Source organism: Modestobacter sp. VKM Ac-2978, assembly GCF_026968025.1.
In the GTDB taxonomy this organism is placed as follows: Bacteria; Actinomycetota; Actinomycetes; order Mycobacteriales; family Geodermatophilaceae; genus Modestobacter.
In genome coordinates this window covers 169,062-224,955 of sequence record NZ_JAPVBP010000008.1, presented here as the reverse complement: position 1 = coordinate 224,955, position 55,894 = coordinate 169,062, and the positions used below count along the sequence as shown (strand labels likewise).

At 73.2% G+C, this 55,894-nt stretch carries 59 protein-coding genes and 1 tRNA gene (2 of these 60 only partly in view); 23 read left to right on the top strand and 37 right to left on the bottom strand.

Going from position 1 to position 55,894, the window contains the following annotated elements; translation table 11 throughout:
* Positions 1 to 118, top strand: partial view of a Gfo/Idh/MocA family protein gene (locus O2W53_RS19385; protein WP_269164699.1) — the 3' end only. It extends 911 nt beyond the left edge of the window; only the last 118 of its 1,029 coding nucleotides appear in the window; its start codon lies beyond the left edge, outside the window; the stop codon is at positions 116 to 118.
* 24 nt (positions 119 to 142) lie between these two features.
* Here O2W53_RS19385 and O2W53_RS19380 read toward each other — a convergent pair whose 3' ends face one another.
* The 3 genes from O2W53_RS19380 to O2W53_RS19370 form a co-directional block, all read right to left on the bottom strand.
* Positions 143 to 388 carry a helix-turn-helix domain-containing protein gene (locus O2W53_RS19380; RefSeq protein WP_269164698.1) on the bottom strand — a complete coding sequence of 82 codons (246 nt, stop codon included), beginning with the start codon at positions 386 to 388 and terminating at the stop codon, positions 143 to 145.
* Positions 388 to 882 carry a DUF2975 domain-containing protein gene (locus O2W53_RS19375; protein ID WP_164702315.1) on the bottom strand — a complete coding sequence of 165 codons (495 nt, stop codon included), beginning with the start codon at positions 880 to 882 and terminating at the stop codon, positions 388 to 390. Before O2W53_RS19375 ends, O2W53_RS19380 begins: the two co-directional genes overlap by 1 nt.
* A 65-nt stretch (positions 883 to 947) precedes the next feature.
* Positions 948 to 2,957 carry a methylmalonyl-CoA mutase family protein gene (locus O2W53_RS19370; protein ID WP_269164697.1) on the bottom strand — a complete coding sequence of 670 codons (2,010 nt, stop codon included), beginning with the start codon at positions 2,955 to 2,957 and terminating at the stop codon, positions 948 to 950.
* A gap of 113 nt (positions 2,958 to 3,070) precedes the next feature.
* On the opposite strand from O2W53_RS19370, the gene O2W53_RS19365 reads away from it, so the two are divergent.
* Positions 3,071 to 3,391: a hypothetical protein gene (locus O2W53_RS19365; protein WP_269164696.1), complete on the top strand. Its 321-nt coding sequence runs from the start codon at positions 3,071 to 3,073 to the stop codon at positions 3,389 to 3,391.
* A gap of 9 nt (positions 3,392 to 3,400) precedes the next feature.
* On the opposite strand, the gene murA is transcribed toward O2W53_RS19365, so the two are convergent.
* On the bottom strand, positions 3,401 to 4,696 hold the full coding sequence (gene murA, locus O2W53_RS19360; protein WP_269164695.1) for a UDP-N-acetylglucosamine 1-carboxyvinyltransferase: 1,296 nt from the start codon (positions 4,694 to 4,696) through the stop codon (positions 3,401 to 3,403).
* Between the two features lie 88 nt (positions 4,697 to 4,784).
* Between murA and O2W53_RS19355 the strand changes: the two genes are divergently transcribed.
* Entirely contained in the window at positions 4,785 to 5,390 is a 606-nt protein-coding gene (locus O2W53_RS19355; protein WP_269164694.1) for a cob(I)yrinic acid a,c-diamide adenosyltransferase, read from the top strand.
* Positions 5,391 to 5,467: 77 nt separating this feature from the next.
* Here O2W53_RS19355 and O2W53_RS19350 read toward each other — a convergent pair whose 3' ends face one another.
* From O2W53_RS19350 to argS, 23 genes are all read right to left on the bottom strand, one after another.
* Positions 5,468 to 5,872, bottom strand: a complete 405-nt coding sequence (locus tag O2W53_RS19350) for a DUF2550 domain-containing protein (RefSeq protein ID WP_269164693.1) — start codon at positions 5,870 to 5,872, stop codon at positions 5,468 to 5,470.
* A gap of 50 nt (positions 5,873 to 5,922) precedes the next feature.
* Positions 5,923 to 6,312, bottom strand: a complete 390-nt coding sequence (locus tag O2W53_RS19345) for a F0F1 ATP synthase subunit epsilon (protein WP_269164692.1) — start codon at positions 6,310 to 6,312, stop codon at positions 5,923 to 5,925.
* Between the two features lie 207 nt (positions 6,313 to 6,519).
* Entirely contained in the window at positions 6,520 to 6,762 is a 243-nt protein-coding gene (locus tag O2W53_RS19340; RefSeq protein WP_269164691.1) for a hypothetical protein, read from the bottom strand.
* A gap of 246 nt (positions 6,763 to 7,008) precedes the next feature.
* Entirely contained in the window at positions 7,009 to 8,454 is a 1,446-nt protein-coding gene (atpD, locus tag O2W53_RS19335; RefSeq protein WP_036340163.1) for a F0F1 ATP synthase subunit beta, read from the bottom strand.
* 90 nt (positions 8,455 to 8,544) lie between these two features.
* Complete coding sequence (locus O2W53_RS19330; protein WP_269164689.1) at positions 8,545 to 9,513, bottom strand: F0F1 ATP synthase subunit gamma; 969 nt, start codon at positions 9,511 to 9,513, stop codon at positions 8,545 to 8,547.
* Between the two features lie 2 nt (positions 9,514 to 9,515).
* Positions 9,516 to 11,153, bottom strand: a complete 1,638-nt coding sequence (gene atpA, locus O2W53_RS19325) for a F0F1 ATP synthase subunit alpha (RefSeq protein ID WP_269164688.1) — start codon at positions 11,151 to 11,153, stop codon at positions 9,516 to 9,518.
* A 65-nt stretch (positions 11,154 to 11,218) separates the two neighbouring features.
* The gene (locus O2W53_RS19320) at positions 11,219 to 12,049 is read right to left on the bottom strand and encodes a F0F1 ATP synthase subunit delta (RefSeq protein ID WP_269164687.1); all 831 of its coding nucleotides are present in this window, start codon (positions 12,047 to 12,049) and stop codon (positions 11,219 to 11,221) included.
* A complete protein-coding gene (locus O2W53_RS19315; protein ID WP_269164686.1) occupies positions 12,049 to 12,657 on the bottom strand; it encodes a F0F1 ATP synthase subunit B in 609 nt (202 codons plus the stop codon). Before O2W53_RS19315 ends, O2W53_RS19320 begins: the two co-directional genes overlap by 1 nt.
* Before the next feature lie 55 nt (positions 12,658 to 12,712).
* Entirely contained in the window at positions 12,713 to 12,943 is a 231-nt protein-coding gene (atpE, locus tag O2W53_RS19310) for an ATP synthase F0 subunit C (RefSeq protein ID WP_014377627.1), read from the bottom strand.
* A gap of 112 nt (positions 12,944 to 13,055) precedes the next feature.
* Positions 13,056 to 13,883 carry a F0F1 ATP synthase subunit A gene (atpB, locus tag O2W53_RS19305; protein ID WP_036340177.1) on the bottom strand — a complete coding sequence of 276 codons (828 nt, stop codon included), beginning with the start codon at positions 13,881 to 13,883 and terminating at the stop codon, positions 13,056 to 13,058.
* Positions 13,884 to 14,217: 334 nt separating this feature from the next.
* On the bottom strand, positions 14,218 to 14,688 hold the full coding sequence (locus O2W53_RS19300) for a hypothetical protein (RefSeq protein ID WP_269164685.1): 471 nt from the start codon (positions 14,686 to 14,688) through the stop codon (positions 14,218 to 14,220).
* Complete coding sequence (locus O2W53_RS19295) at positions 14,685 to 15,935, bottom strand: glycosyltransferase family 4 protein (protein ID WP_269164684.1); 1,251 nt, start codon at positions 15,933 to 15,935, stop codon at positions 14,685 to 14,687. The genes O2W53_RS19300 and O2W53_RS19295 overlap by 4 nt, the downstream gene beginning before the upstream one ends.
* A 3-nt stretch (positions 15,936 to 15,938) precedes the next feature.
* A complete protein-coding gene (glyA, locus tag O2W53_RS19290; RefSeq protein WP_269164683.1) occupies positions 15,939 to 17,234 on the bottom strand; it encodes a serine hydroxymethyltransferase in 1,296 nt (431 codons plus the stop codon).
* A gap of 241 nt (positions 17,235 to 17,475) precedes the next feature.
* Positions 17,476 to 18,117: an L-threonylcarbamoyladenylate synthase gene (locus O2W53_RS19285; protein WP_269164681.1), complete on the bottom strand. Its 642-nt coding sequence runs from the start codon at positions 18,115 to 18,117 to the stop codon at positions 17,476 to 17,478.
* 14 nt (positions 18,118 to 18,131) lie between these two features.
* Positions 18,132 to 18,983 carry a peptide chain release factor N(5)-glutamine methyltransferase gene (prmC, locus tag O2W53_RS19280; RefSeq protein WP_269164738.1) on the bottom strand — a complete coding sequence of 284 codons (852 nt, stop codon included), beginning with the start codon at positions 18,981 to 18,983 and terminating at the stop codon, positions 18,132 to 18,134.
* A 26-nt stretch (positions 18,984 to 19,009) separates the two neighbouring features.
* Positions 19,010 to 20,089 (bottom strand): peptide chain release factor 1, encoded by a 1,080-nt coding sequence (gene prfA / locus O2W53_RS19275; RefSeq protein WP_269164680.1) that lies wholly within the window; start codon positions 20,087 to 20,089, stop codon positions 19,010 to 19,012.
* Between the two features lie 109 nt (positions 20,090 to 20,198).
* Positions 20,199 to 20,429, bottom strand: a complete 231-nt coding sequence (gene rpmE, locus O2W53_RS19270; protein WP_269164679.1) for a 50S ribosomal protein L31 — start codon at positions 20,427 to 20,429, stop codon at positions 20,199 to 20,201.
* Positions 20,430 to 20,610: 181 nt separating this feature from the next.
* Entirely contained in the window at positions 20,611 to 22,923 is a 2,313-nt protein-coding gene (gene rho / locus O2W53_RS19265; protein ID WP_269164678.1) for a transcription termination factor Rho, read from the bottom strand.
* A 234-nt stretch (positions 22,924 to 23,157) separates the two neighbouring features.
* Positions 23,158 to 24,138, bottom strand: a complete 981-nt coding sequence (gene thrB, locus O2W53_RS19260; protein ID WP_269164677.1) for a homoserine kinase — start codon at positions 24,136 to 24,138, stop codon at positions 23,158 to 23,160.
* Positions 24,139 to 25,230 (bottom strand): threonine synthase, encoded by a 1,092-nt coding sequence (gene thrC / locus O2W53_RS19255; protein ID WP_269164676.1) that lies wholly within the window; start codon positions 25,228 to 25,230, stop codon positions 24,139 to 24,141.
* A 37-nt stretch (positions 25,231 to 25,267) separates the two neighbouring features.
* On the bottom strand, positions 25,268 to 26,563 hold the full coding sequence (locus O2W53_RS19250) for a homoserine dehydrogenase (RefSeq protein WP_269164675.1): 1,296 nt from the start codon (positions 26,561 to 26,563) through the stop codon (positions 25,268 to 25,270).
* Positions 26,560 to 28,053 carry a diaminopimelate decarboxylase gene (gene lysA, locus O2W53_RS19245; protein WP_269164674.1) on the bottom strand — a complete coding sequence of 498 codons (1,494 nt, stop codon included), beginning with the start codon at positions 28,051 to 28,053 and terminating at the stop codon, positions 26,560 to 26,562. Before lysA ends, O2W53_RS19250 begins: the two co-directional genes overlap by 4 nt.
* On the bottom strand, positions 28,050 to 29,711 hold the full coding sequence (gene argS, locus O2W53_RS19240; protein WP_269164673.1) for an arginine--tRNA ligase: 1,662 nt from the start codon (positions 29,709 to 29,711) through the stop codon (positions 28,050 to 28,052). The genes lysA and argS overlap by 4 nt, the downstream gene beginning before the upstream one ends.
* A 212-nt stretch (positions 29,712 to 29,923) precedes the next feature.
* On the opposite strand from argS, the gene O2W53_RS19235 reads away from it, so the two are divergent.
* The 3 genes from O2W53_RS19235 to O2W53_RS19225 all read left to right on the top strand — a co-directional run bounded on the left by O2W53_RS19235 (position 29,924) and on the right by O2W53_RS19225 (position 31,661).
* A complete protein-coding gene (locus O2W53_RS19235) occupies positions 29,924 to 30,721 on the top strand; it encodes a DUF3105 domain-containing protein (RefSeq protein ID WP_269164672.1) in 798 nt (265 codons plus the stop codon).
* Positions 30,722 to 30,770: 49 nt separating this feature from the next.
* Positions 30,771 to 31,469, top strand: coding sequence for a DUF305 domain-containing protein (locus O2W53_RS19230; protein WP_269164671.1), 699 nt, complete (start codon positions 30,771 to 30,773; stop codon positions 31,467 to 31,469).
* A 120-nt stretch (positions 31,470 to 31,589) separates the two neighbouring features.
* Positions 31,590 to 31,661, top strand: a tRNA-Arg gene (locus tag O2W53_RS19225).
* A gap of 80 nt (positions 31,662 to 31,741) precedes the next feature.
* Here the strand turns inward: O2W53_RS19225 and O2W53_RS19220 are convergent.
* Together O2W53_RS19220 and O2W53_RS19215 are read right to left on the bottom strand one after the other, a co-directional pair.
* On the bottom strand, positions 31,742 to 33,379 hold the full coding sequence (locus tag O2W53_RS19220; RefSeq protein ID WP_269164670.1) for an ABC-F family ATP-binding cassette domain-containing protein: 1,638 nt from the start codon (positions 33,377 to 33,379) through the stop codon (positions 31,742 to 31,744).
* A gap of 60 nt (positions 33,380 to 33,439) precedes the next feature.
* A complete protein-coding gene (locus O2W53_RS19215) occupies positions 33,440 to 34,495 on the bottom strand; it encodes an adenylate/guanylate cyclase domain-containing protein (RefSeq protein WP_442928853.1) in 1,056 nt (351 codons plus the stop codon).
* 370 nt (positions 34,496 to 34,865) lie between these two features.
* On the opposite strand from O2W53_RS19215, the gene O2W53_RS19210 reads away from it, so the two are divergent.
* The 6 genes from O2W53_RS19210 (at position 34,866) to O2W53_RS19185 (ending at position 42,539) form a co-directional block, all read left to right on the top strand.
* On the top strand, positions 34,866 to 35,783 hold the full coding sequence (locus O2W53_RS19210; protein ID WP_269164668.1) for an ABC transporter ATP-binding protein: 918 nt from the start codon (positions 34,866 to 34,868) through the stop codon (positions 35,781 to 35,783).
* Positions 35,783 to 36,550 carry an ABC transporter permease gene (locus tag O2W53_RS19205; protein ID WP_269164667.1) on the top strand — a complete coding sequence of 256 codons (768 nt, stop codon included), beginning with the start codon at positions 35,783 to 35,785 and terminating at the stop codon, positions 36,548 to 36,550. The genes O2W53_RS19210 and O2W53_RS19205 overlap by 1 nt, the downstream gene beginning before the upstream one ends.
* 35 nt (positions 36,551 to 36,585) lie before the next feature.
* A complete protein-coding gene (locus O2W53_RS19200; RefSeq protein WP_269164666.1) occupies positions 36,586 to 37,443 on the top strand; it encodes an ankyrin repeat domain-containing protein in 858 nt (285 codons plus the stop codon).
* A gap of 183 nt (positions 37,444 to 37,626) precedes the next feature.
* Entirely contained in the window at positions 37,627 to 41,568 is a 3,942-nt protein-coding gene (locus O2W53_RS19195) for a multifunctional oxoglutarate decarboxylase/oxoglutarate dehydrogenase thiamine pyrophosphate-binding subunit/dihydrolipoyllysine-residue succinyltransferase subunit (protein ID WP_269164665.1), read from the top strand.
* Between the two features lie 23 nt (positions 41,569 to 41,591).
* Positions 41,592 to 41,777 (top strand): DUF6104 family protein, encoded by a 186-nt coding sequence (locus O2W53_RS19190; protein ID WP_036340230.1) that lies wholly within the window; start codon positions 41,592 to 41,594, stop codon positions 41,775 to 41,777.
* 57 nt (positions 41,778 to 41,834) lie between these two features.
* Positions 41,835 to 42,539, top strand: coding sequence for a metal-dependent hydrolase (locus tag O2W53_RS19185; RefSeq protein ID WP_269164664.1), 705 nt, complete (start codon positions 41,835 to 41,837; stop codon positions 42,537 to 42,539).
* Between the two features lie 9 nt (positions 42,540 to 42,548).
* Here the strand turns inward: O2W53_RS19185 and O2W53_RS19180 are convergent, their stop codons facing one another.
* Complete coding sequence (locus tag O2W53_RS19180; RefSeq protein ID WP_269164663.1) at positions 42,549 to 42,926, bottom strand: S26 family signal peptidase; 378 nt, start codon at positions 42,924 to 42,926, stop codon at positions 42,549 to 42,551.
* 50 nt (positions 42,927 to 42,976) lie between these two features.
* Between O2W53_RS19180 and sodN the strand changes: the two genes are divergently transcribed.
* The 6 genes from sodN (at position 42,977) to O2W53_RS19150 (ending at position 47,614) form a co-directional block, all read left to right on the top strand.
* The gene (sodN, locus tag O2W53_RS19175) at positions 42,977 to 43,381 is read left to right on the top strand and encodes a superoxide dismutase, Ni (protein WP_269164662.1); all 405 of its coding nucleotides are present in this window, start codon (positions 42,977 to 42,979) and stop codon (positions 43,379 to 43,381) included.
* Between the two features lie 153 nt (positions 43,382 to 43,534).
* Positions 43,535 to 44,767: a PP2C family protein-serine/threonine phosphatase gene (locus O2W53_RS19170; RefSeq protein WP_269164661.1), complete on the top strand. Its 1,233-nt coding sequence runs from the start codon at positions 43,535 to 43,537 to the stop codon at positions 44,765 to 44,767.
* Between the two features lie 76 nt (positions 44,768 to 44,843).
* Complete coding sequence (locus O2W53_RS19165; RefSeq protein ID WP_269164660.1) at positions 44,844 to 45,509, top strand: phosphatidylserine decarboxylase; 666 nt, start codon at positions 44,844 to 44,846, stop codon at positions 45,507 to 45,509.
* Positions 45,510 to 45,520: 11 nt separating this feature from the next.
* On the top strand, positions 45,521 to 46,318 hold the full coding sequence (gene pssA / locus O2W53_RS19160) for a CDP-diacylglycerol--serine O-phosphatidyltransferase (protein WP_269164659.1): 798 nt from the start codon (positions 45,521 to 45,523) through the stop codon (positions 46,316 to 46,318).
* Positions 46,319 to 46,320: 2 nt separating this feature from the next.
* Positions 46,321 to 46,806, top strand: a complete 486-nt coding sequence (locus O2W53_RS19155) for a GNAT family N-acetyltransferase (RefSeq protein WP_241175767.1) — start codon at positions 46,321 to 46,323, stop codon at positions 46,804 to 46,806.
* A gap of 25 nt (positions 46,807 to 46,831) precedes the next feature.
* Positions 46,832 to 47,614, top strand: coding sequence for an HAD-IIA family hydrolase (locus O2W53_RS19150; RefSeq protein ID WP_269164658.1), 783 nt, complete (start codon positions 46,832 to 46,834; stop codon positions 47,612 to 47,614).
* Positions 47,615 to 47,648: 34 nt separating this feature from the next.
* Here O2W53_RS19150 and O2W53_RS19145 read toward each other — a convergent pair whose 3' ends face one another.
* Positions 47,649 to 48,131, bottom strand: a complete 483-nt coding sequence (locus O2W53_RS19145) for a hypothetical protein (protein WP_269164657.1) — start codon at positions 48,129 to 48,131, stop codon at positions 47,649 to 47,651.
* An 89-nt stretch (positions 48,132 to 48,220) separates the two neighbouring features.
* Between O2W53_RS19145 and O2W53_RS19140 the strand changes: the two genes are divergently transcribed.
* Complete coding sequence (locus O2W53_RS19140) at positions 48,221 to 49,186, top strand: diacylglycerol/lipid kinase family protein (protein WP_269164656.1); 966 nt, start codon at positions 48,221 to 48,223, stop codon at positions 49,184 to 49,186.
* A 288-nt stretch (positions 49,187 to 49,474) separates the two neighbouring features.
* A complete protein-coding gene (locus tag O2W53_RS19135; protein WP_036340246.1) occupies positions 49,475 to 49,726 on the top strand; it encodes a WhiB family transcriptional regulator in 252 nt (83 codons plus the stop codon).
* Between the two features lie 103 nt (positions 49,727 to 49,829).
* Here O2W53_RS19135 and O2W53_RS19130 read toward each other — a convergent pair whose 3' ends face one another.
* Entirely contained in the window at positions 49,830 to 51,311 is a 1,482-nt protein-coding gene (locus tag O2W53_RS19130; protein ID WP_269164655.1) for a sensor histidine kinase, read from the bottom strand.
* Between the two features lie 88 nt (positions 51,312 to 51,399).
* Between O2W53_RS19130 and O2W53_RS19125 the strand changes: the two genes are divergently transcribed.
* Entirely contained in the window at positions 51,400 to 51,897 is a 498-nt protein-coding gene (locus O2W53_RS19125) for a GNAT family N-acetyltransferase (protein WP_269164654.1), read from the top strand.
* 29 nt (positions 51,898 to 51,926) lie between these two features.
* Here O2W53_RS19125 and O2W53_RS19120 read toward each other — a convergent pair whose 3' ends face one another.
* Entirely contained in the window at positions 51,927 to 52,151 is a 225-nt protein-coding gene (locus O2W53_RS19120) for a biotin/lipoyl-binding carrier protein (protein ID WP_081975602.1), read from the bottom strand.
* Positions 52,152 to 52,251: 100 nt separating this feature from the next.
* Positions 52,252 to 53,304, bottom strand: coding sequence for a biotin carboxylase N-terminal domain-containing protein (locus tag O2W53_RS19115; protein ID WP_269164653.1), 1,053 nt, complete (start codon positions 53,302 to 53,304; stop codon positions 52,252 to 52,254).
* Positions 53,305 to 53,539: 235 nt separating this feature from the next.
* On the opposite strand from O2W53_RS19115, the gene O2W53_RS23975 reads away from it, so the two are divergent.
* Entirely contained in the window at positions 53,540 to 53,614 is a 75-nt protein-coding gene (locus tag O2W53_RS23975) for a 50S ribosomal protein bL37 (RefSeq protein ID WP_014742531.1), read from the top strand.
* A gap of 24 nt (positions 53,615 to 53,638) precedes the next feature.
* Here the strand turns inward: O2W53_RS23975 and rsrA are convergent, their stop codons facing one another.
* Positions 53,639 to 54,031, bottom strand: coding sequence for a mycothiol system anti-sigma-R factor (gene rsrA / locus O2W53_RS19110; protein ID WP_269164652.1), 393 nt, complete (start codon positions 54,029 to 54,031; stop codon positions 53,639 to 53,641).
* Positions 54,028 to 54,720 carry a sigma-70 family RNA polymerase sigma factor gene (locus O2W53_RS19105; protein WP_269164651.1) on the bottom strand — a complete coding sequence of 231 codons (693 nt, stop codon included), beginning with the start codon at positions 54,718 to 54,720 and terminating at the stop codon, positions 54,028 to 54,030. Before O2W53_RS19105 ends, rsrA begins: the two co-directional genes overlap by 4 nt.
* A 245-nt stretch (positions 54,721 to 54,965) precedes the next feature.
* Between O2W53_RS19105 and ybaK the strand changes: the two genes are divergently transcribed.
* On the top strand, positions 54,966 to 55,448 hold the full coding sequence (gene ybaK, locus O2W53_RS19100) for a Cys-tRNA(Pro) deacylase (RefSeq protein WP_269164650.1): 483 nt from the start codon (positions 54,966 to 54,968) through the stop codon (positions 55,446 to 55,448).
* Positions 55,449 to 55,511: 63 nt separating this feature from the next.
* On the opposite strand, the gene O2W53_RS19095 is transcribed toward ybaK, so the two are convergent.
* On the bottom strand, positions 55,512 to 55,894 hold the 3' end of the coding sequence (locus O2W53_RS19095) for a fused MFS/spermidine synthase (RefSeq protein ID WP_269164649.1). The gene runs 1,183 nt beyond the window's last position; the window shows 383 of its 1,566 coding nt (coding positions 1,184–1,566); the start codon falls outside the window, past its right edge — the gene reads right to left on this strand; it ends in the stop codon at positions 55,512 to 55,514.

Sequence of the window (55,894 nt, the reverse complement as noted above, 5' to 3'; positions counted from 1 at the left end):
CGCGGTCCGCGGCCTGGGCCTGGTGCCGGTCGAGCCGCGGGACGCCGTCGCCTCGCTCACCGTGCTCGACGCCGCCCGCCGCAGCGCGACCGAGGGCGTCGTCGTCCGGCTCGACTGACGACCGGGGCGACCCGCCGGTCGATCACCGGCGGGCCGCCTGCGCGGCCAACGGCTCGGCGTGGTCGTCCTCGACCCACTCGAGGAGGTCGCCGGGCTGGCAGTCCAGCACCCGGCACATCGCCTCCAGGGTGCTGAAGCGGACGGCCTTGGCCCGGCCGTTCTTCAGCACCGCGACGTTGGCGGGGGTGAGGCCGACCCGCTCGGCGAACTCCCCGACGCTCATCTTCCGCTTGGCCAGCTCGACGTCGATGCGCACGACGATCGCCATCAGATGACCGCTTCCATGTCGGTCCGCAGCGTGGTGGCCTGCTGCAGCAGCGCGCGCATGACCACCATCAGCAGCCCCACCACGGCACCGACCAGCAGCAGCACCAGCAGGAGCACCGGCGGGCCCGGGTCGTCGCTGACCTCGTCGATGATGAAGTAGTACGAGCTCACGAAGGCGCCCAGGAGCATGAGCCAGCCGACGGCCATCGCCGCCACGATCGCGTTGACCCACGGCAGCGACCTCGCGCTGAAGATGCAGTCCGTCCGGACCATGGTCAGCAGCTGCCAGGTGCAGACGACGACGACCTGGACGCACGCCAGCCCCAGGACCGAGACCGCGAGCATCGTCCACCGCACGAGGGACTGCTCCAGCGACGGGTCGGCCAGGTCCGGCAGCATCCCGGGCACGGCCCAGATCTGGGCAGCGACGAGCGCGGCGAACACCAGGGCGAGCAGGAACCGGATCGGGAACAGCAGCGGATGCGCGGGCGACATGGATCGAGATTCGCCAGCTGTCGATCGATTGTCAATAGACGCGCCGCGTCGGCGCCGTTCGTCCCTCAGACGGGCAGGAGCGCCGGGAGGCCGTTCGCCTCGCGGACGACGGCGACCACCTCGGCCATGATGTCGGTGATCCCGAAGTCCTTCGGCGTGAACACCCGGGCCACCCCGAGGTCTCGCAGCCGCCGGGCGTCGCCGTCCGGGACGATCCCGCCGACCACGACCGGGACGTCGTCCAGGCCGGCCGCCCGCAGACCGTCCAGCACCGCAGGGACCACCTGCAGGTGCGATCCCGACAGCACCGACAGGCCGACCACGTGCACGTCCTCCTCGACGGCCGCGGAGACGATCTGCGCCGGGGTGAGCCGGATGCCCTGGTAGACCACCTCGAAGCCGGCGTCCCGGGCCCGCACGGCGATCTGCTCGGCACCGTTGGAGTGCCCGTCCAGCCCCGGCTTGCCGACCAGGAAGCGCAACCGGCCGCCCAGCTCCGCGCCGGTGCGGCGGACCAGCTCGCGCACCTCGGTCAGGGTGGCGTCGGCCGCGCCGGCGCCCGCAGCGCCGACGCCGGTGGGCGCCCGGTACTCGCCGAACACCGCACGCAGCGCGCCGGCCCACTCCCCCGTCGTCACGCCCGCCCGGGCGCAGCGCAGCGTGGCGGCCATCAGGTTCACGTCGGTGCCCGCGGCCGCGCGCAGCTCGGCGAGCGCCTCGGCCACCGGCCCGGGCGCCCGTTCGGCGCGCCACCGCTGCACCGCGGCCTGCGCCGCTGCCTCGACCGCCGGGTCGACGGTCTGGATCGCGGTCTCGAGGTCGGCCAGCAGCGGGTTGGGCTCGCTGGTCGTGTACCGGTTGACGCCGACGACGACGTCCTCGCCGCTCTCCATCCGGCGTCGGCGCTGGGCCAGCGAGGCCACCAGCTCGCCCTTCATGTAGCCGGACTCGACCGCGGCCACCGCGCCGCCCAGCTCCTGCACCCGGGCGATCTCCCCCCGGGCACCCTCGACCAGCTCGGCGACCTTGCGCTCGACCACCACCGAGCCGGTGAACAGGTCCTCGTACTCCAGCAGGTCGGTCTCGAACGCGAGCACCTGCTGCAGCCGCAGCGACCACTGCTGGTCCCAGGGCCGGGGCAGACCGAGCGCCTCGTTCCAGGCCGGCAGCTGCACCGCCCGGGCCCGGGCGTCCCGGGACAGCGTGACCGCGAGCATCTCCAGCACGATCCGCTGGACGTTGTTCTCCGGCTGCGCCTCGGTCAACCCGAGGGAGTTGACCTGCACCCCGTACCGGAAGCGCCGTTGCTTCGGGTCGGTCACGCCGTAGCGCTCGGCCGTCAGCTCGTCCCAGAGCTGGCCGAAGGCGCGCATCTTGCACATCTCCTCGACGAACCGCACCCCGGCGTTGACGAAGAAGGAGATCCGGGCGACGACGTCGCCGAAGCGCTCGGCCGGCACCTGGCCGGAGTCCCGCACCGAGTCCAGGACGGCGATCGCGGTGCTCATCGCATAGGCGATCTCCTGCACCGGCGTGGCCCCGGCCTCCTGCAGGTGGTAGCTGCAGATGTTGATCGGGTTCCACCGCGGCATCGCCATCACCGTGTAGGCGACCATGTCGGTGATCAGCCGCATGCTCTGCGCCGGCGGGAAGACGTAGGTCCCGCGGGAGAGGTACTCCTTGATGATGTCGTTCTGCGTCGTCCCGGCCAGCTGCGCGACGTCGTGGCCGTGCTCCTCCGCGACCGCCTGGTAGAGCGCCAGCTGCCACATCGCCGTCGCGTTGATCGTCATCGACGTGTTCATCTCGTCCAGCGGGATGCCGTCGAACAGCGCCCGCATGTCGCCGATGTGCGTGACCGGTACGCCCACCTTGCCGACCTCCCCGACGGCCAGCTCGTCGTCGGGGTCGTAGCCGGTCTGGGTGGGGAGGTCGAAGGCGACGGACAACCCGGTCTGTCCCTTGGCGAGGTTCCGCCGGTAGAGGGCGTTGGACTCCGCGGGCGAGGAGTGGCCGGCGTAGGTGCGCATGACCCAGGGACGGTCGCGGTCCTTCGGCGCTGAAGGGAACGGCATGCCAGCGGAGTGTAGGGCGGTTACTGGCCAGTAGCCACGGGTGTCCTCCGGCGGTGGCACACTCGGCTCCGGGCTCGCGGCCGGCCGGCCGCCCCCGCCGCAGGGAGGTCAGCGTGCCGATCGACGCCGGGAGCCTGCACTACGCCGTGGGCCCGGCCCTCGCCCTGGTCATGATCGTGCTGATCGCGCTCTTCCTGCGCTGGGCCTTCGCCTCGGGCTCCTCGTCGGGCAAGCCGGTGCGGCCTGAGGAGCTGCTCACCCCGGTGGCCACGCTCACCCGCCGGGAGTCGGCGCTGGCCCTGCGGGCCGTGCTGAGCGACGCCGGCATCCGGTCCACGATCCGCGAGCCGGCCGCACACCGGGCCGACGTCCTCGTCTTCCCCGAGGACCTCGAGCGCGCCCGCGCACTCGCGCTCTCCTTCGGCGGGCGCTGAGCGAGGACGTCAGTCGGGGCGCTGGGTCCGCTCGATCTGCACGCCCACGCCACGCAGCTGCTCGGTGAAGTCCGGGTAGCCGCGGTCGACGTGGTGCACGTCCTGCACCTCGGTGACGCCGTCGGTGAGGAGCCCGGCGAACACCAGCCCGGCACCCGCACGGATGTCGGTGGCCAGCACCGGGGCACTGGAGAGCCGCTCCCGCCCCCGCACCACCGCGTGGTGGCCGTCGATGCGCACGTCGGCCCCGAGCCGGACCAGCTCGTTGACGAACATGAACCGGCCCTCGAAGACGTTCTCGGTGATCAGCGCAGTGCCGCTGGAGACCGCGGCGAGCGCCACGGCCATCGGCTGCAGGTCGGTCGGGAAGCCCGGGAAGGGCAGCGTGACGATGTCCATGCCCCGCGGCCGGTCCGCCATCGCCACCCGGATGCCGTCGTCCAGGGACTCCACGGTCGCCCCGGCGTTGACGAGCTTCTCCAGCGGCACGCTCAGGTGCTCGGCCACCGCCCGCTCGATCACCAGGTCACCCCGGGTCATGACCGCACCGATCGCCCAGGTGCCCGCCACGATGCGGTCCGGGACAGTCGAGTAGGCCACCGGCCGCAGCTCGCGCACTCCCTCCACGGTGATCGTGGAGGTGCCGGCGCCCTCGATCCGGGCGCCCATCGCGCTCAGCATCCGGCACAGGTCGACGATCTCCGGCTCGCGGGCGGCGTTGTCCACGATCGTCGTCCCCTGGGCGAGGGCGGCGGCCATCACCAGGTTCTCGGTGGCGCCCACGGAGGGGAAGTCGAGCCAGATCGAGGTGCCGACGAGCTTCGGGGCGGTCGCGATCAGGAAGCCGTGCTCGTTGACCACGGTGGCGCCGAGCCGCTCCAGGCCGGCGATGTGCATGTCCAGCCCGCGGGAGCCGATGGCGTCGCCACCGGGCAGCGCGACCTTGGCGGTGCCCAGCCGGGCCACCAGCGGGCCGAGCACGCTGATCGACGCACGCATCCGGCGCACCAGGTCGTAGTCGGTCTCGGTGGAGGGCCGCTCGGGGACGTCGATCAGCACCTGCCCGCCGCCGCTCGGGCTGCCGCCGGGCTCCAGCGGGTAGCGCTCGAAGGTCACGCCGCAGCCCAGGCGCCGCAGCACCTCGCTCATGATCGTGACGTCGAGGATGTCGGGCACCTCGTCCAGCGTCGTCCGGCCCGGGGCGAGCAGCGCCGCCGCCATCAGCTTGAGCGCGCTGTTCTTGGCACCGGTCACCCGAACGCGGCCACGCAGGGACGCCCCGCCGGTCACCTCGAAGCACTCCACGCTGCCCAGCCTAGATGCGGCGGCAGATGTCGCCCGACGGGGCGCGGGGCTGGCACCTCGCCCCCCGGTCCGGCCTAGGCTCGGCACCATGACCGTCCGGCTGACCCGCATCTACACGCGCACCGGTGACGCCGGGCAGACCCACCTCGGGGACATGTCCCGAGTGGCCAAGACCGATCCGCGGCTGGTGGCCTATGCCGACGTCGACGAGACGAACAGCGCGCTCGGAGTCGCCGTCGCGCTGGGCGGGCCGTCGGCCGAGGTCACCGAGCTGCTCCGCAGCGTGCAGAACGACCTCTTCGACGTCGGCGCCGACCTCTCCACCCCGATCCAGGAGGCGCCGGAACACCCGCCGCTGCGGATCACCGCCGCCTACACCGAGCGGCTGGAGGCGGCCTGCGACGCCGCCAACGCCGAGCTGCCCGCGCTCACCTCGTTCGTCCTCCCGGGGGGCACCCCGCTCGCCGCACTGCTGCACACGGCGCGGACGGTGTCCCGGCGAGCCGAGCGCAGCGTGTGGGCGTTGCTGACGGTCGACGCGGAGCGGACCAACGCCGAGACCGCCCGGTACCTCAACCGGCTCTCGGACCTGCTGTTCATCCTCGCCCGCGCCGCGAACCCGGACGGCGACGTGCTCTGGGAGCCCGGCGCCCACAGCGGCGTCCACGCCCAGCGCGCGGCTCGCGAGAGCTAGGACCGGGGAAGGCCCGTCAGGCCCCGTCCCGAGGCTCGCCCCGAGCTCGCGAGGGGTGAGGAGGACGGGGTCCTTCTTCAGCGGTCGACCGGCGGGGCGGACTCGATCCAGGACAGGAACCCGGTCACCGTCGAGGAGTCCATCGCCAGCTCCTGCGGCCCCGCTCCGGTGCGGACGGTGAGGATCACGCTGTCGGCGGGCAGGGACAGGTCCTCGGCGGTCGGGCGACGGCGGGCGTCGACCTGGAACTGGGCGCGGCACAGGCGCCGGTTCGGCCGGACCGACAGCGACAACGCGCGGTACCAGAGCAGCATGTCGCCGGAGTACCAGGCCACGCCCACGGACCACCGGGAGGTGCCAGGGGCGCGCAGCCACATGGTGACCGCGCCCAGCCCGGAGAGCAGGAACCGCCGGCGCAGCAGGAAGGCGGCGACCAGGGCGACCAGCAACAGCCCGACGAGGACCAGGACGACGGTGGTCACCGGGCGGGTCTCGTCGGCCGAGGGCGGGTCGGGACGGACTCAGGCGGCGGTCAGGCGTCCTGGCCGGCGGCGCGGAGCCGGGACTGGGCTCGCCTCGCGGCGGCTACGGCCTCTGGGTCGTCGCGGTCCTGCTCCGCGCGGCGGAGCGCCTCGCGGGCCCGCTCCACGTCGATGTCGGTGGAGATCTCGGCGGTCTCGGCCAGGATCGAGACGCCTCGCTCGGTCACCGAGAGGAAGCCACCGTGCGCGGCGACGACGAGGTCCTCCCCGGACTCCGTGCGGATGGTCACGACGCCACCGGGAGCCAGCTCGCCCAGCAGGGGCGAGTGACCGGGCATGACACCGAGCTCACCCTCGGTCGTGCGGGCGATGACCATGCTGGCCTCACCGGACCAGAGCATCTTCTCCACGGCCACGAGCTCGACCTGCAGGGTCGCCACGTCAGTCCTCCAGGGTCATCGACCGCCCGTGCCAGGCCGGTGATGCGGGCCGCCGGTCCGGACGGACGCGGCAGCGGGTCCCTGACACTGTACCGGCGGCCGGGCCCCGGTCCCGCCACAGGCTGCCGGTCCTCCCCGTCCACCGCCCCGATCGAGGGAGCTCGGTCCTCTGCCGACCACGTCATGGGCCGGCGGGTGGTGGTTCCGTCAGCAGACGGTGCGGCGGTAGACCACCGTCCAGCGCCCCAGCCGCAGCTGCGGGTGCCACACCACCGATGGCGGTGCCCACTCGGCCGTGTCGAACGGCTCGCTGTCCACGGGCAGCGGCGCGTACGGCGGCCAGCTCCACTCGAGGACGTCGCCCGGGGCCACCTGGCCGTCGGTCTCCCCGCAGGATCCCGCCGCGGGCCCGCCGGAGGCGGGGGGCAGGGTGGTGCTTCTGCTGTGCACGAGTCGTTCTCCTGTGCGTGACGCCCGCCGCTCGGACGTACCGGAACTCATGTTCGTCACCTGGCCACCCGAACTTGAGGCCCTGCGCTCCCGGCCACTCGAACGGATGGCGTGCCGCCAGCACAGCGGCGCCGTGCGTACGCAGACCGTCACGGCCGGGAAGCACGACGGCCGGGCACCCCCGAAGGGATGCCCGGCCGTGGCGAGGTGCTGGAACGGCCCCCTCGCAGGGCGAGGGGGTCTTCCTCAGCTCTTCTTGAGCTTGTCGTAGTTCCGCTCGAGGTCCTCGAGGCCACCGCACATGAAGAAGGCCTGCTCCGGCACGTGGTCGTAGTCGCCCACCGTCAGGGCCTTGAAGGCCTCCAGCGTCTCGGTGAGCGGGACGTAGGACCCGGGCTGCCCGGTGAACGCCTCGGCGACGAACATGTTCTGCGAGAGGAACCGCTCGATGCGACGGGCGCGGTTGACGGTGAGCTTGTCCTCTTCGCCGAGCTCGTCGATGCCGAGGATCGCGATGATGTCCTGCAGCTCCTGGTAACGCTGCAGGATCCGCTGGACCTCACGGGCGGTGTCGTAGTGCTCCTGCCCGATGTACTGCGCGTCGAGGATCCGGCTGGTGGAGTCCAGCGGGTCGACGGCCGGGTAGATGCCCTTCTCCGAGATCGGCCGGGAGAGCACGGTCGTCGCGTCGAGGTGGGCGAACGTGGTGTGCGGCGCCGGGTCGGTGATGTCGTCGGCGGGCACGTAGATCGCCTGCAGCGAGGTGATGGACCGACCCCGCGTGGAGGTGATCCGCTCCTGGAGAGTGCCCATCTCGTCGGCCAGGGTCGGCTGGTAGCCCACGGCGGAGGGCATGCGCCCCAGCAGCGTGGAGACCTCGGAGCCGGCCTGGGTGAACCGGAAGATGTTGTCGATGAAGAGCAGCACGTCCTGGTCCTGCTCGTCGCGGAAGTACTCCGCCATCGTCAGGGCCGACAGGGCCACGCGGAGCCGGGTGCCCGGCGGCTCGTCCATCTGGCCGAAGACCAGTGCGGTCGAGTTGATGACACCGGACTCGGTCATCTCGGTGATGAGGTCGTTGCCCTCACGGGTGCGCTCCCCGACGCCGGCGAACACCGACACACCACCGAACTCCTGGGCGACGCGACGGATCATCTCCTGGATGAGCACCGTCTTGCCGACACCGGCACCGCCGAAGAGGCCGATCTTCCCACCGCGGACGTAGGGGGTCAGCAGGTCGATGACCTTGATCCCCGTCTCCAGCAGCTCGGTACGGCCTTCCAGCTGGTCGAACTTGGGCGCGTTGCGGTGGATCGACCAGTGCAGGGCGTCCTCGGCGTAGCCCGGGGTGTCCAGGCACTCCCCCAGGGCGTTGAACACGTGGCCGGTCACCACGTCGCCGACGGGCACCATGATCGGGGACCCGGTGTCGCTCACCGGGGCGCCGCGGACCAGACCGTCGGTCGGGGCCATCGAGATGGTGCGGACCACGTTGTCGCCCAGGTGCTGGGCGACCTCGAGGGTCAGCGTCTTGCCCAGGTCGGCGAGGGTGACCTCGACCTTGAGGGCGTTGAAGAGCTCGGGCATCGCGTCGCGGGGGAACTCGACGTCGACGACCGGGCCCGTGACCCGGACGACGCGGCCTGCGCCGACGGTCTCCTGGCTGGACGGACGTTCCTCGGTGACGGTCATCTGTGCTGCTCTCCTGCCCTCGGGCTCGGTGGTCTCGCGTCTTGATGGTCCCCGTCCGCGGCGGTCGGTGCCGCGGACGGGGCGGGTGGCTCAGTCGTCGGCGTTGGCCGACACGAGTGCGTCAGCACCGCCGACGATCTCGCTGATCTCCTGGGTGATCTCCGCCTGACGGGCCGCGTTGGCCTGCCGGGAGAGGTTCTTGGCCAGCTCCTCGGCGTTGTCCGACGCCGACTTCATCGCCCGGCGGCGCGACGCCGACTCCGAGGCGGCTGCCTCGAGCAGCGCCGCGTAGATCCGGGTGGTCACGTACTTCGGCAGCAACGCGTCCAGCAACTGCTCGGGCGACGGCTCGAACTCGTACGACGGCGTGATGTCGGAGCTGCGCGACTCCTCGACCTGTGCGTCGCGGTCGTCCCGCAGCTCGTCGACCTCCTCCACGACCAGTGGCGCCATGCGGTTGGCCACCGGCACCTGGGAGAGCAGGGACCGGAACTCGGTGTAGACGATGTGCAGTTCGTCCACGCCGAGCACGTCGTCGGCACCGCCGCCGGTCTCGTCGTCGTCCTCACCTGCGGTGAAGGCGGCGATGAGGGTGCGGCCGATGTCCTGCGCATTCTCGTACCCGGGCTGCTCGGAGAACCCGCTCCAGGTCTCCTCCACGTCCCGGTCGCGGAACCGGTAGTACGTCTCGCCCTTGCGTCCGACGACGTAGAGCAGCGGCTCCTTGCCCTCGTCGCGGAGCAGGGCGAGGAGCTCCTCGGTCCGGCGCAGCACGTTGACGTTGTACGAGCCGGCGAACCCACGGTCGGAGGTGACCACCAGGACGGCGACCCGCCGGGGGTTCTCCCGGTCGGTCAGCAGCGGGTGGTCCAGGCTCGCCGAGCCCGCCAGCGCCGACAGCACGCGGGTGATCTCCCGGGCGTAGGGCTTGGAGGCCTCCACCCGGGCCTGGGCACGGACGATGCGCGCGGCAGCGATCAGCTCCTGAGCCGAGAAGATCTTCTTCGTCGACTGGGTGGAGCGGATCCGGCGGCGCAGCGCGCGGAGGGAACCAGCCATCGTCAGCCGGCCCGCTTGACCTGGACGGTCTCCTGGCCCCGCTCACGAGCGTCCATGGCCTCGGCCTCGGGCTCGTTGACCTGCAGCGACTCACCGTCGGAGGTCGTGAACCGACCGTAGAAGGTCTCGACCGCGGACTCGAGGCTGGCGATGGTGTCGTCCTCGAGCTTCTTCGAGGTCCGGATCGAGTCGAAGACGACGTTGTCGCCCCGGTCGACGAACTCCAGGAACTCCGACTCGAAGCGGCGGACGTCGGCCACCGGCACCTTGTCCAGCTTCCCGGTGGTGCCCAGCCACAGCGAGACGACCTCGCGCTCGACCGGGTACGGGGAGTACTGGCCCTGCTTGAGCAGCTCGACCAGACGCTGCCCCCGCTCTAGGGTCGCCCGGCTGGAGGCATCCAGGTCGGAGGAGAAGGAGGCGAAGGCCTCCAGCTCGCGGAACTGGGCCAGGTCCAGGCGCAGTCGACCGGCGACCGACTTCATCGCCTTGATCTGCGCCGAACCGCCGACCCGGGACACCGACACGCCCACGTTGATCGCCGGGCGGACACCGGAGTTGAAGAGGCCGGTCTCCAGGAAGATCTGGCCGTCGGTGATCGAGATGACGTTGGTCGGGATGTACGCCGAGACGTCGTTGCCCTTGGTCTCGATGAGCGGCAGACCGGTCATCGAGCCCGCACCCAGCTCGTCGTTCAGCTTGGCGCAACGCTCCAGCAGGCGGGAGTGCAAGTAGAAGACGTCGCCGGGGTAGGCCTCACGGCCCGGCGGGCGGCGCAGCAGCAGCGACACGGCGCGGTAGGCCTCGGCCTGCTTGGACAGGTCGTCGAACACGATGAGGACGTGCTTGCCCTCGTACATCCAGTGCTGGCCGATGGCCGAGCCGGTGTAGGGGGCGATGTACTTGAAGCCGGCGGCCTCGGAGGCGGGGGCGGCGACGATGGTCGTGTACTCCAACGCGCCGGCGTCCTCGAGCGCGGCCTTGGTCGCCGCGATCGTCGACCCCTTCTGGCCGACCGCCACGTAGATGCAGCGCACCTGCTGGGCCGGGTCACCGGTCGCCCAGGCCTGCTTCTGGTTGATGATCGTGTCCAGCGCGATCGCCGACTTGCCGGTCTGCCGGTCGCCGATGATCAGCTGCCGCTGACCGCGGCCGATCGGCGTCATGGCGTCGATGGCCTTGATGCCGGTCTGCATCGGCTCGTGCACCGACTGCCGCTGCACCACGGTCGGCGCCTGCAGCTCCAGGGCGCGCCGGGTGGTGGTCTCGATCGGGCTGCCGCCATCGATGGCGTTGCCCAGCGGGTCGACGACCCGGCCGAGGAAGCCGTCGCCGACGGGGACCGAGAGGACCTCGCCGGTCCGGCGGACCGTCTGGCCCTCCTCGATGCCGGAGAAGTCACCCAGGATGACGACGCCGACCTCGCGCACGTCGAGGTTCAGGGCCAGGCCACGCACGCCGCCCTCGAACTCGAGCAGCTCGTTGGTCATGACCGAGGGCAGGCCCTCGACCCGGGCGATCCCGTCGCCGGACTCGGTGACGACCCCGACCTCTTCCCGGGAGACGTCCGGGGTGTAGTCGGTGACGTAGTTCTGGATGGCACTGCGGATCTCGTCCGCGGAGATCGTCAGCTCGGCCATGGCTCTGCGTCCTCTTCCTGCTGGTGTCTGTGGTGGTGCGGTGCGGCGGTGCCGGTCGAGCTGGTTCAGCCGGCGAGCCGCCGGCCGCTGGCCTCGAGTCGCGCAGCGATGCTGCCGTTGATGACCTCGTCGTCCACCCGGACGACCAGGCCACCGAGCACGTCGGGGTCGACCTGGACCTGCAGGCCCATCGTCCGCCCATAGAGCCGGCCGAGCACGTCGATGAGCCGCTGCTCCTGCGCGGCCGTCAACGGGACGGCGGAGGTCACGTGGGCGACCGAACGTCCCCGGCGGCGCGCGGCCATCGTGGACAGCCGCTCGACCTCGTTCTCCGGGTTGTGCACGTGCGAGCTGGTCAGTGCGTTCCGCACCAGCCGCTCGGTCACCGGGCTGACCCGGCCGGAGAGCAGCCGGTCGAGGAGGGCGGTCTTGCCCTCCCGCGGCGCGGACCGGTCACCCAGGATGCGGGCGAGGTCGGCGTCACCGGCCACGATGCGGCCGAACCGGAACAGCTCGTCCTCCACCCCCTCCAGCTCGCCACGCGCGTCGGCGGCGTCCAGCGCCGCCTCGGTGCCGAGGGTCTCGGTCGCCTCCACGAGGTCCCGCGGACGGGACCAGCGCTGCCGGGCGACCGTCTCGACGACCGACAGGGTGTCGGCACCGAGCTGGCCGGAGAGCAGCCGCTGAGCCAGGCCGGCGCGGTCGTCGGGCCGCACGGAGGCGTCCGACAGCGCGCGCCGCAGCGACGGCTGGCTGTCCAGCAGGTTCGCCACCGCGAAGAGCTCGTCGGCCAGGGTGAGCAGGACGTCACCGTGGTTGCGGCTGCGGGCCCCCTGGGACTTCTCCTGGAGGCTCGCCCGCGACTCCTCCATCGCGGCCCGGCTGGAGGCGTGCATCAGCGCTTGCCCTCGGGGACGTACACCGAGCTGCCGGTGTTGGCGCCCTCCGCCGGCTGCACCGCGCCGTTGCCGGCGGGGTTGCTCGCGGCCATCTGGTCCAGCTCGTCGAGGAACCGGTCGACGGTCCCGCTGCGGCGGGCGTCGTCGGCCAGGGACTCGCCGACCACCCGGCCGGCCAGCTCGACGGCGAGGCTGCCGATCTGGCCACGCAGCTCGGCCACGACCTGCTGACGGGAGGCAGCGAGCTGCTCCTCGCCGCGGGCCACGATCCGGGCCGACTCCTCCTGGGCCTGGGCGCGCAGCTGCTCGATGATCTGCTGCCCCTCGGCCCGGGCGGAGTCCCGGATCTGGGCGGCCTCGTTGCGGGCCTCGGCGAGCTGGGCCCGGTACTGCTCCAGCGCCGCCTTGGCCTCGGCCTGCATGGCCTCGGCCCGCTCGATCCCGCCCTCGATCGCAGCGCGCCGGGCCTGGAAGACCTGCTCGAACCGTGGCGCGACGAACTTGACCACCACGAACAGCAGGACCGCGAAGGCGATCAAGCCGACGATGATCTCGCCGAAGGGCGGGAGGAGCGGGTTCGCGCTCTCCGCAGCCAGGATGCTCATGCTCTCAACGTCCTCGTCTGGGTGTCAGTGACCGAACTCGTCCGACGAGTGCGGATCAGGTGCCGTAGACGAGGGGGGCGACGAAGCCGATCAGTGCCAGCGCCTCGGCCAGGGCGAAGCCCAGGAAGGCGTAGGTACGGGTCAGGCCGGCCGACTCGGGCTGACGTGCGGTGGCCTGGATGTAGGCGGCCCAGACGAGGCCCACACCGATGCCGGGGCCGATCGTGGCGATGCCGTAGCCGACCGAACCGATGCTGCCCTCGAGCTCTGCGAGTACCTCGATCATTGCGGGGTGTTCCTCCTGTGTCGTCGCCCGGTGGTCACCGGGCGGCTGGCGGGGTCCTGCGGGTGGTGCAGTTCATGGGAGCGGCCCGGCGTGCGGGCCACCGTGGTGCGGGTCAGTGGGCCGCTTCGACGGAGCCGTTGAGGTAGGTGCCCATCAGCATCGTGAAGACGTAGGCCTGCAGGAAGATGACCAGCAGCTCGAAGAACGTCATCACGATCGCCATCAGCGCGGAGATCGGCCCGAACACGGCCGAGAAGTTGCCGACCGACAGCAGGTAGGTGGCCCCGAGGGCGAACGTCACCAGCAGCATGTGGCCGGCGAACATGTTCGCGAAGAGTCGGATCGCCAGCGTGAACGGCCGCACGATGAAGTTCTGCAGCAGTTCCAGCGGCGTGATCAGCAGGTACATCGGCTTCGGCACGCCGGGCAGGAACATGATGTCCCGGAAGTAGGGCCACAGCCCCTGGTTCTTGATCCCGACCACGATGTAGACGACCCAGCAGATGAGCGCCAGCACCAGCGGGAACGCGAACTTCGACATCGGCGAGATCTGGGCGAAGGGGATGATCGCCATCAGGTTGTTCGCCAGGATGAAGAAGAACAGCGAGGCGAGGAACGGGGCGAACGGCAGGCCCTTGGGGCCGACGACGTCCCGGGCGATCCCGTCCCGGATGAACGAGTAGCCGGTCTCCCCGATGAACTGCATCTTGCCGGGGACGATCTCCGGCTTGCGGACCGTGGCCACCAGGAAGGCGATCATGGCCAGCGTGGCCACCCAGGCGATGATCGTGATCCGGGTGATCTCGAAGCCGACACCCAGCACGGAGAAGCTGGTCAGAACCTCGGGGTAGAACTCACCGATGCCCGGGGGCGTGAAGCCGCCGCCGGGGTCGCTCTCCACAGCGAGCACGTCGCCGAGCGCGTGGGCGCTGGAGGTCACCGTTGTCCCTTCTGCGTCCTGGGCCGGCTCCGTCGTCCGCCCGGGGGGTGTCCGGCGTCCCGCCCGGAGGCCGGATCGGGTTCGCCGTATGTCTTGACCACCACGTAGATGGCCACTGCCACGCCGAGGATGATCCCGACCGGGAAGAACACTCGCGTGTCCAGCCACTGGTCGATCAGCCACCCGACCCCGCCCCACACCGCCATCCCGGACAGGAGCGTCCCGGTGACCGCCCAGCCCATGTCGGCCCCGCTGGGCTGACGAGCTGGACGCGCAGGTCGTGGTCGTGCGCCCCCAGGTTCGGAGGTGTCCTCGGCCATCGCTTCGGACACTATCAGCCGCGCGGCGCCGGGTTTTCCGGGGAATGCCGCCGCTCCCCCGGTGGGGTCGGCGGTGGGACGTAGAACAACTGCCGGGTCCAGACCCAGCGCAGCTGCACACCGCTCCACAACAGCGCGCCGGCGACCACCGTCCAGGCCAGCACCTGGCGGTCCGGCCACCCGTCGGCCGGGAGGCCGGTCAGCAGCGGGAAGAGCACCAGCGCCTTGAGCCCGAACGTGCCCAGCGCCGCCGGCATCGTCCACGTGTCGTCCACCTTGCCGGCCCACGCGACGACCAGCCCGGAGACGCAGAAGAACGCCGTCACGACGGTCGCACCGATGACCACGGTCAGCGCATCCGCCCAGGTCAGGGCGACGCCGACGGCGACGGCAGCCACCGCGGTCACCACCGCGGTGACCAGCAGCCCGATCCGGAGGAAGGACAGGTCCCAGGGGGCGTCCCCGGTCGCCCGGGCGCCGCTCATCGGCGCACCCCGGCCGGGGTGGACGGTGCGACAGGGGTCGGGGGGCGCGTCGTCCCGGCGCCGTCCCGGACGGCACGGCTGGCGGGGTGCGCGGCACGGCTGCGCTCCTTCATCGCCGCGAGCTCGGCCTCACGGGCCGCGATCGCCGCCCGGCGGGCGCGTGGGCTCAGCACGACGACGACGCCCACCACGAGCAGCGCGCCCACGATCACCAGGACCTCGACGGTGCCACCGGTGATGGACAGGGCGACGGCGCCGAAGCTCAGCAGCGCGGCCCAGAAGTACATGATCAGGACGGCCCGGCGGTGCGAGTGGCCGATCGACAGCAGCCGGTGGTGCAGGTGCATCTTGTCCGGGCTGAACGGCGACTGTCCCCGCCGGGTGCGGCGCACCACGGCCATCAGCAGGTCGATGAACGGGATGAACAGCACGGCGATCGGCACGAGCAGCGGCAGGGTCAGCGGCAACAGGCTGGCCGCCGAGCCGAGGGTCTGCGAGTCGGTCTGCCCGGTGGCCGAGACCGCGGCGGCCGACAGCATCAGCCCGACCAGCATCGAGCCGGAGTCGCCCATGAAGATCCGGGCCGGGCTGAAGTTGTGCGGCAGGAAGCCCAGACAGGCCCCCGCCAGCACGGCGGTGATCAGCGCCGGTGCGCTGGCCACGTCGTCGAAGCCGACCAGCCCCAGGTGGTAGCTGTAGGCGAAGAAGGCCAGCGCCGCGATCGCCGAGACACCGGCCGCCAGCCCGTCCAGCCCGTCGATGAAGTTCAGCGCGTTGACCGTCAGGACGGTCAGCAGGATCGTCGCCGGCACCCCGACGTCCGGGCCCAGGGAGAGGGTGCCGATGTCGGCGACCGGCAGGAACACGTAGGCCAGCTGCACGCCGAGCAGCACCATCACCCCGGCCGCGGCGATCTGGCCGGTCAGCTTGGTGAGCGCGTCCAGGCCGAACCGGTCGTCGAGCACCCCCAGCGCGCAGATCAGCCCGCCGGCCACCAGGACGGCGATCGTCTGGGTGCTGAACTCGAAGCTGCGCTGCAGCGAGGGCAGCTGCGAGGCGACCAGGACGCCGGCCGCGACGCCGAGGTACATCGCCACTCCCCCGCCCCGCGGGGTGGGGATGACGTGCACGTCGCGGTCACGGACCGCCGCCATCACCCGGAACCGGACCGCCGCCACCCGCACCACCGGCGTGGCCAGGAAGGTGACCAGCGCGGCGGCGAGGAGGACGACGGCGTACTCGCGCACGGCTCAGCCGACGCGCGTGGGCTCGGGGTAGGCAGGGTGGGCGCCGACCAGTTCGCGCACCCCGGCCGCGACCTCGGTCGTCCGGGAGCCGTCGGCGTCCCGGATCGCGGTGCCGATGAGCGAGGCGATCGACTTCATGTCGTCCTCCACCATGCCCTGGGTGGTGACCGAGGGGCTGCCGACCCGGACGCCGGAGGCGACCGAGGCCGGCTGCGGGTCGAAGGGGATGGCGTTCTTGTTCAGCACGATGCCGGCCGCGTCGCAGCGGGCCTCGGCGATCTTGCCGGTGACCAGCTCGCCGGCGGTGTCGGTGACCTCGCGCAGGTCCAGCAGCGCCAGGTGGGTGTCGGTGCCGCCGGCGACCGGCCGCAGGCCCTCGGCGGCCAGGCCCTCGGTGAGCGCCTGGGCGTTGGTGATCACCTGACGGGCGTAGGCCTGGTACTCCGGCTGCAGGCACTCCTTGAGGTTCACCGCCTTCGCCGCGATGGCGTGCATGAGCGGGCCGCCCTGCATCATCGGGAAGGCCGACTTGTCGATGGCCTTGGCGTGCTCGGCCTTGCAGACGATCGCCCCGCCACGGGGGCCGCGCAGCACCTTGTGCGTGGTGAAGGTGACGACGTCGGCGTAGGGCACCGGCGAGGGGATCGCCTTGCCGGCCACCAGGCCGATGAAGTGCGCCGCGTCGACCATGAAGACAGCGCCCACCTCGTCGGCGATCTCCCGGAAGGCGGCGAAGTCGATCAGCCGCGGGATCGCCGAGCCACCGGCGACGATCAGCTTGGGCCGGTGCTCGCGGGCGAGGTCGCGCACCTGGTCGTAGTCGATGTGCTCGGTCGTCTCGTCGACCCCGTACTGGACGGCGTTGAACCACTTGCCGGAGAAGGAGACCTTGGTGCCGTGGGTGAGGTGCCCGCCGTGCGGCAGCGCCATGCCCAGCAGGGTGTCGCCGGGCTGCAGGAAGGCACCGTAGGCTGCCAGGTTGGCGCTGGCACCGGAGTGCGGCTGCAGGTTGACGTGCTCGGCGCCGAACAGCTCCTTGCCCCGGGCGATGCCGATCTCCTCGGCCCGGTCGACGACCTCGCAGCCGCCGTAGTACCGGCGCCCCGGGTAGCCCTCGGCGTACTTGTTCGACAGCGTGCTCCCCAGCGCGGCCAGGACGGCGGGGCTGGTGAAGTTCTCGCTGGCGATCAGTTGCAGGCCGCCCCGCAGCCGGTCGAGCTCGTCGAGGACGACGCCGGAGATCTCCGGGTCGAAGTCGGCCAGGGCGTCGAAGTCCGGGCCCCAGTAGGGGGTGCTCATCGCGGGTGCACTCCTGCTGCTCGGTGCGGGTGCCCGCGTGCACTCGTCGATGAGGGCCGCGCGGCTGTCGCACCACGGTATCGCTGTGGCGCGGCGACGGTCCGCATCGCACCGCGGCCGACTGTCGTTCCCCCGTGAGGTGAGTCGCTCGGGACGGCCGTCGGACGCCCTGCGGCCCGGTGAGGCCCCGTCCAGAGGCTCGCCCCGAGCTCGCGAGGGGTGAGGAGGACGGGGTCCTTCCTCAGTCCGTGATGTCGGGGACGACCTCGCGCAGCTGCTCCAGCTCGATGGCGCCCAGGCGGAGCACCCGAGGGGTCGGGGCCGTGCAGTCGACGATCGTGCTGGGCGCCGAGCCGGTCCGCGGCCCCCCGTCCAGGACCACCGCGGCGTGCTCGCCCAGCTGGTAGGCCGCCTCCGCCGCGGTCGTGCCGGCCGGGCGGCCGGAGCGGTTGGCGCTGGAGACCGCGAGCGGGCCGGTGCGCCGCAGCAGGTCCCGGGTCACGTCGTCGTCCGGCAGCCGGACGGCGACCGTCCCCTCGGCGTCCCCGAGGTCCCACGCCAGCGACGGTGCGTGCTCCACCACCAGGGTCAGGCCGCCGGGCCAGAAGGCCGCGGCCAGCTCGTGGGCCACCTGGGGCACGGTGACGACCAGCCCGGCCAGCGTGGAGGCCTCCCCCACCAGCACCGGGACCGGCATGTTGCGGCCCCGGTTCTTGGCCGCCAGCAGCCGGGTGACCGCGCCCGGGGTGAACGCGTCGGCGGCCACCCCGTAGACGGTGTCGGTGGGGAGCAGCACGAGCTCACCGCGGGACAGCGCCATGGCGGCAGCGGTCAGCCCCGCCTCGCGCTGGTCAGGGTCACTGCAGTCGAAGACGTCGGCCACGGCTCGGGAGTCTGTCACTGTCCCCGCGGGGACGACCGGGCGGTCGTGTAGCGCGGCCGGTCGGCGAGGTCACGGTGGTCGGCGACGTCGGCCCACCGGCCGTGGGCCCGGACCAGCGCCGGCAGCGCACTCCCCTGCTGGTCGGCGTGCTCGATGCCCAGCCAGCCGCCGGGGCGCAGCAGGCGGGCGGCCGTGCCCAGCATCCCGCGGACGACGTCGAGCCCGTCCGGCCCGCCCCACAGCGCCAGCGGCGGGTCGTGCTCGGTGACCTCCCGGGGCAGCCGGGCGCCGTCGGGCACGTAGGGCGGGTTGGAGACGACGACGTCCACGGCGCCGTCCAGCTCGGACAGCAGCGCCGGGTTGGTCATGTCGCCGGCCAGCACCTCGACGGGGGTGTCACCGGCCGCGGCGCGGGCCGCGGCGTTGTGCCGGGTCCACTCGATCGCCGCGGCGTCCCGCTCGACGGCCACGACCCGGGCGCCGGGGTGCTCGTTGGCCACCGCGAGCGCGATCGCACCGGAGCCCGCACCCAGGTCGACGACGGTGGGCGCGGCCAGCCCGGTGATCCTGGTCAGCACCCAGCCGGCGACGAGCTCGGTCTCCGGGCGGGGCACGAAGACCCCGGGACCGACCGACAGCTCGAGGTGCCGGAAGGGTGCGGTCCCGGTGAGGTGCTGCAGCGGGACCCGGGCGGCGCGCTCCTCGACCAGTGCGGCGTACCGGGCTGCCTGCTCGTCGGGCACCTCGCCGAGGGTCAGCAGCGCCGTGCGCGTCACCCCGAGGACGGCGGCCAGCAGCAGCTCGGCGTCCACCCGGGGCGACTCCACGCCGGCCGCGGCGAGCCGCCGGACGGCGTCGCCGAGCAGCGCCCGGCCGGTCGACGGGGTGGTGCTCAGGAGCCGACCGCCAGCAGCTCGGCGGTCGCGGCCGCGGTCAGCGCGTCCAGGACCGGGTCGAGGTCGCCGTCCAGCACCTGGTCGAGGTTGTGCGCCTTGAAGCCGACCCGGTGGTCGGCGATGCGGTTCTCCGCGAAGTTGTAGGTGCGCACCCGCTCGCTGCGGTCGACCGTCCGCACCTGGCTGCGCCGCTGGTCCGACGCGGTGGCGGCGGCCTCCTCCCGCGCGGCGGCGAGCAGCCGGGAGCGCAGCACCCGCAGGGCCGACTCGCGGTTCTGCAGCTGGCTCTTCTCGTTCTGCGAGCTCACCACGATCCCGGAGGGCAGGTGGGTGATCCGCACCGCGGAGTCGGTGGTGTTGACGCTCTGCCCACCCGGCCCGGAGGAGCGGAAGACGTCGATGCGCAGGTCGTTCGGGTCGACGCTGACGTCGACCTCCTCGGCCTCGGGGAGCACGAGCACCCCGGCCGCCGACGTGTGGATCCGGCCCTGGGACTCGGTGACCGGGACCCGCTGCACGCGGTGCACGCCGGCCTCGAACTTCAGCCGGGCGAAGATGCCCTCGTCGGTGCGCGACTTGATCGCCACGGCGACGTCCTTGTACCCGCCCAGCTCGGCCGGGACGGCGTCGAGGACCTCGGTCGCCCAGCCGCGCCGCTCGGCGTAGCGCAGGTACATCCGCAACAGGTCGCCGGCGAACAGCGCCGACTCCGCCCCGCCCTCCCCGGCCTTGATCTCGAGGATGACGTCCTTGTCGTCGTCGGGGTCCTTGGGCAGCAGCAGCTCGGTGAGCCGGCCGGTCAGCTCCCCGACGCGCCCCGTCAGCTCGTCGGCCTCGGCGGCGAAGGAGGCGTCCTCCCCGGCGAGCTCGCGGGCCGCGGTGAGGTCGTCCGTCGCGGCGTCGAGCTGGCGCGCGGTCTCCACGACCGGGGCGAGCTGGGCGTACCGCCGGCCCAGCCGACGGGCCCGGGCGGCATCGCCGTGCACCGCCGGGTCGGCGAGCTCGGCCTCCAGCTCGCGGTGCTCGGCGAGCAGGCCGGCGAGCCGGTCGCTGCCGGCTCCGGTGCTGCTGCTCACGGGCACTCCTCTGGTCTTCGGTCCCGACAGGCCGCGGGCGGGTGGGGCGGACATGACGACGGCGCCCGCGCCGCCCTGGTGCAGGGCGGCGCGGGCGCCGTCGGGGGTGCTACTTGTCGGCCGGGGTGCCGGCGGCGCGCTTGCCGAACCGCTTCTCGAAGCGGGCGACGCGGCCACCGGTGTCCAGGATCTTCTGCTTGCCGGTGTAGAAGGGGTGGCACGCCGAGCAGACCTCGACGGTCAGCTGACCGGACGGCGAGGTGCTGCGGGTGGTGAACGTGTTACCGCAACCACAGGTCACCGCGGTGACGTTGTACTGCGGGTGGATGTCGGCCTTCATGCCGGTACACCCTCTCTCTGGTCTCGTGGTCTGCTGGTCAGTCTGCTGGTCAGTCTGCTGGTCATGGCACCGTCGGGGAACTGGGCGACCCCTGACGGCAGAGGCTCGATCGCCCAGTGTACGGCCCCCCTGCCGGGGCCCCGTCGCGAGCTGGCTCGCGACGGGGCGCAGGGGGCCTTCGTCAGTCCTTCTCGTTCACGCCCAGCGTCGTCTTCTGCACCTGCATCAGGAACTCGATGTTGTTGCGCGTCTTGCGCATCCGGTCGAGCAGCAGCTCCAGGGCCTGCTGGGGCTCCAGGGCGGACAGCACCCGGCGCAGCTTGATGATGATCGCCAGCTCGTCGGGCGAGAGGAGGATCTCCTCCTTGCGGGTGCCCGAGGCGTTCACGTCGACCGCGGGGAAGACCCGCTTGTCGGCCAGCCGCCGGTCCAGCTTGATCTCGGCGTTCCCGGTGCCCTTGAACTCCTCGAAGATGACCGTGTCCATCGTGGAACCGGTCTCGACCAGCGCCGAGGCGATGATCGTCAGCGAGCCGCCGTTCTCGATGTTGCGAGCCGCACCGAGGAAGCGCTTGGGCGGGTAGAGCGCCGTGGAGTCGACGCCACCGGAGAGGATGCGCCCGCTGGCGGGGGCCGCCAGGTTGTAGGCGCGGCCCAGCCGGGTGATCGAGTCCAGCAGGACGACGACGTCGTGGCCCATCTCGACCAGGCGCTTGGCCCGCTCGATCGACAGCTCGGCGACCGTGGTGTGGTCGGCCGGCGGCCGGTCGAAGGTCGAGGCGATGACCTCGCCCTTCACCGAGCGCTGCATGTCGGTGACCTCTTCGGGCCGCTCGTCGACCAGCACCACCATGAGGTGGACCTCGGGGTTGTTGGTCGTGATCGCGTTGGCGATCGACTGCAGCACCATCGTCTTGCCGGCCTTCGGCGGGCTGACGATCAGCGCCCGCTGGCCCTTGCCGATCGGCATGACCAGGTCGATGAGCCGGGTGGTCATGAGGTGCGACTCGGTCTCCAGCCGCAGGCGGTCCTGCGGGTAGAGCGGGGTCAGCTTGGTGAACTCAGGGCGGTTGCGCGCCTGCTCCGGGTCCAGCCCGTTGACCGAGTCCAGCCGGACCAGCGCGTTGTACTTGTCCTTCTTCTCGCCCTCACGGGGCTGACGGACGGCGCCGGTGATGGCGTCGCCGCGGCGCAAACCGTAGCGACGCACCTGGGACAGCGAGACGTAGACGTCGTTCGGGCCGGTCAGGTACCCCGACGTGCGGACGAACGCGTAGCTGTCCAGCACGTCCAGGATGCCCGCCACCGGGAGGAGGACGTCGTCCTCGCTGACGGTGGGCTCGCCCTGGTCGAAGCGCTCGCGCCCACCGGCACTGCCGCCGCGCCGGTTGCGGTCGCGGTACCGACGACCACGGCGACCGCGGCCGCCCTCGAAGTCGTCGTCGTCCTCGTCGTTCCGGGTGTCGTTCCGGGTGTCGTTGCGGCCGTCGTTGCGGTTGGCGCCCGCGTCGCCGCGGTTGCCAGGCCCGTCGTTCCGGTTGCCGGGGCCGTCGTTGCGGTTGCCGTCCCGGTTGTTGCGGCCGGGCCGACCGGACTCGCCGTCGTTGCGGTTGCGTCCGCCGCGCTGCTCCCCGTCACGGTCGGCACCCTCGCGGCTGCCCCGCTCGTCCCGGCCGGCGGAGTCCCGGTTGCGGTCCTCGCGGCTGTTGCGCTCGTCGCGGGTGCCGGAGTCGCGGTTGCGGTCCTCACGCTCGCCGGAGTCGCGGTTCCCCCGCTCCTCGCGGGTGGCGGAGTCGCGGTTGCCGGAGTCCCGGTTGCCCCGCTCCTCGCGCTCGCCGCCTTCCCGGGGCGCGCGCTCGGCGCGATCCCGGTTGCGGCTGCGCTGCGGTCGGTCACCGTCGGGGCGGGTGTCGGACTCGGCCGGCTCGGCCGCCTCGACCGTGGCCGGCTCCGCGGTGTCGTCTGCGGCGACCGGGGCGGCGGGAGCCGTGGCCGGGGAGTCGACGGTGGGCGCCCCGGCCGGACGGCTGGCTCCGCGACGGCGACGGCCAGTGGGGGCCGAGTCGGCGGGGGCCGAGTCGGCGGGAGCGGCATCGGCGGGGGCGGCGTCGGTGCTGGGGACGGTCGCCGGACCGCCGTTCGCACCGCCGCTGACCGGGGCCTCCAGGGGCGCGGCCGGAGCGGCGCTCTCGTCGGCACGGGGAGTGGGCACGCTCGGGGTGCTGGCCGGCGCACCGGCGGACGAGGTCGGTTCGGAGGCGGAGCCGGCGCCCACCTGCCGCTCGGAGATCGCGGCGACGAGGTCGCTCTTGCGCATCTTGCCGGTGCCGGGGATGCCCAGCTCGCCGGCCAGGCGCTGCAGTTCGGGCAGCAGCATGCCGGACAGTCCGCTGCCACGGCGGCGCGAACGGGGAGCCGTCCCGCTGCCGGCAGCTGCCTCGTCGGACGGGGCGGCGTCGCGCTCGCCGTCGATGAGGTCGGTGCTCTCGCTCACGTACAGGTCCTTCCCTGCGGTGACCTGCGCCTACCAGCGCAGGAGGTGACCCGGCCCCGGAACGCGAGAGCCAGTGTTGGACTCGTCGGATCGACCGGGGTGACGCGGATCTGTGGATTGCGAGGGGTTCAACGGCGACGGATCGACCGTCTGCAACGCCCCGCGTGAGGCTCGCCCGGAGGCGGCTACGTCGTCAGCCTAGACACAGGCCGACACACCTTTCAACACAGTCCGTCACGGGTGTGTTCCAGGCGCCTCGGACGATACCGCATCGTGATCACCGGACAGCGGGGTGATGACGGCGCCGGTGGGGTCGACGGGCAGCGGCCGGCACTCCCAGCCCGCCGGCGTCGCCTCGTGCAGGGCTCTCACCTGCACCGCAGCGGCCGGCGCGCCGGCGTCCTCGTCGGGACCGAGCACCGCCAGCGCCAGCACGCACGGACCGGCGCCGGAGACGACGGCGGCGTGCCCGTCGGCCCGCAGCCGGGCCAGCAGGGTGGCGCTCTCGGGCATGGCCGGCGCCCGCTGCGCCTGGTGCAGCCGGTCCTCGGTCCCCTCCAGGAGCAGGGCCGGATCGCGGGTGAGCGCGTGCACCAGGAGTGCGGAGCGACCGGCGGCGTGTGCGGCGTCGGCGTGCGGCACCGTCTCGGGCAGCAGCCCCCGGGCCAGGTGCGTGGCCAGCGTGGTGGCCGGGACGAAGAGCACCGGGGCGATCCGCGGGTCGACGGCCAGCCGCGCGGCGCGCGCGCCGGAGGCCGTCGTCCAGGACAACGTCGCCCCACCGAGCAGGCACGGGGCGACGTTGTCCGGGTGGCCCTCGAGCTCGGAGCACAGCCGCAGCACGGCCTCGGCGTCGACCTCGGCGACGTCGGGGCACAGCGCCCACGCCGCCAGGACCCCGGCGGTCACCGCCGCGGCGGAGGAGCCCATCCCCCGGCCCTGCGGGATGGTGTTGCGCGCGGACAACCGCAGGCCGGCCGGTGTCCACCCCAGCTCTGCGGAGGCGGCCCGGAACGCGCGCACCACCAGGTGCGACTCGTCGGTCGGCAGCTCACCGGCGCCGGCACCCGCCACCTCGACGGTCAGCCCACCGTCGGTGACGGCGACGTCGAGGGAGTCCCAGCAGGACAGCGCCAACCCGGCACAGTCGTAGGCCGGACCGAGGTTCGCACTCGTCGCCGGGACGCGGATCCGGACCGCGGCGGTCTGCTCCACTCAGAGACCCAGCTGTGCCGCGGCGGCGGCCGCGTCGACCGGGATGGTGACCGGTGCCGGCGCACCGGAGATCGCCCACTCCGGGTCCTTGAGGCCGTTGCCGGTGACCGTGCAGACCACCCGCTGTCCCGGCTCGAGGCCGCCGGCCTCGGCCACCTGCAGCAGACCGGCCACCGACGCGGCCGACGCCGGCTCGACGAAGACCGCCTCGCTGCGGGCCAGCAGCCGGTAGGCGGCGAGGATCGCCCGGTCGGTGACCGCGTCGATCCGGCCACCGGAGGTGTCCCGGGCGTCCAGCGCCTTCGTCCAGGACGCCGGGTTGCCGATCCGGATGGCGGTGGCGATGGTCTCGGGCCGGTCGACCACCCGACCGGTGACGATGGGCGCGGCGCCGGCGGCCTGGAAGCCCCACATCTTGGGGGTGTGGGTGGCCGGGCCGTCAGCCGCGTACTCGCGGTAGCCCTGCCAGTAGGCGGTGATGTTGCCGGCGTTGCCGACCGGCAGGCAGTGCACGTCGGGGGCGTCGCCGAGCACGTCGACGATCTCGAACGACGCCGTCTTCTGGCCCTCGATGCGGTACTGGTTGACGCTGTTGACCAGGCTGACCGGGTAGTCGATCGCCAGCTTGCTGGCCAGGGTCAGGCAGTCGTCGAAGTTGCCCTCGACCTGCAGCAGCTTCGCCCCGTGCACCAGCGCCTGGGCCAGCTTGCCGGTGGCGATCTTGCCGGTCGGGACCAGGACGGCGCAGGTCAGACCGGCCCGGGCGGCGTAGGCCGCCGCGCTGGCGCTGGTGTTGCCGGTGGAGGCGCAGATCACCGCCTGCGCGCCCTCCTCCACGGCCTTGGAGATGGCCATGGTCATGCCGCGGTCCTTGAACGACCCGGTGGGGTTGGCCCCCTCGACCTTGAGCCACACCTCGCACCCGGTGCGGCGGGACAGCTCCGGCGCCGGCAGCAGCGGGGTGGCGCCCTCCTGCAGCGTCACCACCGGGGTCGCGGCGCTCACCGGCAACCGGTCCCGGTAGGCCTCGATCAGGCCCGGCCAGTACGGCGAGACCGGGGCGCGCAGCCCCGTCGGGAGTCCAGCGCTCATGACCACATCACCCGTTCGCCTCCGCGGAACACTCCGCTCACAGCCCCTCCACCCGCAGCACGCTGGTCACGCCCCGGACGGCCGACATCTCCCGCAGCCGGGCGACGGTCGTGGCCAGGGCCGCGTCCGGGGCCCGGTGGGTCACGATCACCAGCGTGGCGGCGTCGCCGTGCCCGTCCTGGCGGACGGTGGCGATGCTGACGCCCTGCGCGGCGAACTCGTGCGCGACGGTCGCCAGCACACCCGGCTTGTCCGCGACGTCGAGGCTGACGTGGTACCGGGTGGGGGTGTCGGCCATCGGCCGCACGGTCAGGCCGGCGTAGCCCGTCGTCCCCGGTCCGGCGACGCCGGCCACCCGGTTGCGGGCCACCGCGACCAGGTCGCCGAGCACCGCGCTGGCGGTCGGCTGCCCGCCGGCGCCCTGGCCGTAGAACATCAGCTCACCGGCCGCCTCCGCCTCGACGAAGACGGCGTTGAACGCGCCGCCCACCGCCGCCAGCGGGTGGGTGGTCGGGATCATCGCCGGGTGCACCCGGACGGCGACGGAGTCGTCGGCGCCGTCACTGCCCGCGACGCGCTCGCAGATCGCGAGCAGCTTCACCGTGCAGCCGATCTCGGCGGCCCGGGCGACGTCGGTCGCGGACACCGCGGAGATGCCCTCGCGGTACACGTCGGCGGCGGTGACCGGGGAGTGGAAGGCCAGCGAGGCCAGGATCGCGGCCTTGGCGGCGGCGTCGAACCCGTCGACGTCGGCGGTCGGGTCGGCCTCGGCGTACCCGGCCTCGGTCGCCTCGGCCAGCGCCTCGCCGAAGCCGGCCCCGGTCTCGACCATCCGGGACAGGATGTAGTTCGTCGTCCCGTTGACGATGCCGACCACCCGCCGGAGCTGGTCACCGGCCAGCGACTCGCGCAGCGGGCGCAGCAGCGGGATCGCCCCGGCGACCGCGGCCTCGTAGTAGAGGTCGACGCCGGCCTCGGCGGCCGCGGCGTGCAGCGCGACGCCGTCGTCGGCCAGCAGTGCCTTGTTGGCGCTGACCACCGACTTCCCGGCGCCGATGGCGGCCAGCAGGAGCGTGCGGGCGGGCTCGATGCCGCCGATCACCTCGACCACCAGGTCGACGTCGGGCCGGGTGACCAGCTCCTCGGCGTCGGTGGTCAGCAGCTCGGCGGGCACCTCGGGGTGCCGGTCGGGACGGCGGACGGCGACCCCGGCGACCTCCACCCGGCGCCCGATCCGGGCGGTCAGGTCATCGGCCTGCTCGGACAGCAGGCGCAGGACGGCGCCGCCCACCGTGCCGCAGCCCAGCAGGGCCACCTTCAGGGAATCGCTCACGACTGGGCTCCTGCGGCGTGCTCGGGCGCCGGCTGGTCGATCGCCGGGCTGGGGGCGGGCACGTCGGCGAGGACGGCATCGAGGGCGAACACGTCGGACAGTGTCTGACGTCGCACGATCTCGGTCGCCACCCCGTCCCGCACGGCGACCACCGGCGGCTTCAGCAGGTAGTTGTAGTTGCTCGCCATCGACCAGCAGTAGGCGCCGGTGGCGGCCACCGCCAGCAGGTCGCCGGGCTGGACGTCCGAGGGCAGCCACAGGTCGCGGACCAGCACGTCACCGCTCTCGCAGTGCTTGCCGACCACCCGGCAGAGCGCGGGTGGGGCGTCGGAGGCGCGGTTGGCCAGCACACAGGTGTAGCTGGCGTCGTAGAGGGCGGTGCGGATGTTGTCGCTCATCCCGCCGTCGACGGACACGTAGTTGCGCACCAGCGGGGTGCCCGGCGCGCCACTGGCCCCCAGCCGCACCGGCTTGATCGTGCCGATCTCGTACAGCGTCACGGTGCCCGGCCCGGCGATCGCGCGGCCCGGCTCGACGGCCAGTCGCGGCACCGGCAGCCCGAGGGCCGCGCACTCGGCGGCGATGACCGACCGCAGCTTCACCGCGACGTCCTCGGGGCTGACCGGGTCGTCCTCGGCGAGGTAGGCGATGCCGAACCCGCCGCCGAGGTTGAGCTCGCCGAGCACCTCGCCGGTGGCCTGGTGCACCTGGCCGAGCAGGCCGACGACCCGGTGCGCGGCGGCCTCGAAGCCGGCCGTGTCGAAGATCTGCGAGCCGATGTGGCTGTGCAGTCCGGCCAGGTGCAGCCCCGGCTCCCGGATCACCCGCACGGCCGCGGTGAGCGCGTCGCCGGTGGCCAGCGAGAAGCCGAACTTCTGGTCCTCGTGGGCGGTGGCGATGAACTCGTGGGTGTGCGCCTCGATGCCCACCGTCGACCGGATCAGCACCGACACCGGCGCGCCACCGGCGGCCACCCGGGCCTCCCCGAGCGGCACCAGCCGGTCGATCTCGTCGAAGGAGTCGAGCACCACGTGGCCGATCCCGGCGTCGACCGCGAGCTGCAGCTCGACCAGCGACTTGTTGTTGCCGTGCAGCGCGATCCGCTCGGCCGGGAAGCCGGCGGCCAGCGCGACCGCGAGCTCGTTGCCGCTGCAGGCGTCCAGGTGCAGCCCGTCGTCGGCGATCCAGCGGGCCACCTGGCCGCAGAGGAACGCCTTGGAGGCGTAGTGCACGTCGGCGTCGCTGAAGGCGTCGGCGAAGTCGGCGGCCCGGCTGCGGAAGTCGTCCTCGTCCAGCACGAACAGCGGCGTGCCGTGCGCGCGGGCCAGGTCGGTCACCCGGCGGCCACCCAGCTCCAGCTCGCCGTCGACCCGCCGGGCCGACCGCGGCCAGACCTGCGGGTCCAGCACGCCGAGGTCGGTCGGTGCCGGGCCGGCCGCCGGGGGCGGGGCGATGTTGCCGTGCAGCGGACCGGCCGGGTGCGCTCTCACATCCGCTCCGGGGCGGAGACGCCGAGCACGGCCAGACCGTTGCGCAGCACCGTCGCGGTCGCCGCGCAGAGCCACAACCGGGCGGTGGTCACCGGGGTGGCCTCCTCGTCACCGCGCGGCAGCACCCGGCACGAGTCGTAGAACCGGTGGTAGGTGCCGGCCAGCTCCTCCAGGTAGCGGGCCACCCGGTGCGGAGCCCGCAACTCCGCGGCCGAGGCGATCACCCGCGGGAACTCCCCCAGCGCCCGCAGCAGGTCGCCCTCCCGCTGGTGGGCGAGCGCCGCGGTGTCCACGTCACCGGCCTCGCCCAGCGGCAGGCCGAGGTCGGCGGCGCCGCGCAACAGCGAGGAGATCCGGGCGTGGGCGTACTGGACGTAGAAGACCGGGTTGTCGTTGGTCTGCCGGCTCCACAGGTCCAGGTCCAGGTCGATCTGCTGGTCGACCGAGGCCCGGGCCAGCGCGTACCGGGCGGCATCGGCACCGACCGCGGCCACCAGGTCCTCCAGCAGCACCACCGTGCCGGCCCGCTTGCTCATCCGCAGCGGCTCCCCGTCCCGGACCAGGTTCACCAGCTGCCCGATCAGGATCTCCAGGTTGACGTCCGGGTCGTCGCCGAGTGCGGCGACCAGCGCCTTGTACCGGCCGATGTAGCCGTGGTGGTCGGCGCCCAGCATGATCACGACCTTGTCGAAGCCGCGCTCGCGCTTGTCCAGGTAGTAGGCGCAGTCGGCGGCGAAGTAGGTCGTCTCGCCGTCGCTCTTGACCAGCACCCGGTCCTTGTCGTCCCCGAAGGTCGTCGTCCGCAGCCAGACGGCGCCGTCGGCCTCGAAGACGTGACCCTGCTCGCGCAGCCGGGCCACCGCCTTCTCCAGCGCACCGGTCTCGTGCAGCGTGCGCTCGCTGAAGTACACGTCGAAGACGACGCCGAAGTCGGCCAGCGTCCGCTTGATCTCGGCGAACATCAGGTCGACGCCGAGCACCCGGAACCGCTCCTGCTGGTCGGCCTCGGGCAGCTCGAGCACGCCGGGCTCGGCGGCCACCACCTGGGCGGCGATCTCACCGATGTAGTCACCGGCGTAGCCGTCCTCCGGCACCGGCCGCCCGTGCGCCGCCGCCAGCAGGCTCAGCGCGAACCGGTCGATCTGCGCGCCGGCGTCGTTGAAGTAGTACTCCCGGGTCACCTGCGCGCCGCTGGCCGTCAGCAGCCGGCCGAGGGCGTCGCCGACGGCGGCCCACCGGGTGCCGCCGATGTGCACCGGGCCGGTCGGGTTGGCCGAGACGAACTCAAGATTGAGCCGCTGCCCGGCCAGCACCTCGGTGCGCCCGTAGGCCTCGCCAGCGGCGACCACCCGGACGGCGATCTGGCCCAGCGCGTCCTTGGCCAGCGTGACGTTGAGGAAGCCGGGCCCGGCGACGTCGACCGCCGAGACGCCCTCGACACCGCGCAGTTCAGCGGCCAGCACCTCGGCGACCTCACGCGGCGGGCGCCCGGCGGCCTTGGCCAGCCGGAGCGCCACGTTGGTGGCGTAGTCACCGTGCTCGGGGTTCTTCGGCCGCTCGATCACGACCTCGTCGGGGACGGCGACGGAGAGCACGCCGCGCTCCACGGCCGCCGCGACTGCGGACCGGACGACGTCGCTGAGCTGCTCGGGTGTCACCGTTCGATCGTACGGAGCCGGGCATCCCCGTTCCGACCTGCCCGCCGGGCTGTGGGCCGCGACACCCCCGCCGGGCCGCCGACGGCCAGGGACTCCACAGGTCCGCGACCTAGACTCGCACCCGCCGGACGGGAGCAGCCCGGGACGGACGAGGGCACGCGCTGGCTCGCGAGACAGCGCGACCCACGACGCACAGCGAGCGAGGAGCGGCAGTGGCCAAGGACCCCAAGCCCGAGAACGGCCGCGCGACCAGCGGCGCTTCCCGTGGGGGGTCACAGGTGCCCGGCAAGGGCTCCGGCGGCCGGGGGCGCACCCGTCCGCCGACCACCGTGGTCACCCAGCAGAAGCCGTGGGGCCTGATCGCCGCCGCCGTCGCGGTGGTCGTCTTCGCCGCGGCGATCATCAGCTACGCCGTCGTCCAGGTGAACGAGTCCAACGCCAACCGGGTCACCGAGGCCAGCCAGATCAGCGGCCTGGAGACCTTCGAGTACGCCGCCGGCCAGGAGCACGTCACCACGCCGGTGAGCTACACCGAGACCCCGCCGGTCGGCGGGCCGCACGACGGCGAGTGGGCCGACTGCACCGGCACCGTCTACGACGTGGACATCCGGCACGAGAACGCCGTCCACTCCATGGAGCACGGCGCCACCTGGATCGCCTACGACCCCGAGCTCATCGCCGACGGCGACCTCGCCACGCTCGAGGAGCTGGTCGAGGGCACGTCGGGCCTCATGCTCTCCCCCTACGCCGGGCTGGGCGCGCCGATCAGCCTGCAGTCGTGGAACCACCAGTTGGCCGTCGACTCCGCCGACGACGTGCGGGTGCAGCAGTACGCCGACTTCATGACCTACAACGCCGACTTCTACCCGGAGGTCGGGGCGAGCTGCGAGAACCCGCTGTTCATCGCCGACCCGCTGGTGGAGGACGACAACAGCCGGGGCTCCGACGCCATGGCCACCGACGCGCCGACGACGTCGACCCCGGCGGCCGAGACCACCTCGGCCCCCTGACCCACCCCGCGCCCGTCGCAGCACCTGCCGCACCACCGGAGAGGACCCGATGACCGATCCCGCGAGCGAGGACGGCCGTGGCGCGACGAGCGCCGGCCGGCCCCGGGGCTGGCTGACCGGCGTCCTGGTGGCGGTGATCGCCGTCGGGCTCCTGCTAGCCGGCGGGGGGCTGGCCGTGGCACTGGGCGTGGGGCGCGACGAGCAGCCCACCACCGACTCGGTCGCCGCCGGGTTCTCCCGGGACATGTCCCGGCACCACCTGCAGGCGGTGGAGATGGCGAACCTGGCGCTCACCGAGACCGAGGACCCGGAGATCCGCCAGCTGGCCTTCGACATCTCCGCCACCCAGACCAACCAGCTGGGCCGGATGCAGGGCTGGCTGTCGCTGTGGGACCTGCCGTTCAACGGCGGGGAGACCATGGCGTGGATGTCGGACGGGGAGATGGCCGGACACGACATGGCCGGCCACGAGACGGCCGGCGCGGCGCTGATGCCGGGGATGGCGACCGAGGCGGAGCTCGCCGAGCTGCGCTCGCTGTCCGGGACGGCGTTCGACCGGATGTTCCTGCAGCTGATGATCCGGCACCACCAGGGCGGGCTGGCCATGGCCGAGTACGGCCGGGAGCACTCCGACGTCGACGTCGTCGAGCGGCTGGCCCGCTCGATCGCGGAGACCCAGGACGCCGAGACGGCCACCATGGCGGCGATGCTCCGGGCGCGTGGCGGGGAGCCCCTGCCGGCACCCTGACCCGGTCGCCGCGGAGGCGGGGCCCCTGCCGGTGACGCATCCGCGGGCTGGTAACGTGCCACGGGCGCCGAGCGGGAGCAGAGCGCAGCACGATCGCAGGACAGCACGACACGCGGACGAGCCCCCGTAGCTCAGGGGATAGAGCACTGCCCTCCGGAGGCAGGGGCGCAGGTTCGAATCCTGCCGGGGGCACACCAGCCCAGCTCGCACCGCGACTTCCCCGCCCGCCCAGGACACCTCGTCCCGGGCGGGCGGCGTCGTCCCCGGCCCGGTCAGCCCTGCTGGACCCGGCCGTCGGCCACCGCGAACCGCCGGGTGGTGCGCACCGCCTCGAGCATCCGGCGGTCGTGGGTGACCAGCATCAGCGTGCCGGTGTAGTCGGCGAGCGCCTGTTCCAGCTGCTCGATCGCCGGCAGGTCCAGGTGGTTGGTCGGCTCGTCGAGCACCAGCACGTTGACCCCGCGGGCCTGCAGCAGCGCCAGCGCCGCGCGGGTCCGCTCCCCCGGCGACAGGGTGCCGGCCGGCCGCACCACGTGGTCGGCGCGCAACCCGAACTTGGCCAGCAGCGTGCGCACCTCGGCATCGGGCAGGTCGGGCACCTCGGCCCCGAACGCCGCGGCCAGCGGCTCGTCCCCCAGGAAGCTGCCCCGGACCTGGTCCACCTCGCCCAGTCGCACGCCCGAGCCGAGCGCCGCCGTCCCCTCGTCCAGCGGCAACCGGCCCAGCAGTGCGGCGAGCAGGGTGCTCTTCCCCGACCCGTTGGCCCCGGTGATCGCCACCCGGTCACCCCAGTCGACCTGCAGGTCCACCGGCCCGAGGGTGAACCCACCACGTCGGACGACGGCGCCACGGAGCGTGGCGACCACGGCGCCGGCCCGCGGAGCCGCAGCGATCTCCATCCGCAGCTTCCACTCCTTGCGCGGCTCGTCGACCACCTCGAGTCGCTCGATCCGCCGCTCGGTCTGCTTGGCCTTGGCGGCCTGCTTCTCCGACGAGGACCGGTTGGCCGCCTTGATGTGCTTGTCGCCGTCCTTGGACTTCTTGATCGAGTCGCGGACGCCCTTGGCCATCCAGTTGCGCTGCATCCGCGCCCGGGACTCCAGCGAGGCCTTGGTGTCGGCGAACTCCTCGAACTCCTCGCGGGCGTGCCGACGGGCCACCTCCCGCTCGACCAGGTAGGCCTCGTAGCCGCCGTCGTGCACCCGCACCAGTTGCTGCGCCAGGTCGAGCTCCACCACCCGGGTGACGGTGCGGGCGAGGAACTCGCGGTCGTGGCTGACCAGCACGACCCCGGTGCGCAGGCCGGCGACGAAGCTCTCCAGCTGCTCCAGCCCGGCCAGGTCGAGGTCGTTGGTGGGCTCGTCGAGCAGCAGGACGTCGTACCGGCTGAGCAGCAGCGACGCCAGCCCGACCCGGGCGGCCTGCCCGCCGGAGAGCCCGACCGTCGCCGCGTCCAGGGCCACACCGGGAGCCACCGAGGCGACCACCGCCTCGGCGCGCTCGGCCAGGTCGGCGCCGCCGAGGGCCAGCCAGCGCTCCAGGGCGTCGCCGTACCGGTCGTCGGCGCCCGGGGCACCCGCGGTGAGCGCCTCGGTGGCCTCCTCCATGACCTGCTCGGCGGCGGCGACCCCGGTCCGCCGGGCCAGCAGGTCGAGCACGGTCTCCCCCGGCCGCCGGTCGGTCTCCTGCGGGAGGTAGCCGACCGTCGCCGACGGCGGGCTGAGCGCGATCTCCCCGGACTCGGCCGGCAGCACCCCGGCCAGGGTCTGCAGCAGGGTGGACTTGCCGGCGCCGTTCACCCCGACCAGGCCGACGACGTCGCCGGGGGCGACGACCAGGTCGAGGTCGGCGAACAGGACCCGGGCGCCGTGACCGGCGGCCAGTCCACGGGCGAGCAGCGTGGCGGACACCCGCACATGGTGCCGCCCGACGGCCGGACGACCGGTGAGCGGCCCCGGCGCGGACCGGGGTCAATCGGCGAAGGGGCCGGCCCCGCCGGGCGGTTCCTCGTCCTCGGGGAGCGCGAGGACGTCGTCGGCGATCTCGTCGAGCAGCTCCTCGAACGCGGCCACCCCGGGTGCCTCGTCCCCCGTGCCGCTCCGGCGGACCAGCCAGGGGCGCAGGTTGTCGTAGCCGCGCACCGACACCCGACGCAGCGGCCGGACCCGGTACTGCCGGACACCGCGCAGCTCGCGCGCCAGCTGCTCGTCGACCAGCACGGTCGAGGGCCGGGCGAGCGAGGTGAGCCGGCTGGCCAGGTTGACCACCGGTGAGTACACGTCCCCGAGCCGGGTGAGCACCGCCCCGTGGGCAGCACCCACCCGCAGCGGTGGCCGGTCCGCGGCGGTCCACTCGTCCGGGAGCAGCAGCGCGATCTCCACGGCGTCCACCGGGTCGGCGCAGGTGAACAGCACGCCGTCCCCGACCGTCTTCACCACCCGGCCGCGGAACCGGGCGATGACGTCGGCGGCCAGCCCCTCGAAGTCCTCGACCATCGCGCCCAGCTCCTGACCGCCCATGCCGCGGCTGCGCGAGGTGTAGCCGACCAGGTCGGCGAAGCCGACCGCCAGCTCCCGCCGGTCCCCGGCCCCCGGGGCGGCGAGGAACAGCCGCCCGGCGTTGGCGGCCAGGTGCCGCCGCCAGACGTAGTCCTGCAGCTCGCGCATCAGCGGCAGCAGCCGCTCGGTGGACCGGACTGCGTCGGCCTCCACCGCCGCGCGGTCCTCCGGGCCGCCGGGGGCGGTGAGCAGGGTGGCCAGCATGTCGGTCTGCCAGTCGGCCAGCCGGGACAGCGACTGCCCCATGGCGCGGGCGATGGACGCCTCGGCGCCGGGCTCGACGAAGCCCGAGTCGATCAGCGCCGACAGCCGGGCCAGGGCGGTCACGTCGGCGTCGGTGAACGCCGGGTCGCCCTCGGGGACGTCGGCGAAGCCCAGCGCCCGCCACAGCCGCTGGGTGCGCTCGGGTGGCATGCCGGCCAGCTCGGCCACCTGCCGGCGGGTGTACCGGCGCGGCCCCTCGAGCAGCAGCCGCTCCAGGGACTCGCGCGGGTCGGGACCGTCGGCGGGACCCGGTTCGGACGTCGGCAGCGCTCAGCCCGCGCGGTGTGCAGCGGCCGGCCGGCCGCTGGTGCTGCGAGAGACGGTCACCGGACCTCCTCGGCGGGCGTTCGTCGGCCGCGTGCACGGCACTGCTGGGACATCCGTCGGTGTGCGAGCTCGCCCACCGCGCGGAACCTACCGAACCCACGACCGATCAGGTGGCACCGCCGCCGTGGTCCTCGCGTTGGAGGGTGCCGGTGCGCTTGGATGGCCCCGGCGCCGGACCCGCCGGCGGAGCGAGGAGGGCGAGATCAGCAGCGGCAGATCGGCCGCCGTCGACCCCGTCAGGGTCGAGGTGAACGGCCTCACGAAGACGTTCGGCAAGGTGCGCGCGGTCGACGACCTGAGCTTCACCGTCGAACCCGGGCAGGTGACCGGTTTCCTGGGGCCCAACGGCGCGGGGAAGACCACCACGCTGCGGATGGCCCTGGGCCTGATCACGCCCGACACCGGCACGACCACGTTCAACGGCGTCGGCTACCCGGGGCTGCCCGAGCCGATGCGCCAGGTCGGCGCGGTGCTGGAGACGGCGTTCCACCCGGCGCGCAGCGGCCGCGACCACCTGCGGGTGTACTGCCGCGCGACCGGCCTGCCGGTCGGCCGCGCCGACGAGGTGCTCGGCCTGGTCGGGCTCGGCACCGCCGGCCGGCGCCGGGCCGGGGGCTACTCCCTGGGCATGCGCCAGCGCCTCGGGCTGGCCACGGCGCTGCTGGGCGACCCGGCCGTGCTGGTGCTCGACGAGCCGGCCAACGGCCTGGACCCGGAGGGCATCCAGTGGCTGCGCGGGTTCCTCCGCCACCTGGCTCACGACCAGGGCCGCACGGTGCTGGTCTCGAGCCACCTGCTGTCCGAGGTCGAGCAGACCGCCGACCGGGTGGTGATCGTCGGCGCCGGCAAGCTCGTCCGCCAGGGGACCCTGGCCGAGCTGCGCTCCGGCAGCGCCGGCAGCGTGCTGGTGCGCAGTCCGCAGAGCACCGCGCTGGCCGACCTGCTGCGCACCGACGGGACGACGGTGGCCCTGACCGACGCGACCCCCGACGGGCTGACGGTCACCGGGCTGAGCACCGACGAGATCGGCCGGCGGGCGTTCGCCGGCGGGATCGAGCTGCACGAACTGCGGTCGCGCACCAGTGGGCTGGAAGAGGTGTACTTCCGGCTCACCGCCGGCTCGGAGCAGTACGCCGCCGTCCACGCCGAGCAGGGAGCTGCCTGATGGGCACCGTCGTGGCGCGACTGGTCCGCGCGGAGTGGACGAAGCTCTTCAGCACCCGGGTGTGGATCGGGCTGCTGGTCGGCGCCTGCGTGCTGTCCGGTGCGTTCGCGGCGCTGTTCACCGCCTTCGCTGGCAACCCGGACAGCGGGTTGCCGCCGCTGGACTCGCCCGCGTACGGCCAGCTGGCCTTCTCCCTGGCCACGAACGCGACGGTGATCTCGGTGGTCCTCGGGATCATCGGGATCACCCAGGAGTACCGGCACCGCACCGCGACGCCGACCTTCCTCGCCACCCCGCAGCGTGGCCGGGTGGTGATCGCCAAGCTGCTGGCCTACGCCCTGGTGGCGATCCCCTACGCGGTCGTCGTCTGCGCCGTGACCGCGGCGGTGGTGCTGGTCTACGGCAACGCCCGCGGTGGCGCTCCGGAGCTGAGCGGCGACAACCTCGAGGTGCTCGCCTTCGCCGGTCTCGCGCTGGTCATCTACACGGTGATCGGGGTCGGTCTGGGCGCGCTGCTGAAGAACCAGGTCGGTGCCATCGTCGCCGCACTGATCTACCTCTTCGTCGTGGAACCGCTGCTGCGCAGCATCCCGGCGACCTCGGGGGCCTACAAGTGGCTGCCCGGTGGCGCGCTGGAGGCGATGACGGCGACCTTCGAGGGCCCGGACCTGCTCGAGCAGTGGCAGGGCGCCCTCCTGCTGCTGGGCTACGGCCTGGTCGCCGCCCTGCTCGGCACGCTGCTGGCCGTCCGCCGGGACGTGGTCTGAGTGCGCACCCGCCAGGCGACACCGAAGGAGGCTGCGTGACCAGTCGGATGACCGTCCAGCGGCTCGGGCGACTGGTCACCGACGGCGAGCTCGACGCCGTCCGGGCGGCCGTGCAGGAGCAGCCGCACCTGTTGTCGGCCGCCGTCGAGCGGGACGGCGCGGACGGCTGGACCGCGCTGCACCTCGCCGTGCTCGCCGGGCAGGCCCCGATGGTCGCCGCACTGGTCGAGGCCGGGGCCGACCCGACCGCCCGGACCGAGGACGGCCGCACCCCCCTGAACCTGGCCCTGCTGCACGCGCCGGCCCTGGTGGAGGTGCTCCGCGAGGCGGGTGCGCCCGTCGACGCCGCCTCCGCGGCGTTCCTGGGCGAGGTCGAGACGCTGTCCCGGGCGCTGGACGACGGCGTCCCGCTCACCGACCCGGCCACCGACACCGACCTGCTGAGCTGGGCGGCGGCCGGCGGCCGACCCGGCACGGTCCAGGTGCTGCTGGACCGCGGTGCGGCGCCCGGCCGGGCCCTGCACGCCGCGGCCGCCGGAGGTGCGCCGGCGGTCGTCCAGGCGCTGCTGGCGGCGGGCGCGGACGCCGACGTCCGTGACCCGGCCACCGGCCGCACCCCCCTGCACGCCGCCGTCGCCGGCGCCGCCTCGGGTGACGGTGCCCCGGCGGCCTCCGGTGGCGATGCCGACGCGGCCTCCGGCGGCGACGTCCAGGCGGTGGTGCGGCTGCTGCTCGACGCCGGGGCCGACGTGGACGCCACCACCCACGACGGTGCCTCCGCCCTGGACATCGCCCGGGTGGCGGCCGCACGGCAGCGCGCCGAGGCCGCCGGGGACGCGCCGGTGGCCGACTCGCTCGCCGAGATGCTGGTCACCGCCGGCGCGAGCGGATGACGCCGCGCCCGGCGGCGGATCGGACCGCACGGTGCCGGTTCTGCCCGGTCCACAGGCCCCAGTGACCCGGGACACGTGCGGCATCTCACGCGGGAGCACTGCACCCCCGGACCGGGGGCGTAAAGTCGGCACCCGGTCCAACGACGTCCACCGACGAAGAAGGCACTCGACCCCGTGTCAAGCGTGAGCTCATCCCAGCCGTCCCCCGCCCACTCCGCCAACCCGGTGGCGGGCTTCGGCACCAACGAGTGGCTGGTCGAGGAGATGTACCAGCAGTACCTCGCCGATCCAGGGAGTGTGGACCAGGCCTGGCACGACTTCTTCGCCGACTACCGGCCCGGCAGCCCCGTCGCCGACGGCCAGGACCGCACCTCCGAGCCGGCCGAGCCCGCTGCGCCGGCCGAGCCCGAGACATCCGAGGCGGCGTCCGCGCCGCCGGCCACCACCTACGCCTCCCCCGCGCCCAGCCGAGAGGTCGCACCGCAGATGACCCAGTCGGGTCCCGCCGCGCCGAAGCCGGCGCCCGCCAGCACGAGCTCCGCCGAGAAGAGCCCCTCCGACAAGAGCGCCTCGGACAAGGGTTCCTCCGACAAGGGTTCCTCCGACAAGGGCGCCGCCCCGGGCCTCAGCGCCGCCGCGAGCGACGCCCGGTCCGAGGGCACCGTGGTGGCCCGGGCTGCCGAGCGCGCCTCGCAGCAGAAGCCGGCGGCACCGGCCAAGCCGGTCGTCAAGCCGGGGGCCGGCCGCGCCACCGCCGACGAGGACGGCGGAGGCCCGAAGCGCACCCCGTTGCGCGGGGCCGCCGCGAGCGTCGTGAAGAACATGAACGCCTCGCTGACCGTGCCGACGGCCACCAGCGTGCGGGCGGTGCCGGCCAAGCTCATGGTCGACAACCGGATCGTCATCAACAACCACCTGGCCCGCGCCCGGGGCGGGAAGATCTCCTTCACCCACCTGATCGGCTACGCGCTGGTCCGGGCGCTGGACGACTTCCCGAACATGAACAGTGCGTTCGCCGAGGTCGACGGCAAGCCGACCCACGTCCAGCCCGAGCACGTCAACTTCGGCCTGGCCATCGACCTGCCCAAGCCCGACGGCACACGCTCGCTGGTGGTGGCGTCCATCAAGGGCGCCGAGGCGATGGACTTCGCCGCCTTCTGGGGCGCCTACGAGGACATCATCCGGCGCGCCCGGGCCGGCAAGCTGACCATGGAGGACTTCTCCGGCACGACGATCAGCCTCACCAACCCGGGCACCATCGGCACCAACCACTCGGTGCCGCGGCTGACCACCAACCAGGGCACGATCGTCGGTGTCGGCGCGATGGACTACCCGGCCGAGTTCCAGGGGATGAGCCCCGAGGCGCTCGCCGAGATGGCCGTCTCGAAGATCATCACGCTGACCTCGACGTACGACCACCGGGTCATCCAGGGCGCGGAGTCCGGCGACTTCCTGCGCCGGATGCACCACCTGCTGCTGGGCCAGGACGGCTTCTACGACGACGTCTTCCGCTCGCTGCGCATCCCCTACGAGCCGGTCCGCTGGGTGCCCGACATGCGGGTCACCCACGAGGGCCAGATCGCCAAGGAAGCCCGGGTCATCGAGGTCATCGAGGCCTACCGGCGCAACGGCCACCTCATGGCCGACACCGACCCGCTCGAGTTCAAGGTCCGCACCCACCCCGACCTGGACATCGTCCAGCACGGGCTGACCCTGTGGGACCTCGACCGGCCCTTCCCGGTCGGTGGCTTCGCCGGCGAGCGCACGATGCTGCTGCGCGACATCCTCGGGGTGCTGCGCAACTCCTACTGCCGCACCGTCGGCGTGGAGTACATGCACATCACCGACCCCGAGGAGCGCCGCTGGCTCCAGGAGCGCATCGAGGTCAAGCACGACCAGCCCAGCCGGGACAAGCAGAAGCGCGTGCTCGGCAGGCTCAACGCCGCCGAGGCGTTCGAGACCTTCCTGCAGACGAAGTACGTCGGCCAGAAGCGGTTCAGCCTCGAGGGCGGCGAGTCGGTCATCCCGCTGCTGGACGAGGTGCTGGTCAGCTCCTCCGAGCACGGCATCGAGGAGGTCGCGATCGGCATGGCCCACCGCGGCCGGCTGAACGTGCTGGCCAACGTCCTCGGCAAGAGCTACGCCAAGATCTTCGGCGAGTTCGAGGGCAACATCGACCCGGGCACCGTGCAGGGCTCCGGCGACGTGAAGTACCACCTCGGGGCCGAGGGCACCTTCGAGCACGAGGGCCGTTCGGTCGCGGTGTCACTGGCCAGCAACCCCAGCCACCTGGAGACCGTCAACCCCGTGCTCGAGGGCATCGTGCGGGCCAAGCAGGACATGATCGACAAGGGCGAGGGCGGCTTCACCGTGCTGCCCCTGCTGCTGCACGGCGACGCGGCGTTCGCCGGCCAGGGCGTCGTCCAGGAGACCCTGAACCTCTCCCAGCTGCGCGGCTACCGCACCGGCGGCACCGTGCACGTGGTCATCAACAACCAGGTCGGTTTCACCACCAGCCCGGCCCAGTCCCGTTCGACGCTCTACTCCACCGACGTGGCGCGGATGATCGGCGCTCCGGTCTTCCACGTGAACGGGGACGACCCCGAGGCCTGCGTCCGGGTGGCGAAGCTGGCGGTCGACTACCGGCAGGAGTTCAAGAAGGACGTCGTCGTCGACCTCGTCTGCTACCGCCGGCGCGGGCACAACGAGGGCGACGACCCGTCGATGACCCAGCCGCTGATGTACGACATCATCGACCGCAAGCGCTCGGTCCGGAAGCTGTACACCGAGGCGCTCGTCGGCCGCGGTGACATCACGCTGGCCGACGCCGAGGAGGCCCTGAAGGACTACCGCGGGCAGCTCGAGCGGGCCTTCGCCGAGACCCACGACGCCCGTGACTCCTCCACGCCCGAGCCGGTCATGGACCCGCGCTCGCCGCAGGAGGCCACGGTCGACACGGCGATCACCCCCGAGGTGCTCAAGGCGATCGGTGACGCGCACGTCGCACTGCCGACCGACTTCACCGTGCACCCCAAGCTGCAGCGGATGCTGGAGCGCCGGGCGGCGATGGCCAGCGAGGGCGGCGTCGACTGGGCGATGGGCGAGCTGCTGGCCTTCGGGTCGCTGCTCATGGAGGGCGTGCCGGTCCGGCTGGCCGGGCAGGACTCCCGCCGCGGCACGTTCGTCCAGCGGCACTCGGTGCTCATCGACCGGGAGACCGCCGAGGAGCACACGCCGCTGCTGAACCTCACCGAGGACCAGGCGAAGTTCTTCGTCTACGACTCGCTGCTGTCGGAGTACGCCGCGCTCGGCTTCGAGTACGGCTACTCGGTGGCCAACCCCAGGGCCCTCGTGCTCTGGGAGGCCCAGTTCGGCGACTTCGTCGACGGCGCGCAGATGGTCATCGACGAGTTCATCAGCTCCGGTGAGGCCAAGTGGGGCCAGCGTTCCGGCGTCGTCATGCTGCTGCCGCACGGGCTGGAGGGCCAGGGGCCCGACCACTCCAGCGGCCGGATCGAGCGCTTCCTGCAGCTGTCGGCCGAGAACAACATGACGGTCGCCAACTGCTCGACGCCGGCGAACTACTTCCACCTGCTGCGCCGTCAGGCGCTGTCGGAGGTGCACCGCCCGCTGGTGGTGTTCACCCCCAAGTCGCTGTTGCGTGCCAAGGCCGCGGTCAGCTCGGTGAGCGACTTCACCGAGCAGCACTTCCGTCCGGTGCTCCCGGACCCGGGTGTGGGCGGGCAGCCCCTGGACGGCTCCGCGGTGCACCGCGTCCTGCTGTGCAGCGGGAAGATCAGCTACGAGCTGCTCGCCCAGCGGGAGAACGAGGGGACCGCCGACACCGCGATCCTGCGGGTCGAGCAGCTCTACCCGCTGCCGGCCGAGGAGATCGCCGAGGCGCTGGAGGCCTACCCGAACGCGACCGACGTCGTGTGGGTGCAGGAGGAGCCGGCGAACATGGGCGCCGCCCAGTTCATGGCCGTGAACCTGCCCGAGCACCTGCCGGCCGGGCGCACGCTGCGCGGGGTGTCCCGGAAGGCCTCGGCGAGCCCGGCCGTGGGCTCGGCCAAGGTGCACGAGGTCGAGCAGCGCCAGCTGGTCGCCCGGGCCTTCGCCGACTGAGCACGGCGCGGCAGGACACGACGATGTACTTCACCGATCGCGGCATCGAGGAGCTGGCCGGCCGGCGGGGCGAGGAAGAGGTCTCGCTCTCCTGGCTGGCCGACCAGCTCCAGGCCTTCGTCGACCAGCACCCCGACTTCGAGGTGCCGGTCGAGCGGCTGGCCACCTGGCTGGCCCGGGGCGGCACGGACGACGTCGACGAGGACTGACGGGCCACCTCCGCGCGCCTCCGCGGGATGACGGCGGCGCGGGGAGACGCTGCGTAGGTGCTCGGTCACTCACACGCTCTCTCCGGTCTGGCGGCCGGTGCCGCGACGCTCCCCTGGGTGCCGGTGCACGGCACGGTCGCCCAGGTCGCCTGGGTGTCCGCCGTCGGCGGGTTCGCCATGCTCCCGGACCTGGACCAGCGCGGTTCGACGATCTCCGGGATGTGGGGCCCGCTCACCGACGTCCCCTCCGGGCTCGTCAACACGATCGCGCGGGGACACCGCTGGGGCACCCACGACGCCGTCCTCGGCTCCCTGGCCTTCGGGCTGCTGGCCACCGCGGCCACCTGGCACCGCTGGTCCAGCCTGCTCCTGCTGGCCCTGGCGATGGGGCTGGCCCTGCGGGCCCTGCACTTCGTCATCCCCGGCCGCGCGGAGAACACCGTCATCGGCAACCTCGCCCTCTCCTGGGGCGGTGCGTGGCTGCTGCTCGCGCACAGCCCGGCCCCCGGGTGGCTCCCCCTGGCCGTCGTCCTCGGCACGCTGACCCACGTCGCCGGCGACTGGCTGACCAAGGAGGGGGTGCCGGTCCCGGTCTTCTGGCTGGTCCGGCGCAGCCGACTGGCGCCGGTGCACCTGCGCACCGGTGCGATCGTGGAGAAGGCGGTGCTCGTCCCGCTGTTCCTGGTGGCGACCGTCGTCCTGCTCTACCTCAACACCCCAGCCCACGAGCTCGTCGACCCACTGCTGCAGCGGCTCGGCTGAGCCGGGCGGTCAGCCGGGCGGCGCCGCGGGCAGCCGCCCCGGCCGGGGCCACAGCCGGGCCACCACCCGCCCGACGACGACCGCCGTGCCGAACGCCCGGGAGTCGTCGGTGACCAGGGGGTTGTCCCCCTCCACCCAGTGCCCGCCGGGCACCCCCCGGCGCACCCGTTTGACCACCAGCAGCTCTGGCCGGGCCGGGAAGCGGGCGAGGACGACGGCGCCGGGCCGTACGGGCGCTCCGGCAGGCAGCCGGCGGACCAGCAGCCGGTCCCCGTGCCGCACGGTCGGGGCCATCGACGGCCCGGCGACCCGGGCCAGCACCCAACGGGTCGGCAGCCCGGGGAGGCTCCCCGGACTGCCGCTGCTCGACGTGTTCTCGCTGATCACCGCGGGTAGGGTCGCAGAAGACCCATCCCCGCGAACCCGGAGGCACACCCATGCGTCTGTTCCGCATGTTCTCCGCCGTGGAGGCCACCGCGCACTGCGACCTCCCCTGCGGCGTCTACGACCCGGCCCAGGCCCGTATCGAGGCCGAGAGCGTCAAGGGCATCCAGGAGAAGTACCAGGGCAACGAGGACCCGGTCTTCCGTACCCGGGCCATCCTCATCAAGGAGCAGCGGGCCGAGCTGGTCAAGCACCACCTGTGGGTGCTGTGGACCGACTACTTCAAGCCCCCGCACTTCGAGAAGTACCCGCAGCTGCACGAGCTGTTCAACAAGGCGACCAAGCAGGCCGGTGCCGCCGGCGGCAAGGGCAGCATGGACCCGGCCGAGGGCCAGAAGCTGCTCGACTACATCGCCGAGATCGACAAGATCTTCTGGGAGACCAAGGCCGCTGCCTGATCAAGGACCCCGTCCTCCTCACCCCTCGCGAGCTGGGGGCGAGGCTCTGGACGGGGCCGGACTGCCGGGTCACCCTCCGGGGTGGCCCGGCAGTGTCGTACCTGTCGCCGGTCCGGGTTGGCAGCTCCCCCGAACCAGGAGGCCAACACACTCGTGAGCCCCCGTTTCGACCTGCGCTCGCTGCTCGAGCGGGTGGAGGCAGCCCCGCCGATCGACGCGGTCACCGCCGTCACCGCAGAGCTCGCCGCCCTGTCCGGCGCCACCGAGGTGTCCTTCCTGATCGCCGACTTCAGCGGGCACGCCCTGGTCCGGCTCGGGAAGGCGACCCACGCGCCGGAGGGCTCCCGCGTCCGGGGCCTCGAGCACGCCGAGACCCTCCGGCTGGCGGGCACGGTGCACGACCAGGTCCTGCGCACCCAGCAGGCGGTCGTGCAGACCGGCGACCACGGCGCCTCCGTGATCGTCCCGGTCACCGACCGCGGCGACGCCATCGGCGTGCTGGAACTGGTGCTCCCCGAGCCCCCCGAGGAGCAGGAGCTCGCCGACATCTCCGCGGCCGGCCACGCCCTCGCGTACGTGATCATCGCCAACCGGCGGCACACCGACCTCTTCGAGTGGGGGCAGCGCACGACGCCCTTCTCCCTCGCCGCGGAGATCCAGCGCCGGCTGCTGCCCAACGCGTTCACCTGCGAGGCCGGGCAGTTCACCCTGGCCGGGTGGCTGGAGCCGGCCGCCACCGTGGGCGGGGACACCTTCGACTACACGCTGGACCGGGACTCCCTCCACGTCTCAGTGAGCGACGCGGTCGGACACGAGGTCGGCGCCGCCCTGCTGGCCACGCTTCTGGTCGGCAGCCTGCGCAACGAGCGGCGCCGCGGGCTCGGCCTCGGCGACCAAACCGGCAACGCCAACGACGCCGTGACCGCGCACTCGGCGCCCGGCGAGTTCGTCACCGGTCAGGTCATGCGGGTCGACCTGCACACCCAGGAGGCCCAGATCGTGAACGCCGGGCACCCCTTCCCGCTCCGGCTCCGCGACGGCCGCGTCGAGGAGGTCGAGCTGGCCATCGACCTGCCCTTCGGCGTCCAGGCCGGCACCGAGTACCGCCTGCAGCGCTTCCCCCTGGAGCCCGGCGACCGGGTCGTCTTCGTGACCGACGGGATGCAGGAGCGCAACGCGGCCTCCCTCGACGTGGCGGCCGCACTGGCCGCCACGGCGGCACTGCACCCGCGCGAGGTCGTGCACGAGCTCGGCCAGGCGGTCCTGCGCGCCACCGGTGGCGTGCTCCGGGACGACGCCTCCGTCGTCTGCCTCGACTGGTACGGAGGCCCGCCGAGGGAACGAGACAGCCGGTCCGGGGCCAGCGACCTGCTCGCCTCCGGCTGAACCGCCTGGCGTCGTGCCCGCCGCGACGCGGCCGACGGCAGGCGTTCGGGCCCGGTCCCGGTAGCCTCGGTCTGCGATGCGCATCGACCGGGCCGGCTGGCCCTTCCTCGCCGTTCCCCTGGCCTCTGCGGCGGTCTCCACCGTCCTGGGTCGGGGCAGCGGTCTCCGCTGGGCCCGCGTCCTGACGTGGCCCCTCCTCGCCCTGTCGGCGTACATGGCCGTCTTCTTCCGCGACCCCGACCGGCGGAGCGACTCGGTCCCACCGTCGCCCGAGGACGTGCTCTCCCCGGCCGACGGCGTCGTCATGGTCGCCGGTGACCCACAGCCGGGCGTGGCCCCCGAGGGCGACTGGCAGCAGGTCAGCGTCTTCCTGTCCGTCGTCGACGTGCACGTGAACCGCGCCCCCTACGGCGGCCGGATCACCACGTCCACGTACACGCCGGGCAGCTTCCTGGCCGCCTATCGTGCGGAGAGCGCGCACCGCAACGAGCGCAGCGAGCTGTGGGTGCGCGACGGCGACCGCACGGTCGTCTTCCGGCAGATCGTCGGCGTGCTCGCCCGGCGGATCGTCACCCGTGTGGTGCCCGGGCAGGAAGTGGCCACCGGCGATCGGATCGGGTTGATGAAGTTCGGGTCCCGGATGGACGTCTTCGTGCCACCCGAGTGCACCGTCACCGTCACGAAGGGGCAGCGGGTGCGGGGCGGGGAGACCGTCATCGCCCGCTGGTCCCAGCCCAGCTGAGGAGCCGGCGGATGCCAGGGAGGCGCACCACCACCGTCGAGTTCGTCCGTGGTTCGGTGCGCGGCGGGCGCCGGCGGGCTCGCTCGTGGCTGCCCAGCCTGTTCACCCTCGCCAACATGATGTGCGGCTTCGGCGCCATCCTGGTCGCGTTCCGCGGCGAGTACCGGCTGGCCTGTCTGCTGATCGCGCTCTCGGTCGTGTTCGACATCGCCGACGGCGCGGTCGCCCGGCTGGTCGGCGCCGTCTCACCGTTCGGCCTGCAGTTCGACTCACTGGCCGACCTGGTCTCCTTCGGCCTCGCCCCGGCCCTGCTCGCCTTCGCCCTCTTCTCCGACGGCCGGGACGAACTCGACGCCCTGGGCTGGGTGGTCTGCTTCCTCTGGGTGGCCTGCGCGGCCATCCGGCTCGCCCGCTTCAACACCACGATCGACCCGACGGCGGACAAGCGCTTCTTCACCGGCCTGCCCAGCCCCGGCGCGGCCGGGGTGGTGCTGGCCAGCGTGTTCGCCTTCGCCGACGCGATGCAGGGCCGCGACCGGCTGTGGGTGCTGCTGGTGGTCATCGTCCCCGGGCTGCTGATGATCAGCAACGTCCGCTACCGCTCGTTCCGGTCCCTGGTCAGCCCGAAGAGCGGCAAGCCCTACGGGCTGGTCGTCGCCGTCGTCCTGGTCGTCGTCGGCCTGATCACCGTGCCGACCGTGACCTGCCTCGTGGTCGCCTACAGCTACCTCCTCTCCCCGCTCGTGATGCCGGTGCTGTCCCCGCTGGGCCGGCTCGTCCCGGCACGGGTGAAGGAGGTGCTGTCCTGAGCGTGCGCCGGGTCCGGCCGGACGATGTCCCGACGGTGCTGCGGCTGGTCCGTGAGCTCGCCGCCTACGAGGAGTCCGAGCACGAGGCCCGGATGACCGCCGACCAGCTGCACGCCGCGCTGTTCGGGGAGTCCCCGGCGCTGTTCGGGCACGTGGCCCTGACCGGTGCGGGCGACGACGCCGAGATCGCCGGCTTCGCCCTGTGGTTCCTCAACTTCTCCACCTGGCGTGGCACCCACGGGCTGTACCTCGAGGACCTCTACGTCTCCCCCGCGCACCGCGGCACGGGGCTCGGCCGTGAACTGCTCCGGACGCTGGCCGACGAGTGCGTGGCGCGCGGCTTCGCCCGGCTGGAGTGGTCCGTCCTGGACTGGAACACCCCGTCCATCGACTTCTACAGAGCCGCCGGTGCGGTGCCGATGGACGGGTGGACGGTCTTCCGGCTCACCGATGACGCCCTGACCCGGTTCGCGGCCGACCGTCGCTGACCCACCCGACCGACAGGAGAACGGCGTGACCACCGAACGCGGCGAGTCCGAGTGCTGGCTGACCGACATGGACGGCGTGCTGGTGCACGAGGGGAAGGCGCTGCCCGGCGCGGCCGACTTCCTGGCCCGGCTGGTCGAGCGCAACCGCCGGTTCCTGGTGCTGACCAACAACTCGATCTTCACCCCGCGCGACCTCTCCGCCCGGCTCTCCCGCAGCGGCCTGGAGGTGCCGGAGGAGGCGATCTGGACCTCGGCCCTGGCCACGGCGGACTTCCTGGCCTCCCAGCTGCCCGGCGGCTCGGCCTACGTCATCGGTGAGGCGGGCCTGACCACCGCGCTGCACGAGGCGGGGTACACGATGACCGACACCGACCCGGACTACGTCGTCCTCGGGGAGACCCGCACCTACTCCTTCGAGGCGATCACCCAGGCGGTCCGGCTGGTCGGCGCCGGAGCCCGGTTCATCGCCACCAACCCCGACGTCACCGGCCCCTCCCCCGAGGGCCCGCTGCCCGCGACCGGCTCGGTGGCGGCGATGATCACCAAGGCCACCGGGGCGGAGCCCTACTTCGTCGGCAAGCCCAACCCGATGATGTTCCGCAGCGCGATGAACCGCATCGAGGCGCACTCGGAGTCCACCACGATGATCGGTGACCGGATGGACACCGACGTCGTCGCCGGCATCGAGGCGGGACTGGACACGATCCTGGTGCTCACCGGCTCGACCCGCGCCGAGGACGTCAGCCGTTTCCCCTTCCGGCCCAGCCGGGTGCTGCCCTCGATCGCCGAGGTCATCGAGCTCATCTAGTCCGAGCCCACCCCCAGGCCGGCGGGGGCCTCCGTCAGCGTTCGAAGAAGGCCAGCCGCGCCTCGGGGGTGGCCAGCAGCCAGAGCTCGGTCGCCACCAGGGCCAGCACCGGCAGGCCCAGCAGCGGCTGCTGCGCCTCGAAGGCCGCGTTGTAGCCGAGCAGGCCCAGCAGGATCTGCAGCACGATGACCGGGCCGCGGGCCCAGCCGGACACCCGCCGCAGCCCGACGGCGGCGGCCGCGAGCAGCCCCGCTCCCAGCCCGACGTAGACCACCTCGGCCAGCGCGCGGCCCACGCTGTCCGGCGAGCCGGTCAGCGTCAGCACCAGCAGCACGAGCGCGAGGACCGTCAGCGCGAGCGCCTCCACGGCGACCACCAGGGCGGCCCGCCGGACGGCGGTCGGTGCCTCCTGGTGCTCCCGCTGCGGGCGCGGTGCGGTCGGCTGCGCCGCCCTCCCGAGCAGGCCCTGCGCCCTCGGCCGACGGCGGCCCGGGGTCTGTCCGTCCTGACCTGACACGCCGTCGAGGTTACCCGCGGGCACCGCGCGAGCCGCCGCACCGGACGTGCCGCACGGCCGGCCTGAAGCCGCTGGATATGTTGGGCGGCATGCGTGCGCTGCTGGTGGCGAACCCGGCGGCCACGACCACCACCCGCAAGGTCCGCGACGTGCTGGTCCGGGCGCTGTCCAGCCAGCTGGACGTCGAGCTGGCCGAGACCGCCCACCGCGGTCATGCCCGGGAGCTCGCCGCCCGGGCCGCCGCGGACGGGGTCGACCTCGTCGTGACCCTCGGCGGCGACGGCACGGTCAACGAGGCAGCCAACGGTCTGCTCGCCGCCGGGCCGGCGCCCGACGGGCCGATGCTGGCCGTCGTGCCGGGCGGCTCGACCAACGTCTTCGCCCGCGCGCTGGGCCGCTCCCGCGACCCGGTGGAGGCGACCGGGGAGATCCTCGACTCGCTGCGCGCCGGCCGCACCCGCCTGGTGTCCCTCGGCACCGCGGAGGCCCGCACCGGCGGGGAGGGGACGACGGAGGGCTGGACCACTCCCCGCTGGTTCGTCTTCGCCGCGGGCATGGGCTTCGACGCCGACGTCATCTCCCGGGTCGAGGCCCAGCGCGCCCGGGGACGGCGGTCCACCGGCAGCCTCTACATCGGGGCCGGGGTCAACGCCTTCGTGCTGGGCCGCGACCGCCGTCGTCCGCCGATGACCCTCCAGCTGCCCGGCGCGCCCCCCGTCGACGGGCTGTTCCTCGCCCTGGTCTCCAACGTCAGCCCGTGGACCTACCTGGGGGCCCGGCCCATCGACCCGAGCCCCGAGGCGTCCTTCGACACCGGTCTGGACCTCTTCGCGATGGGCCGCGTCGGCGTGGTGCGGATGCTGCACCACGTGCGCCAGACCATGGCCGCCCGGCCGGACGCCCGGGGCCGCGGGGTGCACCGCTGGCACGACCTCGGGGAACTGACCCTGACGTCGGCCCGACCGCAGGGGTGGCAGCTCGACGGTGACCACCTGGGGACCACCACCGGGCTCCGCGTGCGGTCGGTCCCGGACGCGCTGCGCGTCGTCGTGTGACCGAGCGCTCGGTCATGAGCCCCCGCTGCGTGATGCAGGGACGCGCCGGGTGCGGTAGGACGAAGTGGCGAGGCCCCGCCCGGCGTGGTGAGGTTGCTCACGAGCCCCGCCGACGCCCGGCGAACTGCTTGACAGTGCGTCTACTCGTGAAAGCATCACAAGCAAGCAACCTGCTGGTAACACAGCAGGCGGTCGTCGTTCTTCGTGCTGACATCAGCGCACGGACCTGCGGGGGCGGTCTCCGGACCGACGACCGGACACCCTGACGAGATCGAGGAGTACACCGCCATGGACTGGCGCCACCGCGCGCTCTGCCGGGACGAAGACCCGGAGCTCTTCTTCCCGATCGGGACGACGGGCCCGGCAGTCGTCCAGATCGAGCAGGCCAAGGCTGTGTGCGGCCGTTGCCCGGTCGTCGAGTCCTGTCTGGACTGGGCGCTGAGCTCGGGCCAGGACTCCGGGGTCTGGGGCGGGTTGTCCGAGGACGAGCGCCGTGCCCTGAAGCGCCGTACCGCGCGCACCCGAGTCCGCACCGCCTGAGGAAAGACCCCGTCCCCCTCACCCTTCGCACGCTCAGGGTGAGCCTCCGGACGGGGCCGAACAGCAGGGACCGCTCCGTGACCGGAGCGGTCCCTGCTGTCGTTCAGCGGCGGGGGCGCCCGGCGCCCGGGAGGCTGAGCACCGCCTCGGTACCCGAGCCGCCGTCCGCCGGCGGTCCCATCTCCAGCGTCCCGTGCAGCTCGCTGGTCACCAGCGTCCGCACGATCTGCAGCCCGAGCCCGGTGCTGGCCGCCGGGTCGAAGCCCGGCGGCAGTCCGCGCCCGTCGTCGCGGACCCGGACCACCAGGTCGTCGCCGGTCCGTTCGGCAGCGAGCACGATCGTCCCCGGCTCGCCCTCGTCGAACGCGTGCTCGGCCGCGTTGTGCAGCAGCTCGGTCACCGCCATCACCAGCGGCGTCGCACACGCCGCGGGCAGCTCCCCGATCGCGCCCTCCCGGGTGATCCGGGCGGCCGGCCCCACCGACGTCACGTCACCGAGCATCGGCAGCACCTGGTCGAGGACGTCGTCGACCTCGACGACGTCGTCCCGACTGCCGGCCAGCGTCTCGTGGACCACCGCGATCGAGGCCACCCGGCGCACCGACTCCTCCAGCGCCGCCCGGGCCGCCGGCTCGGTCATCCGCCGGGCCTGCAGCCGCAGCAGCGCGGCCACGGTCTGCAGGTTGTTCTTCACCCGGTGGTGGATCTCCCGGATGGTGGCGTCCTTGGTCATCAGCGCGCGGTCCCGGCGGCGCACGTCCGTGACGTCGCGGACCAGCACCAGCGCGCCCTCCTCACCGCCGGGGGCCTGCAGCGGCAGGGCACGCACCAGCATGGTGGCCGCGTCGTTCTCCACGTCCATCGGCTCGGGGAACCGGCCGGCCACCGCTGCGGCGATGCTCGCCGCCACGGCCTCACCGGCCACCCGGTCCCCCGACACCTGCCGGGTCACCTCGCCCAGGTCGGACCCGACGACGTCGCCGGTCACCCCCATCCGCCGGTAGGCCGACAGGGCGTTCGGGCTGGCGTAGACGGCGTGACCGGTGCCGTCCAGCCGGACCAGCCCGTCACCCACCCGCGGGCTCATCTCCGCGTCGTCCAGCATCCGCGGCGGGAAGGTGCCGGCCGCCACCATCAACGAGAGGTCCGCGGCGATGTCGAGGTAGGTGAGCTCCAGGGTCGACGGCGACCGGGTCGCCGCCAGGTTGGTGTCCTTGGCCAGCACCGCGACCACCGCACCGTCGTGCCGGACGGGGATGACCTCCCGGCGGCGGGGGCTCGCCCCCGACCAGTCGGGCTCGCCCTCGGTGATCGGCCGCCCCTCCCGCTGCGCACGCACCAGCGGCTCGGCGTCCGCCCCGGTGGCCTCACTGCCCACCAGGTCCTCCGGCTGGCTCGTGGGCGCCGTCAGCGGGCGCACCTGGGCCACGCACCACCAGGCCCCGGTCTGCAGCGGCACCCACAGCGTGAGGTCGGCGAAGGAGAGGTCGGCCAGCAGCTGCCAGTCGGCCACCAGCCGGCGCGCGTGGTCGACCTGGGACGGGCTGGCCGAGCCACGGGTGAGACGTTCGGACAGGCTGCTCATCGTGAGCCGGAGCCTACGGCCCTGTCCGGAGGCTCATCCGAGCTTGCGAGGGAGGAGCGGGACAGGGTCCTCTGTCTACCCTGCTCCGGTGACCGTCCCCCCACCCGTCGTCGGTCCGGCCGGGCCTGCGGACCACGCCCGCATCGCCGAGCTCACCGTGGCCGCCTACGCAGCCGAGGACCTCGCACCGGCCCAGTACCTGCCCCAGCTGGCCGACGTGGCGGGGCGGGCGGACCGCGCGGAGCTGCTCGTGGCCCGCGACCACGACGGGCGCATCGTCGGCAGCGTGGCGCTGGTGCTGTCCGGGGACTTCGGCGAGGTCGTCGAGTCCCCGGACGAGGCGGCGTTCCGGATGCTGGCGGTCGACCCCGGAGCGCGCGGCCAGGGCATCGGGGCGGCGCTCGTGCGCGCCTGCCTGGACCGGGCCCGGGCCGCCGGCAAACGACGGATGGTGCTGTCCACGGGCGAGCGGATGGCCGCAGCGCACCGGCTCTACGCCCAGTTCGGTTTCACCCGGCTGCCGCAGCGGGACTGGGCACCGGTGCCCGACGTCGACCTCCGGGTCTACTCCCTCGACCTGACCTGACGCGCCCCGTCGTCTTCCGGGAGAGGGCGCTACGCCGGGACGACGGTGGCGATCAGGTCGCCCTCCTGGAGCACCTCGCCCTCGACCACGTGCAGCTCGCCGATCGTGCCGGCGCGCTCACTGAGCACCGGGATCTCCATCTTCATCGACTCGAGGATGACCAGCGTGTCACCGGCGGCGACCTCCGCACCGGGGGCCACGAGCACCTTCCACACGCTGGAGACCATCTCGGCGTGGATCTCCTCGACCGCCACCGGCGCCCCCTCTTCCCTGACCTGCAACGACCCGCCTGAGCTGACGGTGTGCTCATGAAAGCACGGGTGCGGGCCGGCACCGCACCGCGCCGAGCACCGGTCAGGTGCCGTCGGGGACGAGCGCACCGGCGATGCGCTGCAGCACACCGCAGACGGCCGCACCGTCGTGCGGGACGCCGGTCTCCGGGAGACCGGCGAGGAGCTCCGTCGCCGCCCGCGCGGCGCTCGCCGCATCGGGGCCAGCGGCACTCACCGTGGCCAGCAGTGCGTCGTACCAGCCGTCGAGCCGGTCACCCGCGTCGTAGCCGCTCACCGCGACCAGCTCGGCGTCCCCGCCCACCCGCCGGTCAGCGACCACGACGTCGGGCAGCCGGCCGGTGACCCGACCCGCCGTGCCCGGAGGCAGCGTCGACCGCAGCTGGACGGCGAGCCCGGCGTACGGCGGCCCCTCGGCGGCGTCCGATGCCCCGCCCGCAGGCGCGCCGGACACCCTGCCCAGCGCGAGGGCGACGGCGTCCAGCCCGTGTGCCCGCTCGAGCACGGCGATGTCCAGGGAGAAGCCCGCCGCCACCTCGGCCAGCTCCCCGCCGGGGTCGATGCCCACCGTGACCAGTCCGCGCCAGCCGAGCTCGGGGAGCCGCCGGGCGGCCGCGGGCAGTGATCCCAGCCCGTCGGGGGGCGTCCAGGAGACCCGCGGGGTGCCGCCGGCGCGGTCACGCAGCACCGGGGTGACGTGGTGCAGCCCGTCGGCGCTCACCCAGGCCAGGAAGCCGCGCTCACTGGCCGGCTCGACGCCGTCACCGCCGAGCCGCTCGAGCACCCCGGCCTCCGGCCCGATCCAGCCCAGCCCGGCGTCGGCCACCGCGGCGGCCAGCCGCGCGTTCCCGGCGAGGGCCGGGGGGACGGGCAGCACCGCGTCGACCCGCGTGCGGCGAGCAGCCTCCACCAGCCGGCGCACGTCCAGGTAGGACTCCGCTGCCGGTGCCGGCCCCAGCAGCACGGACTCGTCGGCCATCCGGACGTGCCGGGCGTCGCGTTCCGTCTCCGAGTACACGGCCACGGCCTTCACGCCCAGCCGGCCGCACGCTCGGATCACCGCACAGGCCATCGGCCCCCGGCCGGCCACGAGCACGCTGTCGACTGCCTGGACCACGTCGTCTCCTCTTCCCGGCTGCGCCGGCGTCCTGCGCTCACCGGCTGCGCCGGCCTCCTGCCGATGGCCCGTGCCACCGCTGGTCCCGACCGCGCACCAGCGCACGGTGCCGGGCCCACCCGTGAGAGCCTTGCAGGGTCAGCTTGGCCGGTACCGGGGTGCTCTGCATCCCGCGCCGGGACCGATCAGCAGCCGGGCGTCCCGCCCGGGTGGAGCACAGAGAGGAGGGGCAGCGATGTCCAAGCGTGGACGCAAGCGGCGCGCCCGCAAGAAGAGCGGCGCCAACCACGGCAAGCGCCCCAACGCCTGACGGCGGGGGGAGCGCCGCGCCGCCCTAGGCGGTGGGGCGCTCCCCCGGCAGCTGGCCGGTCTGGACGCTCGTCGTCTCGAAGGTCGTCGTCTCGATGCTGGCCTTCTCGACGCGCACCTGGGTGCCGTCCTCCTCGAACGAGACGGTCGTCAGCTGCACCTTGATCCGGTCGCGCAGGCCCATCGGCGTGGGGTCACCGCCGCAGCGGCGACGTACCAGCGCCTTGAACTCCTGCTCGATGCCGAACTGGCGCAGACAGGGCGAACAGTCCTCGAGGTGCTCGGCGATCACCGCCCGCCGGGCGTCGTCGGTCTCGTGGTCGAGGAACTCGAAGACGTGGGAGAGGACGTCGTCACAGGAGGTGACGTCGTCACCGTGGAGGTCGTGCCGGGCGCCGTCGTGAGCGTCGGTGCTCATGAGCGGGTCGCCTCCTCAGCAGCTCCGGCCGCGACGAAGCCGCGTTCCCGGGCGTAGTCGGCCAACAGCTTCTGCAGACCGCGTCGACCGCGGTGCAGGCGGGACATCACCGTGCCGATGGGCGTGCCCATGATCTCGGCGATCTCCTTGTACGCGAACCCCTCGACGTCGGCGAGGTAGACCGCGAGCCGGAAGTCCTCCGGCAGCTGCTGCAGCGCTTCCTTGATGTCGGTGTCGGGCAGGTGGTCCAACGCCTCCATCTCGGCGGAGCGCAGGCCGCTGGAGGTGTGCTCCTCCGCGGCGTAGAGCTGCCAGTCCTGCACCTGCTCGGTGGGGTACTGCTGCGGCTGGCGCTGCTTCTTGCGGTAGCTGTTGATGTAGGTGTTCGTCAGGATCCGGTACAGCCACGCCTTGAGGTTGGTCCCCTCGGCGAACTGGTGGAAGGCGGAGTACGCCTTGACGAACGTCTCCTGCACCAGGTCCTCGGCGTCGGCGGGGTTGCGGGTCATCCGCAGCGCCGCCGGGTACAGCTGGTCCAGGTAGGGCAGGGCGTCGCGCTCGAAGCGGGCGTCGCGCTGGGCCCGGGTCTCGGCGAGCTCGGCACGACTGCCGTCGGCGCGCGCCTCCGGCGTCTCATCGGGCTTCGCCGTCTCGATGACGGGGCTGTCGCTCGCGGGCTCCTCGGGCACCGACCGTCCTCTCTGCGGCGCCCGGGAGCGGGCGACCACGTCGCTCGATCCTAGCCGGGTGCGGCCGGGGCGGCCGGGGGGACGGCGGGCGGGCGCGGATCCGCGCGCGATGCGCGCCGGGGCGCCCGGGACTGTGCTGCTCACGGTCGGTGCAACGGCACGCACCCGGGCTCGATTCCCCACCGGGGACGGTCATCGGGGAAACCGCTCCCAGCATCGGTGGGTGGGTTCTAGGCTGCTGCGCCGTGGCGGCGACACCGGCGGTGCGGACCCTGGACCAGGCGCGGGCCGACTACTCCCTGCACGAGTACGACCCGTCCGACGGTGCCGACGGACACGGTTACGGCGAGGTGGCGGTGGCCGCCCTGGGCGCCGATCCGGCCCAGGTGTTCAAGACCCTGGTCGCCCGGGTCGACGGGGCGCTCACCGTCGCCGTCGTACCGGTCAGCGGCCAGCTGGACCTCAAGGCACTGGCCGCCGCCGCGGGCGGACGGAAGGCCACCATGGCCGACCCGGCCGACGCCGAGCGGAGCAGCGGCTACGTGCGGGGTGGGATCAGCCCGCTGGGTCAGCGGAAGGCGCTGCCGACCGTGGTGGACGACAGCGCGCTGACCTTCCCGACGGTGCTGGTCAGCGCCGGACGCCGCGGGCTCCAGGTGGAGCTGTCCCCGGCGGACCTGGTGCGGCTGACCCGGGCCCGGACCGCCGCCATCGCCCGTCTCGGCTGACGGACCTCCGCGCCCCCGCGGCTCGCACGCGCGCCGCGGGCCCCTGCACGAGGCCGGGGAGGGTCAGCCGTAGGGGGTGAGCAGCTGGTCGACCGGCGCGAAGTCGTCGGTGAGGACGTCGGCGTCCCCGATGAACCGGTCGAGCTCGGGCCCCTCGGCCACCTGCCAGGCGAGCCCCCGCTCGGCCAGTGCGGCGGCGATGTCCGCCGACGGCAGCGGACGCTGCGAGGCGACCGCGACCACGTTCCCGCCGTCCTCCCCGGCCAGCACCGGCGCCCGGGCCAGCAGCAGCACGTGGTCGAACACCTGCTGCACGGTCGCCAGCTCCGCCCGCAGGAAGGACAGCGGCGGGTTGTCGATCAGGTTGACCGCGTAGACGCCGTCCTCGGCCAGCGCCTCGTCGACCAGGCGCAGCGCCTCCACGGTGGTCAGCTGCCACGGCACCG

What these genes read in the sequence shown, in the direction of transcription:
- atpD (WP_036340163.1), bottom strand. Translation starts at nt 8,454, where the DNA reads ATGACCGTCACCGAGGAACGTCCGTCCAGCCAGGAGACCGTCGGCGCA.
- atpE (WP_014377627.1), bottom strand. Translation starts at nt 12,943, where the DNA reads ATGATCGAGGTACTCGCAGAGCTCGAGGGCAGCATCGGTTCGGTCGGC.
- O2W53_RS19140 (WP_269164656.1), top strand. Translation starts at nt 48,221, where the DNA reads ATGCGTGCGCTGCTGGTGGCGAACCCGGCGGCCACGACCACCACCCGC.
- O2W53_RS19380 (WP_269164698.1), bottom strand. Translation starts at nt 388, where the DNA reads ATGGCGATCGTCGTGCGCATCGACGTCGAGCTGGCCAAGCGGAAGATG.
- rpmE (WP_269164679.1), bottom strand. Translation starts at nt 20,429, where the DNA reads ATGAAGGCCGACATCCACCCGCAGTACAACGTCACCGCGGTGACCTGT.
- thrC (WP_269164676.1), bottom strand. Translation starts at nt 25,230, where the DNA reads ATGAGCGCTGGACTCCCGACGGGGCTGCGCGCCCCGGTCTCGCCGTAC.
- O2W53_RS19355 (WP_269164694.1), top strand. Translation starts at nt 4,785, where the DNA reads ATGACCGTCCGGCTGACCCGCATCTACACGCGCACCGGTGACGCCGGG.
- O2W53_RS19135 (WP_036340246.1), top strand. Translation starts at nt 49,475, where the DNA reads ATGGACTGGCGCCACCGCGCGCTCTGCCGGGACGAAGACCCGGAGCTC.
- O2W53_RS19320 (WP_269164687.1), bottom strand. Translation starts at nt 12,049, where the DNA reads ATGCACGCCTCCAGCCGGGCCGCGATGGAGGAGTCGCGGGCGAGCCTC.
- rsrA (WP_269164652.1), bottom strand. Translation starts at nt 54,031, where the DNA reads ATGAGCACCGACGCTCACGACGGCGCCCGGCACGACCTCCACGGTGAC.
- O2W53_RS19205 (WP_269164667.1), top strand. Translation starts at nt 35,783, where the DNA reads ATGGGCACCGTCGTGGCGCGACTGGTCCGCGCGGAGTGGACGAAGCTC.
- O2W53_RS19370 (WP_269164697.1), bottom strand. Translation starts at nt 2,957, where the DNA reads ATGCCGTTCCCTTCAGCGCCGAAGGACCGCGACCGTCCCTGGGTCATG.
- atpA (WP_269164688.1), bottom strand. Translation starts at nt 11,153, where the DNA reads ATGGCCGAGCTGACGATCTCCGCGGACGAGATCCGCAGTGCCATCCAG.
- pssA (WP_269164659.1), top strand. Translation starts at nt 45,521, where the DNA reads ATGCCAGGGAGGCGCACCACCACCGTCGAGTTCGTCCGTGGTTCGGTG.
- O2W53_RS19315 (WP_269164686.1), bottom strand. Translation starts at nt 12,657, where the DNA reads ATGAGCATCCTGGCTGCGGAGAGCGCGAACCCGCTCCTCCCGCCCTTC.
- O2W53_RS19375 (WP_164702315.1), bottom strand. Translation starts at nt 882, where the DNA reads ATGTCGCCCGCGCATCCGCTGCTGTTCCCGATCCGGTTCCTGCTCGCC.
- sodN (WP_269164662.1), top strand. Translation starts at nt 42,977, where the DNA reads ATGCGTCTGTTCCGCATGTTCTCCGCCGTGGAGGCCACCGCGCACTGC.
- O2W53_RS19130 (WP_269164655.1), bottom strand. Translation starts at nt 51,311, where the DNA reads ATGAGCAGCCTGTCCGAACGTCTCACCCGTGGCTCGGCCAGCCCGTCC.
- O2W53_RS19230 (WP_269164671.1), top strand. Translation starts at nt 30,771, where the DNA reads ATGACCGATCCCGCGAGCGAGGACGGCCGTGGCGCGACGAGCGCCGGC.
- O2W53_RS19190 (WP_036340230.1), top strand. Translation starts at nt 41,592, where the DNA reads ATGTACTTCACCGATCGCGGCATCGAGGAGCTGGCCGGCCGGCGGGGC.
- O2W53_RS19330 (WP_269164689.1), bottom strand. Translation starts at nt 9,513, where the DNA reads ATGGCTGGTTCCCTCCGCGCGCTGCGCCGCCGGATCCGCTCCACCCAG.
- O2W53_RS19165 (WP_269164660.1), top strand. Translation starts at nt 44,844, where the DNA reads ATGCGCATCGACCGGGCCGGCTGGCCCTTCCTCGCCGTTCCCCTGGCC.
- O2W53_RS19300 (WP_269164685.1), bottom strand. Translation starts at nt 14,688, where the DNA reads ATGAGCGGCGCCCGGGCGACCGGGGACGCCCCCTGGGACCTGTCCTTC.
- glyA (WP_269164683.1), bottom strand. Translation starts at nt 17,234, where the DNA reads ATGAGCACCCCCTACTGGGGCCCGGACTTCGACGCCCTGGCCGACTTC.